This window comes from Anaerovibrio slackiae (assembly GCF_009695585.1).
GTDB lineage: Bacteria > Bacillota > Negativicutes > Selenomonadales > Selenomonadaceae > Anaerovibrio > Anaerovibrio slackiae.
This window is the reverse complement of sequence record NZ_VUNR01000007.1, coordinates 1-57,671: the sequence shown is the minus strand read 5'-3', so window position 1 is coordinate 57,671 and position 57,671 is coordinate 1. Positions and strand designations below refer to the sequence as shown.

The window sequence follows — 57,671 nt, the reverse complement described above, 5'->3', positions numbered from 1 at the left end:
TCAGCACGCAGCTCACCGCAGTGATGGGAACGCTTCAAACCTTCTAAAGTATCCATCTAAACCTTTCACCTCATAAAATCTAATTATCGTCTAATAATCGAATATTTTTTTCGCAACCATCATTATAGCAAACTCGCCAAAAACTGACAATGATTTTGCAAAATGTTACGCCTTAATTTTCCCTATTACCTCGGCAAGGGCTACCTTTTCCTGCTGGCTGTCAGACATGCTGCGGAGCATTACCACTCCCTCGACAATCTCGTCATCACCAAGGATAAGGGCATAACGTGCCCCCAGCTTGTTGGCCTGCTTCATCTGAGCCTTCATGCTGCGGCCGGCAAAATCCATCGCCGCAGACAGGCCAGCCTTGCGCAGGTTGTTCAAGAGCTTGAATCCCTCGGACTGGGCAGCCTCACCCAGTGCCACCACATAGGCATCCACGCTGCGGTTCTTCTCCGGCAGCAGGTTCTGGCTCTCCAACGCCAGAAGGAGCCGCTCCAAACCTGTGGCAAAACCCACGGCCGGGGTAGGACTGCCGCCCATTTCCTCAATCAGCCCGTCATAGCGGCCGCCACCGGCCACGGCACTCTGAGCCCCCAGCGGCGGATACTTGATTTCAAAGGCGGTCTTGGTGTAGTAGTCCAGGCCACGCACCAGCCTAGGGTCATGCTGGAAGCTGATACCGGCATTGGCAAGGTGCTCCTTGAGCTTTGCAAAATGGTCACTGCACTCATCGCAGAGGCAGTCGGTAATCTTCGGTGCATCTGCCATGTATGGTTTGTCACTGTCCTTCTTGCAGTCCAGGATGCGCAGAGGGCTTCTGTCAAAGCGGCTGCGGCAGTCCTCGCACAAATCATCCAGCTTGTCCCGGAAGAAATCCTGCAGCATGGTGCGGTATTTGCTGCGGCACTTCGGGCAGCCCACGGAATTGATGGAAAGCTCCAGGTCCTTCAGCCCCAGCCCTTCCAGCAGGCTCATGGCCAGCAGGATTACCTCTGCATCAACGGCAGGATTGGCCTCCCCCAGTGCCTCCACGCCAAACTGATGGAACTCACGCATGCGTCCTGCCTGCGGGCGGTCATAGCGGAACATGGAACCGATGTAGAACAGCTTCACCAAATTGGACTCCGCATAAAGCTTGTTCTGCAGATAGGCACGGACAGCGGAAGCCGTATTCTCAGGCCGCAGGGTAATGCTCCTGTCCCCCCGGTCGGTAAAGGTGTACATTTCCTTGTCCACCACATCTGTGCCCTCGCCGATGCCCCGCTGGAAAAGCTCCGTATGCTCAAAAATCGGGGTCCTGATTTCGCTGTAGCCAAAGCGGCGGCACAGCTCACGGATTTCCCCCTCCACATAATTCCAATCGCCTACTGAGTCAGGCAGTATATCCTTTGTTCCACGAGGTGCATTTGTCAACATTCCTCTTTATCCTCCTGTATGTCAAAATTACAATTAATCACTATATTTCTGGCTGCGGCTTGCCGTAGATTTCCTCCAGCAGTGCCCTGCGCTTTTCGATATATACGTCAATATCCCGTTCATAGGTCACCAGATCCTTGGCATTAAAGACAGATTTCAGGCGGTTCTCCCGAAAATCCACCACCTTGGTGGTGGCAGCACCGCCAATGCCAAGAATTGTCTGCTGTTCCTCCATAATCTGGATATTGTACATGCTCTCCGCCCCGTCACGGCTGCAGCCCACGTTTTCCATCTGGCCGCTCATATAGCCCTGACGGTAGAGATAGTATGGCTTCAGCCCGGACTTCGTCACATAATCCATGGCCACCGCAAACATCTCCCGGCAGGTATCGTCCTCGGGCAGCTCATAGTCAGCCAGGTTCATCTTCAGCCTGGAACCCCGCTTCAGTGCCAGGGAATGGAGGGTGATATCGTCAGGTGCCAGGGCAGTAATCTGCTCCATGGTATCCCTGACATCCTCCACCCCTTCTCCCGGCAGGCCGATAATCAAATCCATGTTGATTTCCGGAATCCCTGCCCGGCGAAGGCTGTGGAACATCTCGGACACCGACTCCACCGTGTGGTTCCTGCCGATGCGCTTCAAGGTGCGCTGCTGCATGGTCTGGGGATTGCAGCTGACACGGGTGACACCGCACTGCTGCATGGCAGCCAGCTTCACCTCTGACATACTGTCCGGCCGCCCTGCCTCCACCGTAAACTCCACCGTATGCTCACAGCAGAAGCTTTCCTTCACCAGCTGCAGCATTTCGGAGAAATAGTCATCCGGCAGGCTGGTAGGAGTACCGCCTCCCACATAGACGGACTGCACCTTGAAGCCGTAAGCCTGCACCAAATCCCTTGCTGCCAGCAAATCCTTGCGGAAGGCTGCCATAAAACGCTCTATGCCCTTCTTCCCCGGCAGGATGTGGGCAGGAAAGGAACAGTACAGGCACCTGGTCAGGCAGAAAGGGATGCCCACATAGATGCTGACAGTCTGCCTGTCCGATTTTGCCAAAAAAGGCCGCTGGCGGATGGCCATATCCGTAATGACCGTTGCCTTTTCCCAGCTTGCAGCATAGTCCGTCCTAAGCCTTTCCACCACCTCATCACGGCCCAGGCCGTCATTCAAAAGCCGGTGGACAATCTTCGTGGGCCGCACCCCGTGCAGAATGCCCCAGGGAGCCTCAGGAAAGCCAAACTCCTGCCGCAGCAGGTGATAAAGGTTCAGCTTAATCAGCCGGTGCTTCCCTGCCTCAAACCGCTCGCTGCCCCTGCCCCTATCGGTGCGCTCCATGCCATGGCTGCTGCCGTCAGCGGCAATATAATGCACCATAGTCCGTACCACAGGCAGCTCCCCCGGCCGCTCCGTCAGGGACGAGGTAGTCTCCCCCGGCACGCTCTCCGTAAAATTCTCGATTTTCAGCTCCAAAATATCATAGGCGGCATTACTAATAAGCTCCGCCTGCTTCTCAGGACTCTTTCTGTAGGGCAGCTTTTCCACTGGCACCGGCAGCTCCATTTTAAAGAGGTTCAATACCTCCCGCACCACCTTGCAGACTACCTGGTTCTGGCTGTTGAGCAAAAATTCCTTAATTCGCAATTTCGTTCCGGCACTCCTCACACAGCCCAAAGAACTTCACCTGATGGTCAGTTACCTTGAAGCCGCACTTTTTCATAATATCCGCTTCCAAATCATCCAGCATATCCTCGGAAAACTCGATTACCTTCTTGCAATTTGTGCAAATCATGTGATGATGCTGATGGGAGTTGGGCTCCGTCAGATTCAGCTCATAACGGGAACAGCCATCACCGAAATCAATCTTCTGCAGGATGCCTATCTCCTTGCTGCACAAAAGCTCCAGTGCCCTGTACACAGTAGCCAGGCCTATATCAGCAGACTTCTGCTTCAAAATATCATGCACTTCCTCGGCACTGAGATGTACGCCGGGATTGTTCACAAAAACCTCCAGCACAACCCTCCGCTGGTGGGTACACTTATATGGGCTGTTTTGCAGCTTCTGCCTCAAATCATCCAAAGAATATGTAGCTGACATGACCGCAGCCTCCTTTATCCGTAAAATTCAAATACAATATATTATATCAAAGATATGTGCAAAAAGCAAAAAAATAAACCGTGGCACCTTATATAAAAAGCCACGGCAAAAAACACATCAAACAGGCAATCAGCTCCATCGCGGAGCCGCTCATCATACCGGCGCTGCCTTTCTGACCTTTCCATGTTTCTGACACATCCATATACCTGCTTCCATTCTAAAACAAAGGGAAAATTTTCGCAACATTCAAATTTTCGTGATACTGAATTGTTACTTAAAACAAAACGAAATTAGCTTATTTCAGTTTGTACAGCGGCTGGCAGTATCAAACTTCGCCAGCCTTTCCGCCCCCTTTTTCAGGCTTGCTCGTAAAGCAGGATTAGCTGCTACAGCCCCATACTAACTGAATATCGTTGTATTATTTTGTTGTATCTGTTCAGACCAAAAGAGGGACAGGTGTGGCATGTACCCAAAGAAAACCTTGAGTGCAGCCTCGCTTCTTAGCGAGTGCGAGCGTAAGCGATGCAGGAGCTTAGAAGCGCGAGGCTGTGCTAAGAGCGAGAGCGAGTTTTCTATGGGTACTGCCGCTACCTGTCCCTTTATAATGTCTGAACAGAGTCCACTAAATCCCAAACTACTTCTTTCAGTATATGCTCGTAGTTACAAACAAGCACCACGACAAACTGAAATCCACTTATCCTTGTTGCAAATACGGATTGCAGCGGCGTTCCCTGCCCATGCGGCTGGCAGGGCCGTGCCCAGGATAAACCTTGGTTTCGTCAGCAACCTGTGCCAGAGCCACATTCACGGAATGCAGGATTTCGTGATAATCACCCCCGGGCAGGTCGGTACGCCCTACACTGCTGGCAAACAGGGTATCACCGCTAAAGAGGCAGCCTCCCCCATACAGGCAGATGCCGCCCTTGGTGTGCCCCGGCGTATGGATGACCTTCAGGCTGGATTTGCCAAAGTTAATCACATCGCCGTCCTCCAGCAAAATCTCCGCCGGTTTTTTCTTGCCCACAAACACGCTGTACACAGCCATTTCTTCCTCGCTGGCTGTCAGCATAGGCGCATCCTCCCTATGGATTGCCAGCTGAACCCCCAGGGCATCCCGCAGCACATCCACGGCACCGATATGGTCCCAATGGCCATGGGTATTCACCAGAAGCTTTATATCAATGCCGTTATCCCTGACATAAGCAAGAATTTCCTGCCCGTTGTCCCCGGCATCAATAATAATACCTTCACCAGTTTCCTCATCCTTCAGCACATAGCAGTTTTCCTCAATCGGGCCCACCACCAAAGTATCTACACTAAAGCTCATCTTGCACCTCACACACGCTATTATTATCGCTTATTGCCATTACTATTACTATAACTATAACTATAAACTATCACTGTCAACCACAACTATTGCTATTCCTATCGCTCACGCTTCTGAATCTCTCCGCTTATCTTCCATGCCTGGTGTTGCTGTTATTATCAGCTGCACTTGCCATAGCACGGCTGACGCTGAACACATCCTTCAGGCGGCGGATTTTGCCCATCACCAGGGAGACCTGGGCCGCATTGTGCACCTCAAGGCTCATGATAATCGTCGATGTCTTGTTGCCCTTGTTTGCCTTGGCATTGACAGCGGACACATTGATTTTCATCTCCGCCGGTACTGACAGCACGCTGGTCAGCACCCCTGCCGCATCGTTGCAGATAATCTCAATCTCCACCGTATAATCCTTGTCAAGGCCGATATCCCAGTTCACATCGATCACCCGGGTGGTGTCACCGTCATCCGACAGCACATTTGGGCAGTCCGCCCGGTGGACGGAAACGCCCCGCCCCTTGGTGATATAGCCCACAATAGGGTCCCCCGGTATCGGGTTGCAGCACTTGGCCAGCCGCACCAGCATCCCGGACTCGCCCTCCACCAGAATGCCGTGGCTTGCCTTATTCTTCCGGGAGTTGTTGTGCTGCTGCTTGATGGTTTCCAGCATCTCGCTGACATCCGGCGGCGTTGCCGCCTTGATGGCCTTCTTGTGATGCTCAATCAGCTTGGCAATGACGCCATTGACTGCCACGCCGCCATAGCCTACTGCCGCCAGCATGTCCTCGTCATTGTTGATGTTGAACCGCAGGCAGACAGAATTCAGCCATTCATCCCGCAGCAAATCCTTTGGCTCATAGCCAAGCCTTTTTGCCTCCTTCTCCAGAAGCTCCCTGCCCCGGATGACATTTTCCTCCCGCTTCACCTTCTTGAACCAGGAGCGGATTTTTGCCCTGGTATCCGAGGAAGCCACGATATTCAGCCAGTCGCGGCTAGGGCCGTTATTCGCCTTATTGGTAATGATGGATACCTGGTCGCCGTTTTTCAGCTTGTACTCCAATGGCACAATCTTGCCGTTGACCTTGGCACCAACGCAGTGATGCCCCACCTCCGTATGAATGCGATAGGCGAAATCTATCGGCACGGAGCCCTTCGGCAAATCAATCACATCACCATTGGGGGTAAAGACAAATACCTCATCGGAGAAAATATCCATCTTCAATGCTTCCAGATATTCTGTCGGGTCGTTCACCTCGTGCTGCAGATTCATCATCTGCCGCAGCCAGGAAATCTTTTTCTCGTAGTCATTGCCGGCACCTACGCTGCGTCCGGCTTCCTTGTACTTCCAGTGGGCTGCCACGCCGTATTCGGAAACCTTGTGCATGGCAAAGGTACGAATCTGTATTTCCAGAGGGTAGCCCCTGGTCATGACCGTGGTATGCAGGGACTGGTAGCCATTGGACTTGGGCATGGCGATATAGTCCTTGAACCGGCCCGGGATAGGCTTCCACATGGCATGGATAACCCCCAGCACCGCGTAGCAGTCCTTTACATTGTGCACCAGCACCCGGACAGCTGACAGGTCATAGATCTCGCTGATATCCTTGTTGTCCCGCTTCATCTTGCGGTAAATGCTGTAAAAATGCTTCGCCCTGCCGCTGATTTCCGCCTTGATGCTGCTCCTGATAAGCTTGGTGTGAATCTGCAGGATGGCATCCTCAATAAACCGCTGGCGCTCCTGCCGCTTCTGCTTGACCTTCTCCACCAAATCATAATAAAACTCCGGCTCCAGGTACCTGAGGCACAAGTCCTCCAGCTCCCACTTGATATTGGAAATACCCAGGCGGTTGGCAAGGGGCGCATACACCTCGATGGTTTCCTTGGCAATGCGCTTCTGCTTTTCTTCCTTGACGAATTTCAGGGTGCGCATGTTGTGCAGCCGGTCAGCCAGCTTAATCATGATTACCCTGATGTCCTTGGCCATGGCCAGAAACAGCTTGCGGTAATTCTCCGACTGCTGCTCCTCCCGGGACTGGTACTTGATTTTCCCCAGCTTGGTGACGCCATCAATCAGCATCGCCACCTCGGTGCCGAAAATATCCTCCATCTGGGCCTGAGAATAAGTCGTATCCTCCACCACATCATGGAGAAGCGCCGCCGTGATGGTGGTACTGTCAATCTGCAGCTCCGTAAGGATTTTTGCCACGCACAGGGGATGGATGATATAGTCCTCGCCGGAGGCACGCTTCTGTCCGCCATGAGCCGCATTGGCAAGCTCATATGCCTTGCGCACCAGCTCCACATCGGCATGGGGCTGATACTTCAGCACCGCATTGATAACCTCGTCGATAGTCACCTCGGCTGTTGCACTTGCCACCTCGGGAATATAAATATTGACATCATTCTGGCCCTTTTTCTCCAACATAAAAACCACCACCAACTAATTTCTATTGCTTTTAGAAAACATTATAGCACATTTTCCGAGATTTAACTTCCTATTCAGCTATTTAGCCGTCTAAAAGTAGGCGAATCATACAAATCCATTTTCTTTGCCGTACTGCTTAGCTCCAGATAGCCCTCCGGCGTCTTTTTAAGAAGCCCCAGCTCCAAGAGCACCGTCACAGCATCCGCCACGTTCTGCTCCTCCGCCCGGCAGCCCTCCAGCCTTGCCTGCATGGCCAGCCACCCAAGGTCAGCCGACAGCCTATGCCCCCCCTGCACCCTGCTGCGGAGGAAAACATAAATCTGCCGCATGAAATCCCTGTCCACAGCCACAGGCTCCTGCACCGGCACAGGCTCATCCAAAGAGCGCACCATGCACTGCAGGCTTCTCATGTCGCGCCACTCGTTGATACCGGCGGCATAAACCATGTCAAAGCCGCCCCGTGCCACCCTGGCCAGCTCCTCCGGCATGTTGAAGGCAATGGCATCCACCAGCCTGCCCCGGTCGGAGACGGTGAATTTCAGATGCCTGGCATCCGCCCCCTTCAGCTCAGGGTTGAGGCAGCTAAGCCCCCGGCAGCCAAACAGCGGCGGCTCGTTTTTCATGCCGCAGGGCTCCAAAAGGGAAAGCTCCTCCACCATCTCCATGGTCATCTCCGCCGGTGAAATCTCCATGTCAATATCGTAGCAGGGAATATACTGGGCAGCAGTCATCTGCCGCCTGGCCTCCGCCTCCAGAAGCTCCCGGAGCAGATCAATATTCTCCGCCCTCACCGTCAGCCCTGCCGCCATCTCGTGGCCGCCGAACTGCACCAGGGCAGACTGGCAGCTGGTCAGGGCCTTAAAGAGGTTGAACCCCGGAATGCTGCGGCAGGAGCCCTTGCCAATGCCATCCTTTACGCTGATGACAATGGTGGGCAGGTAGTATTTCTCCTGCAAGGAATATGCCACCAGCCCCAGGACACCATGATGCCATTCCTCTCCTGCCACCACGATTACCCGGGCGTTGCCAATATCCATGGACTTTAGCTGTTCCTCCGCCATGGCCTGGATTTCCTCCTTCAGCTCCTTGCGGGTGTTGTTCAGCTCGTTCAGCTTCCCTGCCATCTCCCGTGCCATGTCCTCGTTCTCGGACAGCAGCAGCTCCACGCTGAGACGGGCGCTTTTCAGCCTGCCGGCTACGTTGATGCGGGGAGCCAGCACAAAGCCGATGCCCATGCTGTCAATCTCCCGGTTTCCCAGCCCCGTGGCCTCAATCAGGGCGCGTATCCCCACAAAGCTGGAATCCTTCATGCGCTTCAAGCCCTCAGCCACAATCTTCCTGTTCTCATCTACCAGGGGCACCGCATCTGCCACCGTGCCCAGGGCCACAATCTCCAGTCCCGGATTTTCTGCCGGTACCTTTTTCATGGCCAGCCACAGGGCCTGGCACAGCTTGAAGGCAATGCCCACTCCGGCAAGCTCCCCGCAGGGGTACTTTGAGTCCTGCCTGTGGGCATCGATTACCGCCACCGCCGGAGGCAGCTCATCCCCCGGCAGATGGTGGTCAGTCACCACGAAGTCCATGCAGTCCTGCATCTGCCTGAGCTCCTCCACGGACTTGATGCCGCAGTCAACGGTAATCACCAGGCTGGTACCCTGACGATGCATGCGTTTCAGTGCCTCAAGATTTACGCCATAGCCCTCCGTAAAGCGGTCTGGGATATAGTAATCCGCCCAGCCCCCCAGCTGCTGCAATGTGCGCAGCAGCACCGTAGTAGCCGTGATGCCGTCAGCATCATAATCCCCGTACACCACAATCTGCTCCCTGGCCTCAATAGCTGCCCTGATGCGCTTGACAGCCTTGTCCATATCCGGCAGCAGGTATGGGTCATAATACTCCCTTTCCTCAGGGTGCAGAAACTCCCTGGCCGCAGCTGCATTATCAATGCCCCTGTTCAGCAGGATGCCTGCCAGAAGGGCGGACACTCCCAGCTCTGCCGCGAGGGCGGCTGCCTTTTCCTTATCCTTTTGTCTGATGTTCCAAATTTTTCGCATATAAATCTTCTTCCTAAAAACAACGCATCTGCCGCTCACTCCCCTAGGGCGATTTTGCAGCAGTTATTTATCTTTCTAAGAGAACATATTCGCTATATATTGCAAAAATCCTGCCTGCGGCACAAAAAAAACGCGTATTGAAGAAAAAATTTTTTCAACACGCGCTTCCTTGCAGCTATTTACTTCAAAAATCAGGCTGCCAGCCCCTTATCTGTCTTCCTCAAGACGCATCAGCATGAAGCAGAAGTCAGAAATACGGTTCAGCAGAATCCTGTCCTGGTCAGGCACAATCTCATTCTTGGCCAGATCCCACATGACACGCTCGGCACGCCTTGCTACAGTCCTTGCCAGATCCAGGCAGGCACCGCCCTTGGTCTCGCCAGGGATGAGGAAACCATGGAGAGGCTCCATCTGCTCCTCCATCTTGTCCATCATATCCTCCAGGTACACCACATGGTCATGGGTAATCAAAGGCTCATAGTCGTTCAGGCTGGCCAGGTCAGTCATCAGGAGGCCGTTCAGCTTCTGCAGGCGCAGGCACAGGTCCTTCACCTTCTCATTCTCGCAAAAAGCCCTTGCCATGCCAAGAGCAGAGCCAAATTCATCCAAAGCACCGTATGCCTTAACTCGCCAGGAGTTCTTGGCAATTCTCTGGCCGGTGCTCAGGTCGGTCATGCCGCTATCGCCTCTAGCAGTGTACAAGCTCATATAAATTCCCCCTCACAATCAATCGAACTCAATCGAAAATTTCAGAGGCATTAAAGAAAATGGAAATCTCCCTGGCAGCATTCTCAGGCGAATCGGAGGCATGCACCGCATTGCGGCTGCCGCTGGCCGCGTACAGCTTGCGGATGGTCCCCTCGGCTGCCTCTGCCGGGTTGGTCTTGCCATTGATGGCACGCACATTGGCAATGGCTCCCTCGCCCTCCAGCACCATGGCAATAATCGGGCCGGAGGTCATAAAGCCCATCAGATCATCATAATAAGGACGGCCAATATGCTCCTCATAATGCTTGGAAGCCAGCTTTTCATCCATCTGCAGCATCTTCATTGCCAAAATCTTCAAGCCCTTTTCCTCGTAGATTTTGACGATGTCACCGATGTGTTTACCCCTTACAGCGTCCGGCTTTATAAGCACCAAAGTTTTTTCCATTTTTTCAATACCTTCTCTCCTGAATACTTCTTCTGTACTAGTATAATTCTACATTGATAGCGAAAATCCTGCTTTTCAGGCAAAATTCATCTAACAAATTTTGCAAAATTTCTCTGCCTGTTTCACGGCAGGATACTTTTACTTATTGCCCATGATTTCCGCATAGACCTGCCCCAGCTTGTAGTAGTTCTCGGTAGATGCCTTCAATGCCTCCAGCTCGTCATCCCTGAGGGCACGCACCAGCTTGGCAGGATTGCCATACACCAGGGAGCCGGAGGGAATCTTCTTGTGCTGAGGGATAAAGGAATTGGCGCCGATAACGCAGTTATCCCCAATCTCCGAGTAGCCAATCAGCACGCTGCCCATGCCAATCAGGCAGTTATTGCCCACCTTGCTGCAATGCACCACCGCATTGTGGCCGATGGTTACATGGTCACCGATTTCCGTTGGCGAATCACTCATGGTATGGATAGTGGCATTATCCTGTATATTGGTGTGCTTGCCGACAACCACCTTGTTCACATCGCCGCGCACCACAGCACCAAACCATACATTGGTACCTGCCCCCAGCTTCACATCCCCTACTACGGAAGCAGTAGGCGCGACAAAAACATCATCAGCTAAATCAGGATTAATATCCTTGTACGGATAAACTGCCATAAAAATCACCTTCCTGGAATACCCGGCTGCCATAGCTGCAGCAGCCCAATTACATTTCTTTTGTATTATTATAACAGAAAATTGTCTAATTTGCTATAGATTAATTACTTTTATTTATGGCACTATGCCCTGCACTGTGCCAGCATTCTTTTGCATATCTCCAGCTGCTGCCCCTTTACCCAGTCACCGATTTTCCTGCCGGTGAGCCCCCGTGGGGCATCTGAGCCGGAAACCTCGCTCATGGCACTGATGATTTCCTCCGCATGCTCAAGATACGGCGGCAGCCCCTTGTTATCCGCCCCGATGATGATTTTGATGTCACTGATAGAGAGCTCCGCCGCCACAGCCTTCATCATCAGGAGCAGCTCACAGATTTTCGGTGGCTTTGACAGGCGTGGCGCCCGCATGTGCTGGCTGATAATGAACCTTGCCGCCTTCAGCCACGCCGACGGCAGGGTGACACGGCGATTCCAGCCAGCCAGCACCTCCAGGCCCTTTACCTCATGGCCGTAGTGATGGGGCAGCATTTCTTCCGGCGTGACTCCCTTGCCCAGGTCATGGCAGAGGGACGCAAACCTTGCCGTAATATTCTCCGTCCTGCCTGCTACCTCATCCACAATCAGCATCACATGCTCAAAGGCATCCCCCTCCGGGTGATACACCTCTGGCTGTGTCTTGCCAATAAGGGCATGGATTTCCGGGAAAATATCCTGCAGCAGCCCGGCACTATGGAGAAGACGGAAAAATTGGGAGGGCCTGTCCGCCGCCAGTGCTTTTTTCAGCTCCCCCAGAATCCTCTCCCCCGGCTCCTGACAAAGCTCACTGCGGCACTGCCCCATAGCTGCCAAAAGCTCCGGTGCCGGTGCATAGCCCAGCCGTGCCGCAAACCGTGCCGCCCGCAGGGCCCGTACCGGATCCTCCCCAAAGTGCTCCGACACAGGCCGCAGCACCCTGTCAGCTATATCTGCCTGCCCTCCATAAGGGTCCACCAGCCTGCCCTCATGCAGATCCAGCGCCATACTGTTGATGGTCAAGTCCCGGCGATACAAATCATCCTCAATAGTGATGGAGCTGTCCGCCTCTGCCACAAAGCCCCGGTAGCCGCTGCCCTCCTTCCGCTCCCGGCGTGCCATGGCCACCTCGCACTGCCTGTCCCCCCTGCCGCCATCAGCCTCGATAGGCAGCAGAAAAACAGGAAACGCCCTGCCGATGAGCTTTCCCTCCGGGAATGCCGCCTCAAAGCTGACGGCATCCATGCCTGTTACCACATAATCCTTGTCCTCCGGCTGTTCTCCCCGCAGGAAGTCCCTTACCCAGCCGCCTACCGCGAAGGCATGCCCCCCGGCAGCCTCCACCCTTGCCACAAACTCCGCTTCCAGCATAAACACATCTCCTGAAAATTATCTGCATAATGCTCCAATAATCCACAAAATAGCTTATCAGCACATAAAGTTATTCATTAGCACATAAAGTTATTTATCACCACACAAAATTATTCATCACACATAAAGCAATTTGTCAGCACATAAAAATTGGCTGACTTTATTATACAGCATACAATAAAATCAGCCAAATAATACATTTTATGTAAATAACTAAATCACAGTTGCCCCTGTGCCGTCAATATCAAAAACATGATACTGGGACTTGACGTTATTTTTCGCAAAGGCATCCCGCATTGCCATGCCTACGGCATCGGCATTTTCCACCGTAAAGGCAATCAGGCACGGACCGGCACCGCTCATGCTGGCCCCCAGGGCACCTGCCGCCCGGGCCGCCTTGAACACATCATACATGCCGGGAATCAGCTTGGCGCGATAAGGCTGGTGCAGGGCATCATCAAAGACGCTGCGCAAAAAGCTCTTGTTGCCCTTGCAGAGAGCCGCTGTCAGCATTGCCGCCCTGCCGATGTTGAACACGGCATCCTTCATAGGCACCTCAGCCGGCAGCACCGCCCTGGCCGCCTTGGTAGGCAGGAAGAAATCCGGCACCGTCACCACCAGCTTCAGGGGAAGCTTCGGCATCAGGGAGAAGCACTCCGGCTTGCCGTTCCTGACAATGCTGATGGTAAAGCCGCCAAAGATAGCCGGTGCCACATTGTCAGGGTGCCCCTCAATCTCCGTAGCCATCTGCAAAAGGTCACGATTGGTAAAGGGATTGCCCAAGCACTCATTAGCAGCCTTCAAGCCTCCTACAATAGCTGTAGCGCTGCTGCCCAATCCCCTGGACAGGGGCACGCCATTATCCATCCTGATAATAGCCCCCTTGTACTCCTGCGCCTTGCCGGCCCTTTCCAAAAGCTTCTGAATGGAACGCCACACGATGTTCCTTTCGTCCACAGGGATATTTTCAGCGCCATCGCCCGTTATCTCTATGTCCAGCCGCTCCTCCTCAAGGAGAGTCAGCTCCAATTCATTATAAATAGTACATGCCACGCCCAGGCAGTCAAAGCCCGGCCCGCAGTTGGCTGAGGTTCCCGGAACCCTGACCTTCACACTTCTTACTTCCATCGGAAAGCCTCCTAGCTCAGTTCTCCTCCACGCGGATAATGCTGCGGATGCTGTCAACAACCTTCAGCCCCTGCAGCACATCTGCCGCCTTCTGCAAATTCCTGTGCTGCACCACATGGGTAACAGCCACAATCTCAGCATGAACGCCCACCTTCCGCGTCTGGATAACGGATTTCAGGCTGACACCGCTCTCGCCGAAGGCAGTAGCAATGGAGCCCAGCACCCCCGGCTCATCATCCACATGAAGGCGCACATAGTAGGAAGACTCCGTTTCCTCAATCGGGCAGAAAGCACGGCTGTTGTAGCAGGTGCAGCCGATCACGGAATGCACATCGCTGACAATATTCCTGGCCTCGCCGATAATATCTGCCACCACCGCAGAGGCAGTAGGCAGGGAGCCTGCACCACGGCCATAGAACATGGCATCACCGATGGCATTGCCCCGGAGGAAAATCGCATTGAACACGTCCTTCACCGCAGCCAGCGGATGGCTGCTCGGCAAAAATACCGGATGCACCCTGACATTGACGCCCTTCTCGCCATAATCCTTGGCCACAGCCAAAAGCTTGATTACATAGCCCAGCTCATTAGCATAGTTGATATCCGCAGGCTCGATGTGGGTGATGCCCTCCACGGACACCTGCTCCAGGTTGATACGGGTGTTAAAGCCGATGGAAGCAAGGATTACCGCTTTGCGGGCAGCATCCCAGCCCTCCACATCAGCAGCAGGGTTTGCCTCAGCATAGCCCATGGCCTGAGCTTCCTTCAGAATGCTGGCATAGTCAGAGCCATCCTCGGTCATCTTCGTCAGCATATAGTTGGTGGTACCGTTGACAATACCCATAATCTCGCTGATGCGGTTGCCTGTCAGGCACTCCTTCAAAGGGGTGATAATCGGGATACCGCCCCCCACGCTGGCCTCAAACTTGAAGTCAACGCCCTTGGCTTCAGCCATATCAAAAAGGTCGTGACCGAACTGAGCCACCACATCCTTGTTGGCAGTAACTACATGCTTGCCATTCTCCATAGCCTTCAGCATGTACTCCCGGGCTGGATGCTGTCCCCCCAGAAGCTCCACTACAATATCAATCTCCGGGTCATTCAGGATATCATCTGCATTGTCCGTAAGCTGGATATCCTCCAGATACTCCCGCTTCTTGCTGATATCCCTTACCAGTATCTTCTTGATGGCAATCCTGCCGCCAACCTTCTTGGCAATATCATCTGCATTTTCCTTCAAAACCCTGACCACGCCGGTACCTACAGTGCCGGAACCCAAAAGGCCTATACTAATTTCCTTGGACATATAAAAAACATTTCTCCTTCTAGCAAATTGCGGAACGGCAAGTTTTTAAGCCTGTGCCTGTCCCAATACCTCCATGCGCTTCACGCCATCAACCATGCGCAGCTTGTCCAGCAAAGCTTCCAAATCCACTGACATATTGGCAGTCTCAATGGAAACAGTAGCGTTGGCAACCCCCTGCAAAGGAATGCCCTGATTGATGGTCAGCACGCTGCCGGAATCGCTGGAAATGGTATTCAGCACGCTGGACAGTACCCCCCTCTTGTGCTCTAGCAGGAATGTCAGGGTGACAATCTTGTTCTGGCTTGCCTCATAGAATGGGAATACATAATCCTTGTACTTGTAGTACGCACTGCGGCTCAGCTCCATGCGCTCCACCGCCTCATTGATGGTGCGGGCATCGCCCCTTTTCAGCATTTCCTTTACACGGATAGTCTTCTTTATGGCCTCTGGCAGAATTTCCTCACGCACAAGAAAATAGCCGTTTTTTTCACTTTTACTCATTTCTTCTTACCTCCGTACACCCTATAAAGATGTTTTTCTACATACAAGGGATATTATAGCACGATAACTGTAAACTTGACAATAGTACCAGTAGACATTTGTGGAATTTTTTTAGTATAATTAAATAATCAAGACCAAGGAGCTGATAAAATACTATGTTTACGGGAAAAACCATCAATCTGGGCGTGATAGGCAACCCTATCGGCCATTCACTTTCCCCGGCAATGCAGAACGCGGGCATCCAGGCAGCAGGGCTGGACTATGCCTATATCGCCATGCCGGTACGGAACGAAAATCTGAAGGAAGCTGTGGCCGGACTGAAGGCGCTGGGCTTCCGTGGCTTCAATGTCACCATCCCCCACAAGCAGGCGATTATGGAGTACCTGGATGAGATACACGAAGATGCCAAAATCATCGGTGCCGTCAACGCAGTCAAAAACGAGGACGGCCATCTCACCGGCTACAACACCGATGTAACCGGCTTCATCGACGGCATGAAGCAGCAGGGCTTTTCCCCGGCCGGCAAAAATGCCATCCTGCTGGGGGCAGGCGGTGCCGCCCGGGCCATCATCTGGGGGCTCATCAAGGAAAAGGTCAAAAGCCTCACCATCGGTGTCAGGAACGTTGCCAAGGTGCAGCCTGTGGCCGATTATTTCAGCCATTACCTGCCCATAGAAGTGCTGGACTGGCACAGCCCTGAGTTTGCCGCAAAGCTTTCAGGGGCACAGCTTCTCATCAACTCCACACCTCTTGGCATGGCACCAAAGACAGACGCCATGCCGCCTGTGGACTGGAGCAAGGTTCAGCCTGATACCTTCGTCTACGACATCATCTACACCCCTGCCGAAACCCTTTTCCTCAGGACGGCACGGGAGCATGGCTGCCGGACGCTGAACGGGGAAGCCATGCTGGTGGGCCAGGGTGCCGAGGCCTTCCGTCTCTGGACAGGCCAGGTGCTCCCCCAGGAGCCAATGGCTGCCGCCCTGCGCTCTGCCCTGGAGGACTGACGGCTCAGGCGCAATGGCTTAATTTCATCAGGATAGAAAATGACCGGTAACGTATACCTCTGTACGCACCGGTCATTTCTTTGCACTTATATTTCCTATCGCATTGAGATTTTCCGCACTCTGTTATATCTTATTGCCAGTTATCAGCTGTAGCCGATATTCTGCCTGACATTTATTTTAGATTCTTTATCTTCGACTCTGCCTGTTCAGGCTTCCCGACCATGCATCACCATTGCAGGTATGCTCTGCCTGAAATAAATTAAGCTGATTTTATACCCCCAGTGCCTTAGGCAACTTAGTTGCCCTAGGTGCCTTAGCAGCCCGGGTTTTCTTAGCTGCCTTAGGTGCCTTAGTTGCCCCGGTTGACTCAGTTGCCTTAGCTTCCTGCGCCTCCCGAGCCTGCTCAGCCACCACTTCAGGGATATTCTCCATGATATCACCAAGTATTTCTCTCAAGGAGTCCATCTCCGCTACGCTCAGGGAAATCCCCTTCCCCATACGGCTGTGGTCAGGTGACCATGAGCGCAGCTCATACCTGGGCTCCCCATCATTCCATGCCACCAGATTCATTTCCTTCGTCCAGCCATTTCGCGATTTTGATATCACCCCCAATCTTTTCTTGATATCATAAATAGGACCACCTTCCGCAACAAAGCTAACGTATGCCATTTCATGCCCCCCTCTATGCATTGCCTGACTTCATTTAAACTTATATACTTGTATTTAAGCCCATATCTGATTTGTAATTTCCGTGCACTTCATTACAAATCAAATATAGCATTGTTGCAAAGGCTTGTAAATACCGCAGCAGCTCACAAATACTGTTTTTATTAAAAATATATCGAATCTTTTTAAGCAAAAACTCACATTGTCCCCTGCCAACGGGCAAATAAGTTGTTTTTTACACCCAGATTATCGCAGATTTTTCCCACCAGCATGTTAACCAAATCCATAATCGTATCAGGGCGATGATAAAAGCCCGGGCTGGCCGGAATAATCACGGCTCCCATGCGGCACAGCTTCAGGAGATTTTCCAGATGCCCTGCATGCATAGGCGTCTCCCGGGGCACCACAATCAGCTTGCGCCCCTCTTTAAGCATTACATCAGCTGCCCTGGTCAGGAGATTATCCGTTATGCCGTTGGCCAGGCAGCCGCAGGTGTTCATGGAACAGGGTGCTATCACCATGGCATCCGCCTGAAAGGAACCGCTGGCAATGGCCGCCCCCACGTTATGCACGTTGTAAATCTTGTCTGCCACCACAGCAATATCCTCAAGGGTAGTATCGCACTCGTACTGAATGACTCCCAGGCCGCTGTCCGAAATCACCACATGCACCTGATGGCCTGCATTTTTCAGCACCTCAATCAGCTTCAGCCCGTAGATACTGCCACTGGCACCTGTAATACCCACTATAATCTTCATTCTTCCATACATCCTCTCTTTATACCTCAAACGCATTCCTGATGTGATTTACGCTCATCTGACCGGCAGGTGTGCGCAAGATTTCCAGCACATCAAAACGGAAGCGGTTATTCTCCAGCCCCTTGCTGCGAATATACCACTTCGCGCTCCTGATAATCTTCTGCTGCTTGAAATAATCTACCGCTCCCCCCGGCCTGCCAAACCTGCCTGACCGCCGTGTCTTGACCTCGGCAAAAATCACCATGTCATCACGCCTGGCCACAATATCCAGTTCGCCGAACCGGCAGCGGTAATTCATCTCCAATACACTGTAGCCGTGGGAAGACAGATAGCCTGCTGCCAGCCTTTCGCCACACCTGCCCAGTTCCTTGCTGTCCACGAATCTTACAGCTCCTTTGCCAGCGGCGTCTCCATCAGCTTTTCCTTGCGCCGCTTGTCTATCCTGTACACATAGGCAAGTATCTCCGCCACGGTGGTGTACAGCTCCGTCGGGATTTCCTTGTCCAGCTCCAAGGCCATCAGCATGTTGACCAGGGACTTGTTCTGATAGACCGGCACCTGTCCTTTCTTTGCCGCCTCCAGAATATTTTCCGCCACATGCCCCTTGCCCTTGGCAACCAGCTTCGGTGCCCTGTTTTTCTCCATGTCATACTTGAGGGCAACGGCCTTCTTTTCCGCCTGGGGGTCCAGCTCCGGCTCCTCCTTGGGCCTCATCCTGTCCTTTAGCAATTAATTCACCGTCCCTACCTTCAAGTCGTTCAAATGAACTGATGTATCATACAATGCCTTGCGGATATCCGGCAGGTACTCGCTGAATGCCTGCACCGCCTCCTGGTCTGAAAACCTGACACGCAGATTGAGGTTGTTACCCTCGTAAAGCTGGCAAACAATATCCACTGCCCCGATATTCTCCGTCAGGACACAAACCCTGAACCAGGTGTCCTTGCGCAGCCTGCCCCGCTCATCCTCATGGGGCGGCTCATGATACAGGTTGACATAGGCCGGATAGCTCTGCTCATTCTCGCCTATGTACAGAGGCATCACAAAGCTGATGGACTTCTGCCCGTCTGCCTTGTAGCTGCCCTCGCTGCTCACTGCCCCCTTCATGGAGGAAAGCATGGTCTTGATTTCCTTGCTGGCATTCTTCAAATCCCTTGCCTTGATATTTTTCAATGTCCCCAGCTCTGCCAGCTGCAAAAATGCCCACAGCTTCGGCAGGCCTTCCATGCCCTGCTGCTGCCCTGCCTGCTGGATGGCGGCAGGAATGTTGCCCTGCACCATCCTGAGAAGCAGGTTCAGCTGCTTGGCATCCTGCTGGCTCAACGCCTCCTGGCTGCCATTGACAAAATCCTGCAAAAGCTGTGCATCCTTCACCGTCAGGCTGCTGTCCTTCAGCAACAGCTGTGCCATGTCCTTGAAGGCTGCCACCGTCTGCTGGTTGTTGGCAAGCTGGGGCTGGGACTGCTGTGCCTGCTGGACAGGATTTTTCACCACACCTGTCTCCTGAGTATAGCCGTACCTGCTGAAAATTTGCCGAAAAAGGGGATTGTTTTCCAGCTCCGCTGCCCTGCTGTGGGCGCCGGCAAAACTCTGCCCGTTGCCATTCCTGGCAATCTGCTGTGAGCCTTGAGAATTATCTGCCTTGTCAGCGGCCTGTCCAGCCCGGCCGGCTGCATTTTGCTGCATTTCAGAAGCATTATTCCCGGCCGTCTGACCCGTAGCTGCATTGGCAACCGGCTGCCCCTGGGCTGCATTTGCTGCTGCCTGCCCCCCCGGGCTGGCAGGATTCTGCTGTGCCAACTGAGCGTTATTCCCAGCCGTCTGCGCCTGCCCCTGGGCTGTATTTGCCGCTAACGTGCCCTGACCTCCGAAGGCTGCACTATTTTGCGACACACCTGGGGCGGTATTAGCCCCCTGGCCATTTTGCTGCAACGGCTGATTTTCTCCGGCAACCTGGCCGGAAGCTCCACCAGCAGCACCGGCATTGCCACTGCCAGCCATAACGCTGCCGCCTGCGGCATTTCCCTGTGGAACGTTGCTACCAGCCATACTGCCTGCCGATGCACCGCCTGGTGCCGTATTCCCTGCTGCCGGACCGCCTGGTGCCGTATTCCCTGCTACCGGACCGCCTGCTGCCGTATCTGCTGCATTGCCGGACAGAGGCTTGGGGAACAGCACATCAATCAGCTGCTTCATTATGCCCGTGTCCCCATTCCCCTGTCCGGAGGCTGCACCAGCCTGCCCGAAAGATGCCAGCTGCCCGGACAGCTGCTGCAAAAGGCGTGCCAAATCCTCAGGCAGGCCCTCGGCATTGCCGCTGTTCAAAAGCTGAAAGGCCAGCTTGTTCAGCTGTACCAGCTCCAAATCGCCTGTATTGCCTGACAGGGCACTCTCCCCGATAATATTTTTTATATTTGCCATCATCAGCTGCAGCACATCCGTCAGCTCACCTGCCATTACACTGCCGCCAGCCTGGCCGCCGGTCAGCTGGCTGGCAGAAACAGCATTAGCCTCCGCCATATTGCCCAGCTGCTGGAAAATCCGCCCCAGGATAGTCAGCTGCTCCGCAGAATACCGCTCGCTTGCCATGGCACTGCCCAGCCCTTCGCCCAGTGAGTTTTCCAGAGAAAAGGCGTTGCGCACCACATTGTTTATCATCTCCTGCAGCTGCTTGGGCAGGACAGCCTCCGTCCCCAGACGGCTGTTGGCAATCTTATCCAGCACGGCAGACATATTGTCCACGGAAGTGGTAAACTTGACATCCGTCTGCTTGGCAAATGCCGAGCTGGAACTACCATCCTTGTTTATGGCTATGCGGTCGGTTTTGGTTTCCGCAGTCCTGCCTGCGGGCTGTATAGAAGGACCTACCGCTGAATTTACATTTGTGGGCATAATGTACCTCCCTGAAAACACTCACATTACTTTCCTGCTGCTATGGAGCGGACAGGCTCAAAGGTCAGGCGATGAATCGGGCAGGGGCCGTATTTCCTGATAGCAGCCACATGCTCTGCCGTGCCATATCCCTTGTGACTGGCGAAGCCGTACTGAGGATACTGCTTGTCATATTCATCCATCAGGCGGTCACGGGCAACCTTGGCAATAATAGATGCCGCCGCTATGGAGGCAGACCTGGCATCGCCCTTAATCAAGGACAGCTGCGGAATATTCAGCTCCTTCAGATGCACCGCATCTATCAGCACCAGCTGCGGCTCACAGGGCAGGGCAAAAATAGCATCGTACATGCCCTGCATGGTTGCCTGCAGGATATTTAACCTGTCAATAACCTCAGGCTCCACAAATACCTGACGGACGGCCACTGCCTTGGCCATTATGTCCTCGTAAAGCTCATCCCTTACCTTGGGGCTCAGCTTCTTGGAATCATTCAAATGAGGCAGCAAAAGCTGGGGCGGCAGAATGACGGCAGCCACCGACACCGGCCCTGCCAAAGGCCCCCTGCCTGCCTCATCCACACCGGCAATCACCTCAAATCCCTTCTGCCTGCCTTCCTCCTCGAACTGATACATGGCCAGCAGACGCTTTTTTTCCTCTGCCAATTTCGCCTGCTGCCGTTCATATTTCTGCACCAGCTTTTGGGCAGCAATGCGGCTATCATTGCGGCATGCCGCCAGCAGCTCATCCGTTATCTGATTTTCCTGTTCCTGCTTAAAAAGCCTCTCCAATTCTTTTATCGTCAAATTGCTTATATCCATACACAATCACCACAAATAAAGTGCCAAGATTTATCGCCACTTTATCACACGCACCGGCATATATCACTGCTCATCCTCTGCCATGCCATCATCCTGTGGCGGCATATCAAGGCTGACTGTGCCCAGCTTGCCGCTCCTGAAGTCCGTCAGCACAATGCGCTGTGCCTTCTCCGTATCTACGATGCCCCCCTTCACCAGGCAGCCCCGCTTCCTGCCAATCAGCTCCAGCAGCTCATGGGGCTCCGATGGCAAATCCCCTGCCAGCTTGTAGCGTTCCCTCAGCCTGTCAGGGTACATCTCCGCCATGGTCTGCAAAAATACGCCGGTGATGAGCTCCCTGTCAATGGCCTCGTCATTAATCGCCCCGGTAAACGCCAGCTTCAGCCCGGCAGTCATATCCTCGAACTTCGGCCACAGAATCCCCGGCGTATCAAGAAGCTCCAGATTGCCCCCCAGGCGTATCCACTGCTTGGCACGGGTAACGCCCGGCTTGTCTGCCGTCTTTGCCTTGTTGGAGCCTGCCAGCCTGTTTATCAGGGAAGACTTTCCCACGTTGGGAATGCCCAGAATCATCACCCTGGCAGCCCGCGGCTTTGCCCCCTTGCTGACCAGCTTGTCGGTCATAGGCTTTGCCAGGGCTTCCGTCATAGACACCAGCTGCTTGATGCCGCGCCCCTGGGGTGCATCCACCGCCACCGCCGGAATCCCCTGCTGACGGAAATACGCCACCCATTCCTTTGTAACCTTCGTATCAGCCAAATCCGACTTATTCAATGCCACCAGCCGCGGCTTGCCTGCAATAATCTCCTGCAGCATGGGATTGGCACTGCTATAAGGAATCCGCGCATCCAAAAGCTCTATGACCACATCCACCAGCTTCAGATTATTCACAATAATATCCTTGGCTTTCTTCATGTGGCCCGGATACCAGGAGAAGGGTTTTATTTGTGTTTTTTCCGTATTTTCCATTCAATATAATCCTCTCTAATCTTTTATTGTATTCCCATGAAACCGCGTGTTTATTGGTGATATGGTTAAATATCTGAATATAGTTTCCGTTTTTATCCTGCATTGTCAAAAATCGTATTTTTCCGTATTTTGGTAGACAAAAATCACGACGATAGACAAGGATAAGAAAACAAGTTCTGTAAAAAATTATACCACACTGCACACTTTACATCAAGCAAAATAATGAAAATTTCAGTTTGTCGTAGTGCTTGATCGTTACTTCGGCGAGATATGTAAGGTGTATTGATTAGTGCAGGGGAGCTGTCTGAAAAATATCAGCATATATCCCAATGGGCGGTCATTTTTTACATTGTTGTGTATAAACCTACTTACGGTCAGACCTTTTTATAGAGCCTCAAGGCAGTACCATCGCAGGCACGCTCGCGCTACTATCCACGCCTAGCGGATGCTAAGCTCTCGCTTCGCCTTACGGCTCGCGAATTGCTAAGCACCGAGGCGCGTCTCAGTGCCATGCGAATGGTACATGCCCTGATACTCTTTAAGAGGTCTGACACAAAATTTTCACAACTCTGCTTATAAAGTCAACCGCCCATCGCATTATCTGCCAACAGTTACAAGCCTGCGACAGCTCCCCACTCACTTCTCAGCAAGCCTTTATATTTTGCCGTAGCAGCATGATGATGCATTACGAACAAGCCTGAAAAAGGGAGGTCGGGGCACTATATGTTATACGGCGGTTGGCAATAGCATGTTTCGTCAGCCTCCCAGCTCCCCCCCTTTCAGGCTTGCTCGTAAAGTAGGATTAGTTACTAAAGCTTCATACTAATTTGTGGAAGTTGTATTATTCTGTTGTATCTGTTCAGACACAAAGAGGGACAGGTGCGGCATGTACCCAAAGAAAACCTTGAGTGCAGCCTCGCTTCTTAGCGAGTGCGAGCGTAAGCGACGCAGGAGCTTAGAAGCGCGAGGCTGTGCTAAGAGCGAGAGCGAGTTTTCTATGGGTACTGCCGCTACCTGTCCCTTTCCAATGTCTGAACAGAGTCCACGAAGTATCAAATTACATCAGTCAGTATATGCACGAAGTAACGATCCAGCACTACGACAAACTGAAACTTCTCATTACATATTTGGCAATAACAGCCTGGCTGAACGCCAGCGCTCCCAGCAGCCCAAAGGACACATACAGATTTGTACTATCAGCCACAAACCCGATGAGGGCAGGCCCCATGAGAATCCCCAGATACCCCATAGTGCTGGCGGCAGACACTGCCTGATTAAGCGGCATGACCTTCTGCCTGCCCATCAGCGAATAAAACACCGGCACTATATTGGCACTGCCGATACCGATAATAAAGAACCCGGCATACAAAAGCCAGGCAGCAGGCGCCCAAATCAGCAGCACGAACCCTGCACAAGCCAAAAGCCCGCCGCCGATAGTCACCACCGGCGCCCCCAGCCTGTTGACGGTCCAGTCCCCTGCCAGCCGCATAATCAGCATAGCCGCCGAAAAGACCGTAAAGCCCACACCTGCCATGCTCATATCAAACTGCTTCACACTGGTCAGGAACACGCCGCTCCAATCCATGACGGCTCCCTCCACCAGGAAGGACACAAATGCCACCATGCCGATGAATACCACAATTCCCCTAGGCACTGCCAGCAGGGAGCCTTCCCGCTTTTCGCCGCCCTCAGACATCAGATGTGGCCTGAATACAGCCAGCAGCACCAGGATAATCCCCCAGGCAATCACAGCCGCCTGAAAATAATTGAGCCCTGCATTCAGCCAGACACTGAAAATACCTGCCCCTGCAAAGCCCCCTATGCTCCAAAAAGCATGCATGCCGGACATAAGCCGCACGCCGGACTTCTTCTCCACCATTACGGCAAGCACATTAACCACCACATCAATGGAGCCCATCAGGGCACCCAGCAGCAAAATCAGCGGTACCAGCATGTATAAGGACTGCACCATGCTGAGCAGCACCAGCACCATGCCATAAAAGACACCTGCCGTCACCAGAACCTTGCGGCAGCCCCATTTCCCGGCAGCTCCGCCGGAGAAGGGCATCGTCATCAAGGAGCCAATGCCCACGCACAAAAGCAGCATGCCCAGTACATCCTCCGTCAGTGCCAGCCGTTCCTTCAGCATAGGCACCATGGGAGCCCAGCTGGCACAGCCAAAGCCCCCCACGAAGAACAATGCCTTGGCAGCCCACTGCTGCCATCTCAGCTCCTTCTCCCTATCCTCAGTCTTTTTCTTCACCATCATTATCCTGCTTCTTATCCTCCACTGTACAAATAATCTTGTCTATCCGATAGCGGTCCAGCCGGGCAATCTCAAACACAAAATTCTCCCAGCGCACCGACTCTCCTTTTTTCGGAATATAGCCAAACAACGCCGTTACAAAACCGCCCATGGTCTGATAGTGGTCCTGGTCCTCGTCCGGCAGCTCGTCAATATCAAACTTTTCCTTGAAATCATCAATAGAGCAAAGCCCTTCAATATTCCAGCTGTTATCATCCCGTGCCGTAATCTGCACCGGCTCCGGCTCGTTGATATTATTGGTATCACCAATCAGCTCCAGCAGAATATCCTGCAGGGTAATGAAGCCGATGACACCGCCGTACTCGTCCAGCACCGCCGCCTCGTGGATGCCGGTCTCCTGAAACTGCTCCAGCACCCGGAAGCTCTCCATGGAACGGGGAATAAACATAGGCTTCCTGATGAACTGGCTTAAATCCAGGGGCTTGTTGTCAAGTGCCGCATTAAAAATATCCTTGATATAGATAACGCCGCAGAAATCATCCAGGCTTTCCTTGCCCACCGGGATAATCGCCTCCGATGTGGCGCGGATAATGGCCAGGTTCTGCTCCAGTGTATCCTCCAAATCAATCCACATCATCTGGGTGCGGGGCGTCATCAGTGAGTAAGCCGTCTGGTCGCTCATGTGGAACACCCTGTCCACCAGGCTCTGCTCCTTCTTTTCAAAGGTGCCGTCCTCGGTAGCCTGCTCAATTAAATCCTTTACCTCATCCTCAGTGACTGTATCGTCAATCTTCAGATTCAGCCCCAGCATGGCCAGCAGCAGGCGCACGGAATTAGCCAGCAGGGAAACCACCGGCTTCGTCACGAAAATCAGCTTGCTCAGTGTCTTTTCACAGTGAATCAGTGTTTCCTCCGGCTTCTGCATAGCAATCCGCGTCGGCAGGAATTCGCTGAGCATCAACGTCAGATAAGTCACAATCAGAATGCTCAGCCCCAGTGACAGCTCATCGGCATAAGGTACCAGATAAATATATGGCTTCACCATGGGCGCCAGAATCACGCTGGTGCTGACACCGATCAGGATACTTACGAAGGTAATCCCCAGCTGGATGACAGCATTGGCACGCTCCGGGTGCTCCAAAAGCTTCAATGCCTTGGCAGCATCCTCATTGCCATCGTCCAGCAGCCTTTCCAGCCTGCTCTTGTGGCTCTCATTCAAGGAGGTCTCTGCCAGAGCAAAAAACACATTAATAAAAATCAGCAAAAAAATCACGCACAGCCAAATAGACGGATAAGGGGTATCCAAAAAATCCACATCCTTTTCATCAAAAAGCAAAATCACTTAATGCTCTAATTATAGCCGTTTCCGCTATTTAATGCAAATTTATGGAACATTACCCCAAAAATAAAACCGCCATCCCCTCAGGGACAGCGGTCTCACTCTGATATTTATAAAAATGTCTATCCGTATTGCAACGCTGCTGTGCAGGCTTCTTAGCAAACGCCCTGAGCCAGCATAGCATCAGCAACCTTCAGGAAGCCTGCGATGTTGCAGCCTACCAAAAGGTCACCCTCATGGCCGTACTCCTTGGCGCAACGCTTGGAGTTCTCATAGATGTCAGCCATGATGTTCTTCAGCTTGTTGTCAACTTCCTCGAAGGTCCAGCTGTAGCGCATGGAGTTCTGAGCCATCTCCAAAGCGGAAACAGCTACGCCGCCAGCGTTGGCAGCCTTGGCAGGAGCGAACAGAACATTGTTGTTCTGCAGATACTCAATAGCATCCAGGGTAGAAGGCATGTTGGCACCCTCGCCTACAGCCTTGACACCGTTAGCAACCAGAGCCTTGGCGGACTCCAGATCCAGCTCCTGCTGGGTAGCGCATGGCAGGGCAATATCGCATGGAATAGTCCAGATGCCCTTGCAGCCCTCATGGTACTCAGCGGATGGCTTCGCATCAACATACTCCTTGATGCGGCCGCGGCGAACTTCCTTGATCTCCTTTACGAGAGCCAGGTCAATGCCGTCCTTGTCATATACATAGCCGTTGGAATCGGAGCATGCCACAACCTTGGCACCGAATTCCTGAGCCTTTTCAATAGCATAAGTAGCAACGTTGCCAGAGCCGGAGATAACAACAGTCTTATCCTTGTAGTCAAGACCTGCATCAGCCAGCATCAGCTTGGTGAAATACAGGAGGCCATAGCCGGTAGCCTCGGTACGGGCCAGGCTGCCGCCGTAGTTCAGGCCCTTGCCGGTCAGCACGCCTGCATCATAAGCGTTGCGGATGCGCTTGTACTGGCCATAGAGATAGCCAATCTCACGGCCGCCTACGCCGATATCACCGGCAGGAACATCAGTGTTCAGGCCGATGTGACGGCACAGCTCGGTCATGAAGCTCTGGCAGAAACGCATGATTTCTGCATCAGACTTGCCCTTCGGGTCAAAATTGGAACCGCCCTTGCCGCCGCCGATTGGCAGGGTAGTCAGGGAATTCTTGAACACCTGCTCAAAGCCCAGGAACTTGATGATGCTCAGATTTACGGATGGATGGAGGCGCAAGCCGCCCTTGTATGGTCCAATGGCACTATTGAACTGTACGCGATAGCCCTTGTTGACATGCACCTTGCCTGCATCATCAGTCCAAGGAACGCGGAACATTACAACACGCTCAGGCTCTACGATACGCTCAAGAATAGCTGCCTGCTGATACTTAGGATTCTTCTCCAACACAGGAGCAATAGAAGTCAAAACCTCTTTTACAGTATTGTGGAATTCGGTCTCGCCTGGATTTTCAGCCTGAACCTTTGCGATGATTTCTTCAACATAACTTGCCAAGATAATATACCTCCAATGAATAACAAATGAAATAACATTTTTTCATGTATACAAAAAACATTCTATATCATTTCTGTATACAACACACAGCAAAATTATTATACTACAAATTTAATGTTTTTCAATAGTAAATGAAATGTATACATTATTCAATTAGCCATATATTTTATTTATGGAACAATAAAAGGACGCAGCACCTGCCCCGCCCGGACAGATGCCACGCCCCATACCTTCGGCATCGCAATACAAAACAAAAAACTAAAGCACTCAGCCCCGCAAATCGTGCAAAAGGGACATTTTCATCTCATAATAATCAGGGCTCATGTCCAGATAATGCTTATGAGGGTTCTCAAACCGCTGCTCCTCCTGCCAGATTTCCTTGTCCAGCTGCTGCTTCACATAGGCACGGATTTCCTCCAGGTCGCGCTTCGGCTGCACCCTCTTGCCGTCCTTCACCACCAGCTGCTGCAGCTCCTTTACCGTGCAGTTCTCAAAGAAGCGGTTCTTCCAAGGCTTCTCCGGGTCCACATAGCGGTATGGCTTGGACATATCGACTACTTCATCAAAACCGGCAATCAGGTCGGCTACGGCATAGCCCTCCTCCCCGTAGATGCGGTATACCCGCTTGAAACCCGGGTTGGTAATCTTCTCCACCGCCTCGGAAACCTTGATGCGGGGCACATACCTGCCCTCATACTCCACCGCGGCAATCTTGTACACCGCCCCGAAGACAGGGTCGCTCTTGGCAGTAATCAGCCGCTCGCCTACGCCAAAGGCATCAATCTGTCCCCCCTGCCTGAGAATAGAGGTAATGGTATACTCATCCAGGCTGTTGGAAACCACGATTTTGCAATCCTCCAGCCCTGCCTCATCCAGCATTTTCCGCACCTTCTTGGAAAGATATGCCAGGTCGCCGGAATCAATGCGGATGCCCTTCAGCCGCTTGCCCATAGGCTCCAGCACTTCCTTTGCCACCCTGATGGCAGCCGGAATGCCGGAATGAATCACATCATAGGTGTCTACCAGCAAAACAGTAGCATCAGGATAAACCTCCGCATACTTTTTAAAAGCAGTATACTCATCCTGATAGAACATCACCCAGCTGTGTGCCATGGTACCGCTGACAGGGATGTTGAACTTCTGTCCCGCCAGCACCGTTGCCGTGCCTACAGCCCCTGCAATATACGCCGCCCGGGCACCGTATACGGCAGCATCCATGTTGTGTGCCCTGCGGGCGCCAAAATCCGACACGGCTCTGCCATCTGCCGCCCGGACGATACGGCTGGTCTTGGTAGCAATCAAGGACTGGTGGTTGACCAGCGCCAAGAGGGCAGTCTCCACCAGCTGGGCATCAATCAGGGGCGCCACCACCGTCACGCAAGGCTCGTTCGGATACATGACAGTCCCCTCCGGGAAGGCATAAATATCCCCGGAAAAATGAAAATCCTTCAGATAAGCCAAAAACTCCCCGGAAAACAGATTCAATGACTCAAAGTAAGCAATATCCTCCTCCGTAAAATGCATATTCTCCACGTACTCAATCATCTGCTCCAGGCCGGCAAAAATTGCAAAGCCGCCCTCATCAGGGTTCTTGCGGTAAAAAATGTCGAAAATAACCCTGGGCTGAGTTTCATGATGGGCAAAATAGCCGTTAGCCATGGTCATTTCATACAAATCCATCATCATGCTGATATTGCGGGTGGAAAACTGTGTCATATCGCTTCGCCTCTTATCTCGTACTCATTCCGTACTAATATCGTACCAACATCTTGCTTATTGCGTACTCACATCATGCCTGTATCATGCCGTCCTCACACTCACAGCTGCCTCGAATTGCCGCTCCGTATCACTGCACTGCATTTCCACAGGCTATATTATTTCTACTATACACTTTTTGCGAAATTTATGCAACAAATTCGCTTTACACATAAAAAATACAAATTTTACTTGCAATTTTTCCCAAGTAAGCGTATAATACTTTCTTGTCGGGATGTAGCACAGTTTGGTAGCGCGCATCGTTCGGGACGATGAGGTCGCAGGTTCGAATCCTGTCATCCCGACCAGAATTGCATAGTAAAAGGCATTGCCGTGAGGCAATGCCTTTTTTGCGTGCCTTAATAACTATGTCCTCCCTGCAGCATAAAACATAAATCAACCCAAAAACACCGTTATCATTAAGCCATACAAAACTTTAATGATAACGGTGTTTTTTACCACTATTTTACCAGATATTGCTACACATTCAGTCAAATATCAACGAGCAGTCATAAAATCTGGACAGAAGCTTTACAGCATGCTTAAATGCATTTATGAAAAGAGATAGAAAGCATACAGTATAGCAAAATAACAATATTATGATATTATGCAGGTACTAAGATTTTGCTAAAACTGACTTGAACCAGCTTTACGCCTGCCAGCTTATAAATCTTTTCAGCCTGTCAGCAGCTACGTTCAAAATCAATTCCTCTGGAAAATCCTGCTCCTGCAAAAATTTCCTTGCCTCATCAAAGCCACCAACAGCACTAGGGTCATGAGCATCAGAATTCACGATAATCGGGGCGTGATGCTGCTTGCACAGTGCCAGCATCCTGCGATAGTTCTCACGATAATTCAGCCGGAACCCCTCACGCTTCAAAAAAGAGCTGTTATTTACCTCAAGAGCCACGCCATTTTCCTTGGCAGCCGGAACCAGACGCTCATAATCCAGCGGTGTATGGTCATCATCAGGATGTGAAACAAACTTGATTTTCGGATGGCGCATGCAGGCGATGAGATTATCGGTATTGGCTTCCCTGCCAGCATCCTCATAGCAGGTAGCATGAATCCCGGCAATGGCATAATCCAGCTTGTCCAGCCATTCATCGTCCAGGGACAGATGCCCACCTGCCAGCACATTCACCTCGCTGCCAAAAAGCACTTCCACCCCATAGAGGCTGCGAGGAACCACCGATAAGTTACAGTAATAAAACGGGTCCACAGTGCCGGGAATGCCTGGTGCATGCTCGCTGATGCCCAGCAGCTCCAAGCCCTTTTCCGCAGCTGCCTGCGCCATCTCCCTGATGGTGCCGTAGGCATGGCCGCTTGCCAGTGTATGCGTGTGCATATCCAGGATAAATTTGTTGTACATTCTATCTGCCTCCCCATATATTTTCTAACGCAATTATATAGCAGTTTCCTAAAAACTTCCACTGCAGTTCCTGGGTAGTGTCAATTTTTACGCAAAATTCAGTTTATACAACGGTTGGCAGTAACAGGCTTCGTCAGTTCCCAGCTCCCCCTTTTCAGCTTTTTCGTAAAGTCAGATTAGTTGCTACAGTTACATACTAATTGAATGCAGTTGGATTATTATGTGCATATCTGTTCAGACAAAAAGAAGGACAGGTGCGGCATGTACCCAAAGAAAACCTTGAGTGCAGCCTCGCTTCTTAGCAAGTGCGAGCGTAAGCGATGCAGGAGCTTAGAAGCGCGAGGCTGTGCTAAGAGCGAGAGCGAGTTTTCTATGGGTACTGCCGCTACCTGTCCCTTTATAATGCCTGAACAGAATCCACGAAATATCAAACTACGTCATCAGTATATGCACGAAGTAACGATCAAGCACTACGACAAACTGAAATTTAAAAATTCATAGCCCCTGTGCCATAAAAATGCCCAGCATCAACGGCACCGCCGCCCTTGGCCTCCTCACCCTCCTGCGGCGTAGCAATGGTCAACCCTGCCCCCACCTGGGAGATAGTATTCAAAAGCTTCGGGCTGTCCTCCTGCCGCACGGCATGAGTCTTGGTCTGTGACACTATTTTGTCCTCCCGCATGACAGTAATCAGCGTAGAACCATCAGACAAAATTCTCGTCACCGTCACGGTCTTCTCCGGGTCTCCCCCGTCATCAGAATTCAGGCTGGGACTCTGCCCCTTTTTCATCTTGTCCAAAAGCACAGAAAAATTGGAACAGGTCTCCTCATGCTCCGTATTCCGCGCCTTTGCGCCTGTCCAGATGCCTATGCCAAGACCGGCTCCATTAACCTTGCTAGTCATAAAAAAGCTCCTTTCAACTTGCTTCCTTCAATCCATTGAAAACTTTTCGAGCTTATTAGCCAGCACCATTGAACCAACTAAAATCCTTGCTACGTTAATAATATCGTAGCAAAGGAAAAATATCTTTACCTTCTTGTGAGAATAGTGGACAGATAATTCAGCTTCCTGCCCTTCTCCCCGGAAATATCCCGGATAATCACCTCATCGTCAAGGCCGCAGCGGCTTGCCAGCACTGCCTGCTTTGCCAACCCTTCCTCCGCGAGCATATCAATCACGGCATCGGAGTTCTTGTACACCTTCATCAGCACGGCATTATCGCAGGTCTTCAAGGCAGACCGCACCCTGTCTTCCGGCATGTTGGCAGGAATAATGCTCAGAATGCTGTCTCCCTCCACAATCGGGGTGTTGGTAGCACTGCCGATGGCACAAAAAGCCGGAATCCCCGGAATCGTCTCTATCTCCACAGCCTCATGCTGCAAAAGCCGGAACACATAAATGTAGGTACTATAAAACATGGGATCTCCCAATGTCAGGAAGCCCACATTTTTCCCAGCCTGCAACAGCTCCAGGATTTCCTGCTTGTTGCTCTGCCAGGCGGTATCATCCTCCGCAAAGCCTACCGTCATAGGAAAAACCTGATATACGATTTCCGTTTCCGGCTTGATATACTGGCTGGCAATGTTCAGCGCCACACTGCCATCCTTTTTCTCTGTCTTAGGTGCAATAATCACATCCAGCTGCTTGATTGCATTGATGGCCTTTACTGTCAAAAGCTCCGGGTCACCAGGCCCCACACCAATACCAAATAACTTCCCTGCCATAAAAACCTTCATTCCTTTCCATGCAATGTACAAACGACCAAAAACAAGCACTGCAAAGATTATTGCTCATACATTTCTTTCATTCTAGTTAGTTATTTATTCATTCATTTCATCATTTATTCGCACCTCTAAGCGGATGCGGTATCAATATTTTATACCAACAGAAAAAGCCTGTCAAAGTTTTCATATATTTTTTCTAGGATTCCAAATCCTTCAGGTAACGCTTCAAGGCATCCTGCCACTCAGGCAGCGGCTGAAAGCCATTTGCCGTCAGCTTACCGGTAGCCAGCCTGCTATTAAATGGCCGGGCAGCCTTGCTGACGCCATATTCCTCAGTGGTAACAGGAATTACCTTTGTATCATAACCGGCCTGACGGAAAATCTCACAGGCAAAATCATACCAGCTGATATAATCCCCCTCATTGGTGGCATTGTAGAAGCCATATTTTTCCGTCTCTATCATATCTGTCAGCAGCCGCGCCAAATCCAGCGTATAGGTAGGCCTGCCAATCTGGTCATTAACCACCCTAAGCTCAGGATATTTTTTGCCCACATTCAGCATGGTCTTGATAAAATTGTTGCCGTTTCTGCCAAATACCCAGGAAATGCGCACCACGAAGAACTTCTCCAGGCACTCCTTCACCACCAGCTCCCCCATCAGCTTGCCAAAGCCGTAAACATTCAATGGGTCATACTCATGGCAATCCGCATCCCATGGCTCGGTTCCCTGCCCGGCAAAGACATAATCCGTGGATATATACATCATCTTGCAGTGAATATAATTGCAGGCATCCACAATATTGCTGGTGCCGTTGCCGTTTACATCCAATACCTTTTCCTTGTTTTCCGGCTCCTCAGCCGCATCCACATTGGTCCAGGCCGCACAGTGAATCACCGCATCAGGCTGCAAATCGAAGATAGCCTCCCTCACACCTGTCCTGTCCAGAATATTCAGCTGACAATAAGGCGCACTGCATACGGCACTGCCGTCCTGTATGCCGCTGTAGGCCTCAGATAAATCAGAGCCTATGGCCTCATGGCCTCTCGCTGCCAGCTCATTCATTACATCATGCCCCAGCTGGCCATTGACTCCCGTAACAAAAACTTTCATTATGCTTTGCTCCTGTCAATCAAACTTAAAGGTATCCTTCAGTCCCAGCCACTTCTTGTCCTTATCTGACAAATTCAGTGGCACGCCATCCACCGTGTATCCGGCAGAATCAGCACTGCCCTGATACTCGCCTTTCAGCTTCGGCCACTCTATGCCGATTTCCGGGTCGTTCCAAGCCAGGCCGCCTTCATCCCCGGGCTGATAGAAGTCCGTCACCTTGTAGCAGAACTCCGCCTCATCGCTCAACACCAGGAAGCCGTGGGCAAACCCCTCGGAAATATAAAACTGCTTCTTGTTTTCCGCACTCAGGGTAACGCCATACCACTGGCCATAGGTGGCAGAGCCCTGGCGCAAATCCACAGCCACATCAAACACCTCGCCACGGATTGCCCTGACCAGCTTGCCCTGGGGATGCTTCTTCTGGAAATGCAGCCCCCGCAGCACCCCCTTGGTGCTCATGCTCTGATTGTCCTGCACAAAAACCATATCCAGGCCTGCCTCATGCATATCCTGCTGATTATAGGTCTCCACGAAATAGCCACGATTGTCACCGAACACTGTCGGCTCTATTACATAAAGCCCCTCAATGGGAGCCTTGGTAACTTTTATCTTGCCCACTGCCATATCTCCATTTCACATCTATGCTTAACGATTGCCATACATCTTGTCGTAATACTGCTGGTATTCGCCGTTTACAATATCCTGCCACCATTTTTTGTTGTCCAGGTACCAACGGATGGTCTTCTTGATGCCATCCTCAAATTTGGTTTCCGGCAACCAGCCCAGCTCATTGTGGATTTTAGTGGGGTCAATGGCATAGCGCATATCATGCCCCTTGCGGTCTCCCACATGGGTAATCAGGGACTCCGGCTTGCCCAGTTCCCGGCAGATGATTTTGACAATCTCAATGTTCTGCTTCTCATTGTGGCCGCCTACATTGTAGACTTCGCCAACCCTGCCCTTGTGGATAATCAAGTCAATGGCCTTGCAATGGTCCTCCACATAGAGCCAGTCACGGACGTTCAGCCCCTCGCCATATACCGGCAAAGGCTTGTCTGCCAGGGCATTGGCTATCATCAGGGGAATTAGCTTCTCCGGGAAGTGATAAGGGCCATAGTTGTTGCTGCAGCGGCTTATAGTCACCGGCAAGCCGTAGGTACGATGATAGGCCATTACCAAAAGATCAGCCCCTGCCTTGGAAGAAGAATACGGGCTGCTGGTATGCAGCGGTGTTTCCTCCGTAAAGAACAAATCCGGCCTGTCCAAGGGCAAATCACCATATACCTCATCAGTAGAAACCTGATGATAACGCTGAATGCCGTACTTGCGGCAGGCATCCATCAGCACTGCCGTCCCCATGATATTGGTTTCCAGGAAAATCCCCGGATTTTCAATGGACCTGTCCACATGGGACTCAGCCGCAAAGTTTACCACCATATCAGGCTTTTCTTCCTCAAAAAGCTTCTCCACAGCCTCCCTGTCACAGATATCAGCCCTGACAAAGCGGAATTTATCCTGCTCCAGCACCGGCTCCAGGGTGGACAAATTGCCTGCATAGGTCAGCTTGTCCAGGCAGATAATCCTATACTCCGGGTGTGCCTTCAGCATGTGAAACACAAAATTGCTGCCGATAAAACCGGCACCGCCGGTTACAATGATAGTCATTATTTCATAGCTCCTCTAACTTATTTCTTAGCTCAACGCAGTATATATCTCAATGCAGCACATCAATGAATTTGCCGTCAATGACATCCTTCAGATACTGGCCATACTGGTTTTTCTTCAGCACCTCGTAGGTGGCAAGCACATCATCCTTGCTAATCCAGCCGTTGAGATAAGCAATCTCCTCCAGGCAGGCAATCTTGCGGTGCTGGTGGGTTTCCACCGTCTTGACAAAGTTGGTTGCCTCCACCAGGCTCTCATGGGTTCCCGTATCCAGCCAGGTATACCCCTGCCCCAGAAGCTCCACATTCAGGCGGCCTGCTTCCAGATACAGCCTGTTCAAGTCAGTAATCTCCAATTCACCGCGGGCAGAAGGCGTAAGCGTCCTTGCCAGCTCCACCACCTGATTGTCGTAGAAATAAAGCCCTGTCACGCAGTAATTGCTCTTTGGCTTTTCCGGCTTTTCCTCAATGCTGACAGCCCTGCCATGCTTGTCAAACTCCACAATACCGAAACGCTCCGGGTCATCCACATAGTAGCCGAAGACCGTGGCGCCATCACCATTTGCGGCACGATCGACAGCATTTTTCAATCTGCCATTGATGCCATGGCCGGCAAAAATATTGTCCCCCAGCACCATGGCCACCGTATCATTGCCTATAAAATCCGCGCCGATAATAAATGCCTGCGCCAGTCCGTCAGGAGAAGGCTGCACCGCATAGCTGAGATGCAGCCCGAACTGGCTGCCATCCTTCAAAAGCGCCTCAAAACGCGGCGTATCCGCCGGTGTGGAAATAATCAGGATATCCCGGATACCTGCATTCATCAATACTGACAGCGGATAATAAATCATCGGCTTGTCATACACAGGCAAAAGCTGCTTGGACGTCACGGTAGTAAGCGGATAAAGGCGTGTCCCCGAACCGCCTGCCAATACAATACCTTTCATCTGTATCCCTCCCATTGCAGTCATACACAACAATTATACCACACCGCTATTTTTCACACAAGAAAAGACCGCCTGCAGGCAATAAATGCACACAGGCGGTCAAAAATTTTAAATCATTTTTCAGATCCTATCAAGCATTCTCAGACTCGGCAAAAGCATCAAGGATATTATCCTCATCTGCTTCCTCCTCGCCCTTGTAAACAACCTTGATGTTCCTGTAGCGGCTCATGCCGGTACCTGCCGGAATGAGCTTACCGATAATAACATTCTCCTTCAGGCCAATCAGCGGATCAACCTTGCCCTTGATAGCAGCATCAGTCAGGACACGGGTAGTCTCCTGGAAGGATGCAGCAGACAGGAAGGAGTCAGTTGCCAGGGATGCCTTGGTAATACCAAGGAGCACAGGCTTCGCCACTGCCGGCTCCAAGCCTGCCTCGATAGCCTTGGTGTTGGCTGCCTCAAAGAGGTTGATGTCAATCTGGTCACCAGGCAGGAACTCGGTGCCGCCGGCTTCCTCAATCTTCACCTTGTGCAGCATCTGGCGAACCATTACCTCGATATGCTTATCGTTGATGCCTACACCCTGGGACTGGTATACCTTCTGAACCTCATATACGATGTAGCTCTGGGTAGCCTTCATGCCGCAGATATGGAGAATATCGTGCGGATTGATGGAACCCTCGGTAATCTTGCCACCAGTCTGGATATGCTGCCCATCCTTGACTGCCAGATGGGAGTCGAACGGCAGGATGTATTCCCTTGCCTCCCCGGACTCAGGCATAACATATACGGTGTACAGGTTGCCATTCTCCTTGACGGTAACAGTACCCTCCACCTCGGAAATAATAGCATTGTGCTTCGGCTTTCTGGCCTCGAACAATTCCTCGACACGCGGCAGACCCTGGGTAATATCATCGCCGCCTGCGATACCGCCGGAATGGAAGGTACGCATGGTCAGCTGGGTACCAGGCTCACCGATGGACTGAGCAGCGATAATGCCGACAGCCTCGCCCACGTTGACCTCGGTGTTGTTGGCCAGGTCACGGCCATAGCACTTGATGCAGACGCCGTACTGGGACTTGCAGGTCAGTACGCTGCGGATGGATACGCTCTTTCTAACCTTGCAGATAGCCTCAGCCAGCTCCTTGTCAACGGTATCATTGATAGAAGCAATCTTCTCGCCGGTCTCAGGGTCAACAATATCCTCAGCCAGCACACGGCCGATAATACGGTCCTGCAGCGGCTCAATAACACGGTTGCCGTCCACAATCTCCTCAACGGAAATACCGCGGACATTGTTGTTGCGAACCCGTACCTCCTTGGCATCGCTTTCCAGCACAGCCTCGATATACTCCTCAGTGAGCTTGACACCGGCAGGAATAACCTCCCTGCCATGGCTGTCAACAACGGCGGCAGTAACCTCCTTGCCCAGCATCTGGTTCATCATAGCCTCACGGATAGAAGCACGGACATTTTCCTCAGGCGCACCCAGCTGTACAGTCTCTGTTACAGAGGAGCTGCCCACAACAGTATCGTTGTTGTCGGACTGGCCACGGAGAACCAGCTCAGATACACCAGCCTCGCCAATCACCTGCAAATCCTCGGCAGTCAGCTCTGCGCCAACCTCCAAAAGAACCTCGCCAGTCTCAGGGCTGATGACATCCTGAGCAATCAGGCGGCCAGCCAGGGAATCCTGCAATACCTGCACAGCAGCAGCAGCGCTGTCAGCCAGCTTGGCACGCTCTCTTACAAGGTTGATGCCCACAACATCGCAGTCATCCTCACGGACAATTACATCCTGTGCCACATCTACCAGACGGCGGGTCAGGTAACCGGAGTCGGCGGTACGCAGGGCGGTATCTGCCAGACCCTTTCTAGCACCATGGGAAGAAATAAAGTAATCGGATACGGACAAGCCTTCACGGAAGTTTGCCGTAATAGGAATTTCGATGGTCTTACCGGATGGATCCGCCATCAGGCCGCGCATGCCTGCCAGCTGGCGCATCTGGGACTTGTTACCGCGGGCACCGGAGTCAGCCATCATGTAGATAGGATTGAACGGGTCATTGATCTCGTAGTTGTCATACATCTCGTCAGCAACATCCTCAGTGGCCTTATTCCAGACGCTGCAGACCTTCTTGTAACGCTCGTCATCAGTAATCAGACCACGGGAGAACTGCCGCTCAGTCTTGGTAACCTGAGCCTGTGCCGCCTCAAGAATATCCTTCTTCTTAGGCGGAACGGTAATATCCGAAATAGCAACGGTCATACCTGCAATACATGCATAATGGTAGCCAAGATTCTTTACGCCATCGATAACCTCGGCAGTACGGCTGGCACCCAGCACCTCAAAGCAGCGCGCTACCAGCTTGCCCAGCTGCTTCTTCTTCATAAGCTCGCCCAGGGACCACTTGCCGGTTTCCTTATCCTGGAAATAGGAGCGTACCTGCGGTGGCAGGATCTCGTTGAAAATCATGCGGCCCAGGGAAGTGGTAACAAGACCATAATCCTTGGTAGTGCCGTCTTCCTGCTTTTCAACGATACGCACCTCAACCTGAGCCTGAATATCCAGCTCCTGATGCTGATAAGCCAGCAGTGCCTCGTTGATGCCGGTAAATACCTTGCCCTCGCCCAAAGCACCTGCCCGGATCTTAGTCAGATAATAAGCACCCAGAATCATATCCTGGGAAGGAACGATAATCGGGCTGCCATCCTTCGGGGCCAGGATGTGGTTGGCTGCCAGCATCAGTACGCGGGCCTCCGCCTGGGCCTCGGCAGACAGCGGCAGATGGATAGCCATCTGGTCACCATCAAAGTCAGCATTGTAGGCAGAGCAGGCCAGTGGATGCAGCTTCAGGGCACGGCCCTCGGTGAGAACCGGCTCAAATGCCTGAATACCCAGGCGATGCAGCGTCGGGGCACGGTTCAGAAGTACCGGATGCTCCTTGATAACATCCTCCAATACATCCCATACTTCCTCCTCCGCACGCTCAACCTTGCGCTTGGCGGACTTGATATTGTGGGCAATGCCCTCGCTGACCAGCTTCTTCATAACGAAAGGCTTAAAGAGCTCCAGCGCCATCTCCTTTGGCAGGCCGCACTGATGCAGCTTCAGCTCAGGGCCAACTACGATAACAGAACGGCCGGAGTAGTCAACACGCTTGCCCAAAAGGTTCTGACGGAAACGTCCCTGCTTGCCCTTGAGCATGTCGGACAAGGACTTCAGCGGACGGTTGCCAGGGCCGGTAACAGGACGGCCACGGCGGCCGTTGTCAATCAGGGCATCCACAGCCTCCTGCAGCATGCGCTTCTCGTTGCGGACGATGATATCCGGGGCACGGAGCTCCAAAAGACGCTTCAAGCGGTTATTTCTATTGATAACGCGGCGATACAGGTCATTCAAATCAGAAGTAGCGAAGCGGCCACCATCCAGCTGCACCATCGGGCGAAGCTCAGGCGGAATGACAGGCACTACATCCAGAATCATCCAGGACGGCTTGTTGCCGGAACGCCTGAATGCCTCCACCACCTCAAGGCGGCGGATAGCGCGGATGCGGCGCTGCTGGCTTGCCACGTGCTTCAGCTCGTCAGTCAGCTCCCTGTGCAGCACATCCAGGCCATTCTTCATATCCTCAGTCTGCTGCTCCTCAGGCAGGTCAGCCTCCAGCTCCACCAGAAGCTCCTTGATTGCCTCGGCACCCATGCCTACTACGAACTCACGGCCATAATCCTCACGGGCCTTGCGGTACTCCAGCTCAGTCAAAAGCTGCTTCTTGGAGAGAGGTGTATCCTTCGGGTCCAGTACAATGTAGGAAGCAAAGTACAGCACCTTCTCCATGGCGCGAGGCGGAATATCCAGAATAAGGCCCATGCGGCTAGGAATGCCCTTGAAGTACCAGATATGGGACACAGGAGCCGCCAGCTCAATATGTCCCATACGCTCACGGCGTACCTTGGAACGGGTGACCTCAACGCCACAGCGGTCGCAGACAGTACCCTTATGGCGGATACGCTTGTACTTGCCGCAATGACATTCCCAATCACGAGTTGGTCCAAAAATTTTCTCGCAGAAAAGACCATCCTTCTCCGGCTTCAGAGTACGATAGTTAATAGTCTCCGGCTTCAGTACCTCGCCGTGGGACCACTCACGAATCTTGTCTGGAGAGGCCAGGCCTATGCGCATTGAATCAAAGTTATTTACATCCAACAAGGAGGAGTCACTTCCCTTCCATTATTCTTCAGTATAATCATCATCGGACAGGAACCTATCCATGTCGTCATCGTCATCAGCAATGACAGCATCCTCGTCAAAATCATCGCCGCCAATATCGGCAATAATATCACCATCGAAGCTGTCATCATCATCGTCAGGCTGGGCATCCTCGTCATAATCACTGGCGTAGTCATCACGCTCGCCGGCCCTGCCGCTGTCATCAACATCATTCATATCCGCATCACGGACAACATCCTTGATATTGATGTCCTCGTCATCATCATCCTGAACCATGATTTCGTTGGCATTCTCATCCTGTACCTTGATATCCAGGCCGATAGACTGCAGCTCCTTGATGAGTACCTTGAAGGACTCAGGAACACCAGGCTCAGGGATATTCTCACCCTTGACGATGGACTCATAGGTCTTGACACGGCCCACCACGTCATCGGACTTGACGGTCAGGATTTCCTGCAGGGTGTAAGCGGCACCGTATGCCTCCAGTGCCCATACCTCCATCTCACCAAAACGCTGGCCGCCGAACTGGGCTTTACCACCCAGCGGCTGCTGGGTTACCAGGGAGTAAGGACCTACGGAACGGGCATGAATCTTATCATCAACCAGATGATGCAGCTTCAGCATGTATACGCAGCCTACAGTTACCTTATTCTTGAACGGCTCACCGGTACGGCCATCATACAGCACAGTCTTGGCTGTCGGGTCCATGCCGGAAGCACGGATAGTATCAAACACGTCATTCTCGCGGGCACCGTCAAATACCGGGGTAGCAATGTGAATACCTGCCACATCCGGCTTTGGCATGCCATACTTGTCAAAGTCATAGCCAATAGCACGGAGACGCGCCTCAACAGTAGGGTCTCCCTGCTTGATCTGGGTACCCAGGTTGCGGATAGCCATGCCCAGGTGAGTCTCCAGAATCTGGCCGATGTTCATACGGGAAGGCACGCCCAACGGATTCAGCACAATGTCCACAGGAGTGCCATCCGGCAGGAACGGCATATCCTCCTCCCGCATGATACGGGAAACGACACCCTTGTTACCATGACGGCCGGACATCTTATCGCCTACGGAAATCTTACGCTTCTGGGCGATATAGACGCGAATCATCTGGTTTACGCCAGGGTTCAGCTCGTCATTGTTCTCGCGGCTGTAAATCTTTACATCCACGATGCGGCCAGCCTCGCCATGTGGCACACGGAGAGATGTATCACGCACCTCACGGGCCTTCTCGCCGAAGATGGCACGCAGGAGGCGCTCCTCGGCAGACAGCTCGGTCTCACCCTTCGGGGTAACCTTGCCCACCAGGATATCACCGGTACGCACCTCGGCACCCTTGCGGATAATACCCATCTCATCCAGATCCTTCAGGCTGTCATCAGACACGTTCGGAATGTCACGGGTAATCTCCTCAGGCCCCAGCTTGGTATCACGGGCCTCGCAGTCATACTCCTCAATATGGATAGAGGTATAAATATCCCGCTTGATCAGGTTCTCGCTCAGCAGGATAGCATCCTCGTAGTTGTAGCCTTCCCAAGGCATGTAGGCTACGATGATGTTGTAGCCCAAAGCCAGCTCGCCGTGGTCGGTAGAAGGGCCGTCAGCAATCGGCTGCATTGCCTCAACCTCGTCCCCCTTGAATACAATAGGAAGCTGGTTGATGCAGGTTCCCTGGTTGGAGCGCAGGAACTTCTGCAGCTTGTACTCGTCACGCTTGCCATCAGCAGTGCGGACAACGATGTTGTCAGCGGTAACAGTCTCTACCACGCCAGGACGCTTGGCCAGAATCATAACGCCGGAGTCACAGGCAGCCTTGTACTCCATGCCGGTACCTACCAGAGGTGCCTGAGTACGCAGCAGCGGCACAGCCTGACGCTGCATGTTGGCACCCATCAGGGCACGGTTGGCGTCATCGTTTTCCAAGAATGGAATCATGGCTGTTGCAATGGATACCACCTGCTTTGGTGATACGTCCATGTAGTCTACCTTTTCACGGCGAACCTCAGTGGTTTCCTCGTGAATACGGGCAACTACGCGCTCATTTACAAACCAGTCATTATCATCAAGAGGCTCATTGGCCTGGGCAATAATCAGGCTGTCCTCCTCGTCAGCAGTAATATACTTTACCTCGTCAGTAACACGCATGTTGGTCTTGTCCACGCGGCGATACGGAGTTTCCATAAAGCCGAAGCGGTTAATCCGGGCATAGTTGGACAGGGAACCAATCAAACCGATGTTAGGACCTTCCGGGGTCTCAATCGGGCACATGCGGCCGTAATGGGAGTTATGTACGTCACGCACCTCGAAGCCTGCACGCTCACGGGAGAGACCGCCAGGACCCAGGGCAGACAGACGGCGCTTGTGGGTCAGCTCTGCCAGAGGGTTATGCTGGTCCATGAACTGGGACAGCTGGGATGAACCAAAGAACTCCTTGATAGCTGCCACAACAGGACGGATATTAATCAGGTTGGATGGATTGCTCACATCCTCCTGCATGGACATGCGCTCCTTCACCACGCGCTCCATACGGGAAAGACCGATACGGAACTGGTTCTGCAGCAGCTCGCCCACGGAACGCACGCGGCGGTTGCCCAGGTGGTCAATATCATCCTTGCGGCCAATGCCATGCATCATGTTCAGCATATAGCTGATAGAAGCCAGAATATCATTGATAGAAATAGTACGCTGACGATACTCCAAGGTAGGAGAGCAGATCATCTGCAGGGTTTCGCCCTCATCGTTGCGCTTTACATTAATGACGATGGCATTTCCCTCGCCAAAAATAGCCTGTTCCTGCTCAACAGTGATGTTCTCCAGCATATCAGCATCCAGCAGTACATCAGCCGGCACAATGATCTCACCGGTTTCCTTGTCAGTCAGCGGCTCTGCCAGAATCTGCCCCTGAATGCGGCGCTTCCAGCCCAGCTTCTTGGTGAGCTTGTAGCGGCCTACCGTTGCCAAATCATAACGCTTGGCATCAAAGAACAGGCTGCGGAGCATCTGATGGGCATTATCCACGTTAAACGGCTCACCCGGACGGATACGGCGATAAATCTCCTCCAATGCCTCTGCACCAGTGGTCGTATTGTCACGCTCCAGGGTAGCACGGATGGCATCATCGTTGTCAAACAGCGCCATGATCTCCTCGCTGCTGCCAAAGACCAGATTGGTCAGGCCTACGCGGAGATGGTCATCATTGCGCCCCTGCATGGTGGATACACCGTCAGTAGCCAGCTCTGCCTGACGCAGCTTCTCCTGCTCATTGATGTAGTTCAGGGCACGAAGGAACACAGTTACAGGCAGCTTTCTGGTACGGTCGATACGGACAGAAATAACATCGTTGGCATCAGTTTCCAGCTCAATCCAGGCACCACGGTTCGGGATAACAGTGGAGTTGAACAGGTGCTTACCTGACTGGTCACGGGTAACACCATAATATGCACCAGGAGAACGCACCAGCTGGCTGACGATAACACGCTCTGCACCATTGATAATAAAGGTGCCGGAGGCAGTCATCAGAGGGAAATCACCCATGAATACCTCGGAATCCTGGAAAATACCGGTAGTCCTGTCCAGGAGACGAACCTTTACCCGCAGCGGTGCTGCATAAGTAGCATCCCGCTCCTTGCTCTCATCCAGGCTGTATTTCGGCTCACCCAGCTCATAATCCAGCAGGGACAGGCTCACCTTGCCCTGAAAATCTGAGATTGGCGAAATATCCTGGAAAATCTCCATCAGGCCCTCGCCCTTGGTGTTATTTTCCCAGTCACCGATAAACCACTCGTAGGACTTTCTCTGAATATCCAGCAAGTGTGGCATTTCCATGACTTCTTTAATCTTTGCATAGCTATACCTGGTTCTTTTGCCCACGGGCACAGGATGAAACATTAAGTTCTTCACTCCTTAGCAAAAAATACTGAAAACAACTGCAACAACTAAAACAACTGAAAAATAGCAAAAATCCGCACATTAAAACAGAACGGAATCACAACACCCCTTCATGGGCTAAAACCACACGGCGCACTGCCAGAAGATTAAGGACCCGCCTTTCCTTCTGATGACTCCATTTGACGATGCACGAATTATTTTATCTTTAGTAGCTATTTATTTTATCATTTAATATCTAAACTTGTCAATAATTTTTTATGCAAAATAAAAGACCACCCCAACAAGGAGTGGTCTCAAAATTTCCTCAGGAAATATCAGGCTTGAAGCAAAAATTACTTCAGCTCTACAGTTGCGCCAGCAGCCTCCAGCTTGCCCTTCAGGTCCTCAGCCTCAGCCTTAGCAACGCCTTCCTTTACAGCAGCAGGAGCGCCATCAACCAGAGCCTTAGCCTCCTTCAGGCCGAGACCGGTAGCCTCGCGAACAGCCTTGATTACGTTGATCTTGCTTGCGCCAGCATCCTTCAGGATTACATCAAACTCGGACTTCTCAGCAGCAGCAGCGCCCTCAGCAGGTGCAGCAGCAGCTACAGCTACAGGAGCAGCAGCGGATACGCCGAACTTCTCCTCAGCAGCCTTTACGAGCTCGGACAGCTCCAGTACAGTCAAATTGCCAATTGCCTCTAAGATCTCTTCGTTAGTCATTTTAAATTCCTCCGTATAATCAAAATCTAATCTTCAAAAATATTTTAAGCAGCTAAGGGCTTAGGCAGATGCCTGCTCCTCCTTCTGCTTGCGAATAGCATCAAGCACAGTAACGATGCTGCGAACCATAGAGCCCATAACGCCAACGGTGTTGGACAATGGAGCCTGAATGCTGCCCAGCAGCTTGCCAATAAGAACCTCGCGGGATGGCAGGGAAGCAATAGCCTTTACCTCGTCGGCACCTACGACCTTGCCCTCTACGATACCAGCCTTGACAGTCAGGATACCCTGCTCAGCCAGGTTGTTCTTCTTGATGAACTCGCTGATAACCTTTGCAGGAGCTACAGCATCCTCAGCGGATACAGCCAGAGCAGTGGTACCCTCCAAATGAGCAACCAGCTCCTCCATGCCAGCCTCAGTAGCAGCAATGCGAGTCATTGTATTCTTAACTACATGGTAGTTTACACCAGCCTTGCGGAGCTCCACACGCAGCTCAGTGTCCTGAGCAACGGTCAGTCCCTTGTAGGAAACCAATACAGCGCCCTTGCAGCCAGTGAGTTTGTCCTTCAATTCAGCGACAATCGCCTTTTTCTTTTCAGTAACAGCCATGAAATTACACCTCCTCTCGAAATTATACGAGCAAAAACGGCCTCCGGCTGATTTACCGGAGGCCGCAGTATTTCATGCTTGAACCATCCGGCCTCGGCAGGCGTTTCCATTAACGGTGCTGCAAAGCACATGCCTTGCGCCCCTACCTGCTGTCTACAGCCATAGACTATTTTATTATACAGCCCGCAAAATGTCAAATAATATCACACAGAAAACGCACAATTAATTATGCATGTGCTACCGGAACGCCAGGGCCCATAGTTGCGCTGACAGTTACGGAGCGGATATACTGACCTTTTGCAGCAGCCGGTTTTACTCGAATTAAAGTATCCATCAGTGCGTTAAAGTTAGCAACCAGCTTCTCGTTGTCGAAGGAAGCCTTGCCGATAGGGCAATGGATGTTACCAGCCTTATCAGTACGGTACTCAACCTTACCAGCCTTAATCTCACTGATAGCCTTTGCCAGGTCCATAGTAACAGTACCCAGCTTAGGGTTTGGCATCAAGCCACGAGGACCGAGGATCTTACCAATACGACCTACGGTACCCATCATATCAGGGGTAGCAACAGCTACATCAAAATCGGTCCAGCCGCCCTGAATCTTTGCTACGATTTCATCGGAGCCAACGAAGTCTGCACCAGCAGCCTCTGCCTCCTCTACCTTTGCGCCCTTGGCGAATACCAATACGCGCTTGGACTTACCAGTACCATGCGGCAGCACCATCGCACCGCGAACCTGCTGGTCAGCATACTTAGGATCAACGCCCAGACGTACATGCAGCTCAATAGTCTCATCGAACTTTGCAGTTGCAGTCTTCTTTACCAGATCCACAGCCTCCTCAGCAGTATAAACCTTGCCAGTCTCAATCAGCTTTACAGCGTCCTGATACTTCTTGCCTGCTTTTGCCATGAAAAATTTCTCCCTTCGTGGTAATAACGGAATTTCCTCCCACGGGTTATGCGCAAATCAAACTGAAAACTAAAAATTAGTCAGTGATTACGATACCCATGCTGCGAGCAGTACCCTCAATCATGCGGGTAGCAGCCTCAACACTTGCAGCATTCAAATCCTGCATCTTGCTCTCTGCAATCTCCTGTGCCTTGGCACGTGGCAGCTTAGCAACCTTGTTCTTGTTAGGCTCACCGGAAGCCTTCTCAATGCCTGCAGCCTTCTTCAGAAGTACAGCAGCTGGAGGAGTCTTGGTGATAAAGGTAAAGGACCTATCCTCAAATACAGTGATTTCTACTGGAATAATCAGGCCAACCTGCTTAGCAGTCCTCTCATTGAACTCCTTAACAAATGCCATGATGTTTACACCAGCCTGACCAAGTGCAGGACCTACTGGAGGAGCTGGAGTAGCTTTGCCAGCCTGAACCTGTAATTTTACCATCTTAGCGACTTTCTTTGCCATCTTAAATCCACCTCCTTAAATGGGATTAATCTTTTTCAACTTGATCGAAGTCAAGTTCAACATTAGTCTCCCTACCAAACATATCCACAAGAGCCTTGATTTTGCCCTTCTCCTCGTTGATAGAGATAACTTTTGCTGCGAAATTTTCAAATGGGCCGGAGCAGATTTTCACTGTCTCGCCAACCTCAACATCAATGTCAAGCTTAACCTTGGCTTTCTCAATGCCCATTTCCTTCAGAATGTTGTCTACCTCATCTTCAGTCAGAGGAATTGGCTTGGTCCCTGAGCCAACGAAGCCGGTCACGCCGTCAGTATTGCGAACATCGTACCAGGTCTTTTCATTGACAATCATATTCACCAGAACATAGCCTGGGAAAATCTTCCTCTGGGTTACTTTCTCAACGCCATCTTTTTTCTCAATCTCATCCTTTACAGGGATAATGACCTCGAAAATCTCATTTTCCAGTCCCATGGACTGTACCTTTTGCTCAAGATTGGCTTTTACCTTGTTTTCGTAACCGGAATAGGTATGAACCACATACCAATGTCTAGCTGATTCGTTTTCTGACATCCCAGACGCACCCTCCAGTCCTTACCTTACAATGAGATTAAACAATCTTGTGAAGAAGCCGTCACAAATCCAGATCAGGGCACAGACAATCACAACCGTAATGCTGACCACTACCGTGTACTTTGCCAGCTCCTGCCTGGTGGACCAGGACACCTTCTTCATCTCAGCAGAGACTTCACGCAAAAACTGCACAGGGTTAAAGCCTGAAGACTTCGGCTGAGCTCCTGACGTTTTTGTTTCCGCCATTGCTTCACATCCTGTCTTATACTGCAAACCCGCCACAAACTACGAAACTAATTACTTAGTCTCCTTATGCAGAGTGTGCTTCTTGCAGAACTTGCAATACTTGTTGAATTCGATTCTATCAGGATCGTTCTTCTTGTTCTTGTTGGTCTGATAGTTGCGACTCTTGCACTCGGTGCAGGCCAACGTAACTGCATTGCGCATTTTATGCACTCCTTACTGATTAGATATTTGGACATCACAAAATGTCACTGATATAATTTATCACAAATAAATAAACATGTCAATAATTCAGTGTGTAAATAATTACCAAATAACTAATTTCCTAAATTACTAGATAATTACATAACTACAATCCTGATTTTTATTTATCGACATAATAAAACCCCTCATAATCAAGGGGTTAAATTACAAAGATGGTGGCTGCGAAGAGACTTGAACTCCTGACACTCCGGGTATGAACCGAATGCTCTAGCCAGCTGAGCTACGCAGCCATATAATGGAGCTGATAACCAGAGTTGAACTGGTGACCTCATCCTTACCAAGGATGCGCTCTACCTACTGAGCTATATCAGCACTTGAAGCAAATTGGTTGCGGGAAGAGGACTCGAACCTCTGACCTTCGGGTTATGAGCCCGACGAGCTACCTACTGCTCCATCCCGCGATATTAAATGGTGGGCAGGGATGGATTCGAACCATCGTAGCCTACGGCGACGGATTTACAGTCCGTTCCCTTTAACCACTCGGGCACCTACCCACATCATCTGCCAGCCCTGCTACACTTCCGTGCAACCCGCTGACAGGTATATACTTTATCAGATTTGCAGACACAAGTCAAGCACTTTTTGAAAAAATTTTTAAATCCAGCCTTCATCTGACATAATTCAGCAACGCAGCAACCGTGCTGCTTAGAAATTTTACATTATCCTGCACCCAGTACACAAGAAATCTCATAAGAATTGTCACACCTACGGATATCGTTATCCCCTTGCTGAGACCTAGGCAGAACTCCGCCAGGAGCAGCCAGCGCAGTCTCTGCACCAGCAGCAGATGCTCCCCCAGGATATTGTTCAGCCAGCCGGTATTCAGCTTCAGCCTGTCCATCTCTCCCACAGTGATACCAGCCATGTTGGGTATGAGCATTTCCGTGGCAGGTCCAGTGCTTTTCATGTTTTGTTTTAGAATCTTACTGGACATTGTGACGATTCTCCTCTACCATCAGCATGAATTTTGCCAGCCATTCACTGATGAAAGGCAAATTCAAATCCACCACCTGCACAGCAACATTGATGATGATACCGAAAACAATGGTAGCTCCAATAGCCATGCCCAGCCCCCGCACCATGCCTACCAGCAGGTTCAGGAAAAACAGTCTTTTAGTATTTTTGAGCAGGCCCAGATATTCCCCCATGACCTCATGGAGTCCCTCCACATCACAGTGAATCTGCCTGGCAGATGCCACCGTACTTTCCAGCTCACTTAACCCGTCCTTGGCATTTTTTTCTGCAAAATTATCCAAATATTCTTCCTCCCCGACACTTCACTACAAGCAGTTGTCTGCAACACTTTCCCTAAAGGTTATATTCTATACGGAAGCAAAAAATCCTGCCAAGCCTAAAGTTTCCCTGCGATTTTTCTCTTTCTGCCGTTTTCACTCTCCGCTTCCAAGCATCCCATTGCGGAAAAGCCCCACCAGCTTGTATTCACACAAAGACTGATAGGGCTTCATCATCTTCTGCACAACTAAAACTTGCACGAAAACTTGCCGCAGGATGCCCAGGACAGCTGATCCAAGCCTGTCAGCATGCATTTATTTCTTGCGTTGTGGTTATACTCAAAAAAGCCAGCCTGAGGAGCCTTAGGCACTATGGCGGCATTTGCCGGGTCATACCAGTTCCTGCAAAATGCGCATATTCTCGTGGACTTGATGTTAGCAATTTTCATATTGGCCATGGTACATACATCCTCCACCTTCTTATTTGCATCAACATTAATATTAACATCAGCATTAGCATTGACATTATCATGCCACAGTTCCAGAATTTTTCTTGCCGCACTTCGGGCAAGTATATGATATATTCCTTGGCGGTACAATCTCAGCCGTAGAAGATTCCTTCCAGCCGCAATCACACCTGCGCTTATAACGAATCATACCATTAGCTTTCCTCTCTGTAATCTCAAATGCCATATTAACCAGCCTCCTAATCAATTACAACTGCAAATTATGAGCTAGAAACTCCCTTATAACATTTTGCTATAATATATATTTCTACATCCATTGGCAAAATCCTGCTACACGCAGAAGAATTCCTCAACTTAAAGATTATCATAGCTGCCATCACTTGAGCTTCTCATGAAACATGATACCAAAGCACACCCCCATTATATGTCCTTCTGTATATTTTCCATCCCTGCATAGCCGATATTTTCAAGACATTATCTACAGATAATGATATAATACACTTATACTAAAATGTCAGGTGGGAAGTTTTATGCTACAAAAAAATATGGATATTCACCAGACCGGTGATGTTTTCCAGCCCAATACAGTACCGAATCATACATATATAGACCGCACCATTGATGAGTACGGTGATACCTATACAGAACAACTGCAAAAAGCATTAATGACTCCTGGCACACTGATTGCAATCACAGGAGCTTCCAAATCCGGCAAAACAGTTCTCTGCCATAAATCCATTACTAATAAAATCATAGACTTGAGCGGTTCGCAGCTCCAATCAAAAGAGGACTTTTGGCAGCAGATAGGAGAGCAGCTTGAAATTCCCGAAGAAGTACAAATCAAAACATCACATACGGAAAATGCTATCGAAAAAACAGGCATAGCAGGCGAATTAAAAATACCATTTGCCAAATTCAACATTAGCACTGGCAACGACAGCAGCAATGCAGAAGGAAATGAAATATCCCAAAAGGTATTGCGCAGCCAGGATTCTATGATAAAACATATTATCGCCCATGACATGGTATTGGTTATAGATGATTTTCATTATGCGCCGGAAGAAACTCAGCTGTATATTGCAAGAACCATCAAGACATATCTCATTAGCGGACTTAAAGTAATAATATTGTCGCTTCCTCATCGGGCAGATGATGCCATACGCCTTAACCCCGACCTGATAGGACGCACCAGCTTTATCGAAATTACCTCCTGGAGCATTGATGAACTAAAGGAAATAGGGCATAAAGGTTTCCCGTTGCTTGGCATAGATGTAACCGATGATATTCTCACCCGCATCGCCACCGAAAGTATCTGTTCCCCTCAATTAATGCAGGATATTTGTTTTAACCTGGCGTATCGCATGCAAAAAACTAATTGTACCACTGTTACTGATGAGGATGTAAATATTGCCCTTAAGCAAACAGTAGCAAAGCATAAGCAGGTGTACAGCCATGTACTGAAAGCTTCCCTTGAAGGCCCGGCCCAAGGCAAAAATAAGCGTACACACTACTTGCTAAAAGACGGAAGCTTAATGGATATTTATATGCTGCTGCTGGTCAGCATAAGCACAAATCCACCTGAACTGTCATTGCCTGTGCAGGAAATCCAGGAAAGATTTACTGACCTTCTGGCCGATGATAATCCAAAAAAGCCCAGACCAATAGATATCAGCAATACAGTGAAAAATATCAAAAATATCATGAAGGAACGGGCTAAAAATCTTGATACCATCGACTGGAAAGCCAAGACTTTGTATATTCTGGATTCTTTCCTGTTATTTTACCTGCGCTGCTCCGACGATTGGAAAAAATAATATAAGCTTATATAAACCTAAAACAGCTGTTGTGCAAGCTCCACAACAGCTGTTTTAGGTTTATATCATCAACTATTTAATGAATCACAAATCAACCTTTATTCTTGGCTTCACACCCCACAAGCCATTCCCGCAAAAACTGCATCTGCTCCTCGGTGTGAAACCAGTGCTCACCATGCTCCATAACAGTCAGTCCTGCACCACAGCCAGCAGTGAACGCCTTCACCGTATCCATGGACTGCAAATTATCCTCCGAACCATACAAAATCTCCGTAGGAATATGCCAGCTGACAGGATGACTGCGCACCCATGTCAGATATTCCCAGGACAAATCTTCGCCAAAATCCGTAGCAATGACGCCCTTTTCCTTAATCTCATCTTCCGTAACGCCAGCCCACTGCATCATATCCAAAATCAGCTTTTCCATATTCGCTATTGGTGAAATAAAATACGCCTTTTCTATAGGCATATCTGCCAGGGACAGCAGGGAGAAATACGCCCCTATGCTGTTTGCCACTAAGATAACGCTATCGTACTCAGATAGCAGTCTTTTAGCCTCCGCCTGAAATTCCCCAATACTTTCCCAAGGCGTTTCCGCTTTGTAATCAAAGCCCATAACATCGCACTCAGGAAATATTGCCTCATAAAATGCCGCTTCTGCAGCATTGCCGCCCTTGCCATGCACATACAATACTGCTTTATTATTCTTCATCTATCGTTACCTCTCTCAATCATCAAAAACCTTTCTGTCCAAAGGAATATCGCAGCCCCATTTTTTTGCAACACATTGGAATTTCTTCTTTAGATATGTTTTAAACATCAGATTCACCATAAACCGCACCGGCAAAGGCAGCTGCTCCGCCCCGAATCAGGGTACCTCCATAGCTTACCCCGAGGCATCCTACCAATTTCTGCAAAAAAGCCTCGCCGCAGCGCAGCTGATGTGCCTCGGTAAAGTCGCACTACAAGATAAAAGAAACCTTAGTATTTTTATCCTTCGCCGGCAGCTGCTCCAAAAATTCCAGAAATAAGCTGGGAACACACTCCACATACAACGGAACAGCAAAAATAATATTTGTGCTGTCCATGTATGCCTGCCGGATTTCTTCCCAGGCATCGCGGTTGGAAATCGCATACTTGGTAAAGCTGCAGCCCCCTTGCAAAAGCCCCTGCCCGAATGCCTCAATAATCTTGTTCGTATTGCTGTTTTTCTCAATCCTGGGACTGGCATTAATCATAACAATCTTCTTGTTCATAAATCAGCTTCCTCCACATGCAAAATATCATATACCCCCAATGACTTAACCCCCAGGTTGCTCGTAAAGCGGCTGCACCAGTCAGACATAAGTACTTTATCCCCATCGCCTATGTACAGGACACCCCAGTCAGGATTATGCCGATACCTTGTCACATGGCGCATATAAGGCCCGCTGCATGTAAGATAAATAGTGAGAAGCGGCATTATCCTATCAACAATTTTCTTTGCCTGGAAGGATATAAAGCCAAATCTCGTTTCTGAAATCAACCATATTTTCTCCGCCGAATGAATTTTTTCCAGCAGTTGCTTGTAATCATCATCAAACACACAAATCCCCGGCGTTTTCAGCCAGCAGAAATTGCACCCCACGCAATGAGCTATATTCATATCTGCCGTAGCAATATATTCACACTTTTCACCAGAATTTTTGCGGCTAGCCCGTTCCGCTATAGGCTTCCCCTGCTGATTAGCCGACGTATCAATAATTGAATTACTCCCTCCTAACGCCTAGGCGTTTGAGGAGGGAGATTCCCACTTCTACGAGAACAGCCTTCTGCCTTGGCAAAAGGACTTACACACTCTCCGTGGGCGTTAATTTCCGTAGTTCCTACGGTATTTTTATGCTTTGAAGCTTATGCAGCTATTATTTCTTTTGCTTTAGCCAGAATATTCCGGGCTGCATTCACATCTCTATCGTGGTGGTGCCCGCATACCGGACAATCCCATGCACGAATAGCAAGATTTTTTGTATCCTTATTCTGATAGCCGCATTTACAGCATTTTTGAGAACTTGGGTAGAATCTAGGAACCCTTACCACTCGGCAGCCATACGGCACTGCCTTGTATTCAAGCATCCTGAAAAACTCAGACCATGATACATCAGAAATGGCTTGTGCCAGTTGATGGTTTTTCAGCATATTCCTGACCTGCAAGTCCTCTATACCGATCAGTTGGTTTTCCTTGACCAGTTTAGTGGAAACCTTGTTCAGATAGTCCTTTCGGATATTTGCTATCTTTTCGTGTACCCTGGCAACGATGATTCTCTGCTTATTGCGATTATTACTGCCTTTTGCTTTACGTGAAAGCTTCCGCTGCTCCCTTGCCAGTTTTTTGCTGTATTTCTTCAATGTTTTCGGATTAGCAGCAACATCACCATTAGAATCGGAGTAGAAATCCTTAATTCCCACATCTATGCCTATTTCTCCGCCATTATTAGGAAAAATTTCTACTTCTTCCTCAACACACAGGGAAACAAAATACTTGCCTGTGGCCTTGCGTGACACAGTGACATTCAAAATTCTGCCTGTGAAATTCCTGGAAAGTTTTATTTTTACTAAGCCAATTTTGGGAAGCTTCAGCTTGCCATTCTTGATTGCAATATTGTTATTAACACACTGGGAACGATAGCTGAGGCAATGATTGTGCTTTGATTTATATCTCGGATAGCCTGCTTTTTTGGCAAAAAAGTTTTTGAAGCCTTTGTCCAAATCTTTTAATGCCTGCTGCAGCGAGGTACTATCTACTGCTTTCAGCCATACATAGTCCGGCTCACATTTTAACTCGGTCAGCATTTTGCTGGTCTGCTTGTAAGTCACGCTTGTTTTTGAATTTGTCCATGCTTCTTTACGGATATTCAAAAACCTGTTATACACAAACCTGGCGCATCCCAGTGTCTGATTGATTAGCTGTTGCTGTTGTTTAGTGGGATATATTCTATACTGATAGCCTTTTTGCTGTAACATATCGTTCACCTCCTGTCACTTACTATTATATCACCACTATGTTCTATTGTCCACCTCAATTACTTGCGTAAATTCGGTGGACGTGGCAGAAGACTCCCGCCTATAGAGGCAGGGAGTCTTCTGCCACATTAAGATAAAACCATACTTCTCCCCCAATCACTCAATACTCCCCTCTTCCTGCACACATCGTTTTCCACAACAAATGCTATGCAAATCTTTAAACAACGTCATATCATTCTACACCTCCCCACTGATATTATGCAACAAAAAGCCCCGTCAGCCTTATTAATAAAAACTGACAGGGCCCATTACTAATCCCACAAATATTAACCTAATTTCGATATATCTCATCAGCATGTATATCACATCAGCAAATTAAACAAATATCCGATAAGTATAATCCCTGCTGCAACAATGCCAATGAAGGTAAAAAGCAGCCTTCTTTCCAGCACCTTGCTGAGCATAATCAGTGATGGCAACGATAAAGTAGTAATCGCCATCATCAGTGCCAATATAGACCCTGCCGGTACAGATGCCAGATACAATGCCTCAGCTATCGGTATAGCCCCGAAAATATCCGCATAAATAGGTATGCCAATCAAAGTTGCCAGAGGCACGCTGAAAATATTCCCCTTCCCCAGCACAGCCAATATCCATTCCTGTGGCACCCAGTTATGCAAAAACGCACCGATAGCCACACCTGCCAGCACATAAGGAAAAACATTTTTCACAATAATCCGCGTGTCGTTGCAGGCATAGCCCATGCGCTGCCGCTGATTAAAATATTCGGACTCACTGTAAAAATCCCGAACAGGATTATCATAACGCCTGATATGACGTTCCATCCCCATGACATTCAGCAGCAGGCCGCCGCCAATCGCCAGCAGCAAGCCTACCACCACATATATTACCGCAAATCCACTGCCAAAAAACGACATCAGCATCAGCATGGAAGCTATATCCACCATAGGCGAAGAAATCAAAAAAGCAAATGTCATCCCCAGGGGCAGCCCCGCCCGGGTAAAGCCGATAAAAATCGGAATACTGGAGCAGGAGCAGAAAGGCGTTACCGTTCCCAGAAGCGCGGCAATCACCTCCCCCTTCACTCCCGTAAAGCCTGTCAGGATGCGCTTTGTCCTCTCCGGCGGAAAATAAGACTGTATATAGGAGATGAAAAAAATCAGCGATACCAGCAGGATAGATATTTTGATGGTGTCATAAATAAAAAAATGTATACTGCCCCACACAGGCGAAGCCTGGCTTGCCCCCAGCCTCCCCAGCAGCAGCCATACCAATTCACTCAGCCAGTGCATGCCAAGAATTTCCTGCATAATAAAATCAAACATACCTGGACGCTCCTTTATTTATAAATTTAAATCTATCGATGTATTGTAGCAAAAAAACACCTGCTTTGCCGCCAATTTTCCATCACGGACATGCCATATAGGCTTCAATAATCCCGGATAGTTCTTCCTTGGCACCACGGCGCAGGGAATAATACATCCATTTCCCTTCCCTCCTGCACTCCACCAGCCGTGCATCAACCAAGACGCGCATGTGATGGGATAATGTCGGCTGGGAAATAGCCAGCTTTTCCAAAAGCACACAGGCACACTTTTCCTCAGCATTAAGCTGAGCTAAAATCTGCAGCCTGTTCTCATCAGATAAGGCTTTAAACAGCTTCGCATCATTCCTGTAATCCACAAATCTCATCCCCTTCCGGCATTATCCAACATTGTACAGAACTATCCAGCATCAACTGGTATTGTCCACATCTTCCATTGGCCTAAGCCATTCTCTGCCAGCTTGCTCTATTGCCAAAGCTGTTGCAAATATTGCCAAAGCGGCTGGCAAAAGTGCCAGCCGCCATCTTGCAATTATTATTATATATTACATATTGATATATGTCAATATATTAGGTAAGCCTCAAATCCCCGGACTCTAAATCCATGCATAGTGTATATCCATACTATTTCCACCACCTATTCATGTACAAAAATACACATCTTCAGATAAATTCTACCTACGGCAAGAATATCGTCTGTCCATAGCCTCCGTAGCTGACATCATATCTCCATACCTGCCCATCTTCTCACACTGCATACCAGTCAGCCTCCAATTCTTCACTGCCTTATTGCTTCGCCACAGGATTTCTTCACTACCTGAACAAATCCTGCTATAATGGAACCATATTGCCACAGCACAACATTGGCAAGTACGCAGTTTATTTAAACCAGGTATCAAAAAAGATACCGATGCTGGATACTGGATGCCGGACACAATACTTCATATGAGATATTAACATGAATTTAGCTAAAAAGGATTTGATACAATGTTTCCCTATAAAACTCCCGCAGAATTTTCTCATGCCCTAAAAAGCAATTCCCCGCGGCCTTCCTGCCCCGTTGCCACTGCTATCAATCTCCTCAGCGGTAAATGGGAGCTAAATATCATCTACCAGCTTTTTGTACATGATACCTTGCGCTTTGGACAGCTAAGAAAGCTGCTTCCCGGCATTACCAATACCATGCTGACCAAGGTTTTGCAAAAATTCATTAGTGCAGGCATAGTCAGCAGAATGCAATACAACGAAATTCCGCCTCATGTGGAATACTCACTGACAGAAAAGGGAAGACAGCTGAATATTGCCTTCTTTGAACTGGCAAAATGGGCAGAACCCTTGTCCACTGGCACGATCCCCCCTTCCTTTACCATCCGCAAAATCACAGAAAATAAAAAACAGTATCTTTCCCTGCTGCTCCTTGCCGATGAGCAGGAAAGCATGATTGACCGCTACCTGGACAAAGGCACTATGTATGTACTTGATGATGACGGCATCAAGGCGGAATGCGTGGTTACGGACGAAGGCAACGGCATCCTGGAATTGAATTACTCCCTCCTAACGCCTAGGCGTTTGAGGAGGGAGATTCCCACTTCTACGAGAACAGCCTTCTGCCTTGGCAAAAGGACTTACACACTCTCCGTGGGCGTTAATTTCCGTAATTCCTA

General features: G+C 50.5%; 54 protein-coding genes, 5 tRNA genes and 1 other annotated feature (1 of these 60 running past the window's edge). Of the genes, 4 read left to right on the top strand and 55 right to left on the bottom strand.

Features of this window, described 5'->3' with window-relative positions; genetic code table 11:
* The 14 genes from aspS to FYJ84_RS05245 form a co-directional block, all read right to left on the bottom strand.
* Positions 1-56: the 5' end (the start) of an aspartate--tRNA ligase gene (aspS, locus tag FYJ84_RS05310; RefSeq protein WP_154406556.1), read on the bottom strand. The gene continues 1,750 nt to the left of window position 1, outside the view; only the first 56 of its 1,806 coding nucleotides appear in the window; its start codon is at positions 54-56; its stop codon lies beyond the left edge, outside the window.
* A gap of 109 nt (positions 57-165) precedes the next feature.
* The gene (gene hisS, locus FYJ84_RS05305) at positions 166-1,419 is read right to left on the bottom strand and encodes a histidine--tRNA ligase (protein WP_154406555.1); all 1,254 of its coding nucleotides are present in this window, start codon (positions 1,417-1,419) and stop codon (positions 166-168) included.
* Between the two features lie 40 nt (positions 1,420-1,459).
* On the bottom strand, positions 1,460-3,058 hold the full coding sequence (hemZ, locus tag FYJ84_RS05300; protein WP_235901360.1) for a coproporphyrinogen dehydrogenase HemZ: 1,599 nt from the start codon (positions 3,056-3,058) through the stop codon (positions 1,460-1,462).
* Positions 3,048-3,512, bottom strand: a complete 465-nt coding sequence (locus FYJ84_RS05295; protein ID WP_154406554.1) for a Fur family transcriptional regulator — start codon at positions 3,510-3,512, stop codon at positions 3,048-3,050. The genes hemZ and FYJ84_RS05295 overlap by 11 nt, the downstream gene beginning before the upstream one ends.
* Positions 3,513-4,206: 694 nt before the next feature.
* Positions 4,207-4,839 (bottom strand): MBL fold metallo-hydrolase, encoded by a 633-nt coding sequence (locus FYJ84_RS05290; protein WP_154406553.1) that lies wholly within the window; start codon positions 4,837-4,839, stop codon positions 4,207-4,209.
* Positions 4,840-4,966: 127 nt separating this feature from the next.
* Positions 4,967-7,261, bottom strand: a complete 2,295-nt coding sequence (locus FYJ84_RS05285) for a RelA/SpoT family protein (RefSeq protein WP_154406552.1) — start codon at positions 7,259-7,261, stop codon at positions 4,967-4,969.
* A gap of 74 nt (positions 7,262-7,335) precedes the next feature.
* Positions 7,336-9,315 (bottom strand): single-stranded-DNA-specific exonuclease RecJ, encoded by a 1,980-nt coding sequence (gene recJ / locus FYJ84_RS05280; protein ID WP_154406551.1) that lies wholly within the window; start codon positions 9,313-9,315, stop codon positions 7,336-7,338.
* Between the two features lie 207 nt (positions 9,316-9,522).
* Positions 9,523-10,023, bottom strand: coding sequence for a cob(I)yrinic acid a,c-diamide adenosyltransferase (locus tag FYJ84_RS05275; protein WP_154406550.1), 501 nt, complete (start codon positions 10,021-10,023; stop codon positions 9,523-9,525).
* Positions 10,024-10,051: 28 nt separating this feature from the next.
* Complete coding sequence (gene ndk, locus FYJ84_RS05270) at positions 10,052-10,468, bottom strand: nucleoside-diphosphate kinase (protein WP_154406549.1); 417 nt, start codon at positions 10,466-10,468, stop codon at positions 10,052-10,054.
* Positions 10,469-10,606: 138 nt separating this feature from the next.
* Positions 10,607-11,128: a gamma carbonic anhydrase family protein gene (locus FYJ84_RS05265; RefSeq protein ID WP_154406548.1), complete on the bottom strand. Its 522-nt coding sequence runs from the start codon at positions 11,126-11,128 to the stop codon at positions 10,607-10,609.
* Between the two features lie 122 nt (positions 11,129-11,250).
* Positions 11,251-12,510, bottom strand: coding sequence for an HD domain-containing protein (locus FYJ84_RS05260; RefSeq protein WP_154406547.1), 1,260 nt, complete (start codon positions 12,508-12,510; stop codon positions 11,251-11,253).
* A gap of 213 nt (positions 12,511-12,723) precedes the next feature.
* Positions 12,724-13,638, bottom strand: a complete 915-nt coding sequence (thrB, locus tag FYJ84_RS05255; RefSeq protein ID WP_154406546.1) for a homoserine kinase — start codon at positions 13,636-13,638, stop codon at positions 12,724-12,726.
* Between the two features lie 16 nt (positions 13,639-13,654).
* Positions 13,655-14,944, bottom strand: coding sequence for a homoserine dehydrogenase (locus FYJ84_RS05250; protein ID WP_154406545.1), 1,290 nt, complete (start codon positions 14,942-14,944; stop codon positions 13,655-13,657).
* A 45-nt stretch (positions 14,945-14,989) separates the two neighbouring features.
* Positions 14,990-15,445, bottom strand: a complete 456-nt coding sequence (locus FYJ84_RS05245) for an ACT domain-containing protein (RefSeq protein ID WP_154406544.1) — start codon at positions 15,443-15,445, stop codon at positions 14,990-14,992.
* Positions 15,446-15,600: 155 nt separating this feature from the next.
* On the opposite strand from FYJ84_RS05245, the gene FYJ84_RS05240 reads away from it, so the two are divergent.
* Positions 15,601-16,452, top strand: a complete 852-nt coding sequence (locus FYJ84_RS05240) for a shikimate dehydrogenase (RefSeq protein ID WP_154406543.1) — start codon at positions 15,601-15,603, stop codon at positions 16,450-16,452.
* Between the two features lie 270 nt (positions 16,453-16,722).
* Here FYJ84_RS05240 and FYJ84_RS05235 read toward each other — a convergent pair whose 3' ends face one another.
* The 11 genes from FYJ84_RS05235 to FYJ84_RS05185 all read right to left on the bottom strand — a co-directional run bounded on the left by FYJ84_RS05235 (position 16,723) and on the right by FYJ84_RS05185 (position 29,372).
* Positions 16,723-17,121, bottom strand: coding sequence for a YdbC family protein (locus FYJ84_RS05235; RefSeq protein WP_154406542.1), 399 nt, complete (start codon positions 17,119-17,121; stop codon positions 16,723-16,725).
* 194 nt (positions 17,122-17,315) lie between these two features.
* Positions 17,316-17,876 carry a UbiX family flavin prenyltransferase gene (locus FYJ84_RS05230; RefSeq protein ID WP_154406541.1) on the bottom strand — a complete coding sequence of 187 codons (561 nt, stop codon included), beginning with the start codon at positions 17,874-17,876 and terminating at the stop codon, positions 17,316-17,318.
* 19 nt (positions 17,877-17,895) lie between these two features.
* Positions 17,896-18,255, bottom strand: coding sequence for a YraN family protein (locus tag FYJ84_RS05225; protein WP_277006844.1), 360 nt, complete (start codon positions 18,253-18,255; stop codon positions 17,896-17,898).
* A 5-nt stretch (positions 18,256-18,260) separates the two neighbouring features.
* Positions 18,261-18,590, bottom strand: coding sequence for an EscU/YscU/HrcU family type III secretion system export apparatus switch protein (locus tag FYJ84_RS05220; RefSeq protein WP_154406596.1), 330 nt, complete (start codon positions 18,588-18,590; stop codon positions 18,261-18,263).
* Positions 18,591-18,605: 15 nt separating this feature from the next.
* Entirely contained in the window at positions 18,606-20,768 is a 2,163-nt protein-coding gene (locus tag FYJ84_RS05215; RefSeq protein ID WP_154406540.1) for a hypothetical protein, read from the bottom strand.
* Positions 20,769-20,794: 26 nt separating this feature from the next.
* Positions 20,795-21,586: a ribonuclease HII gene (locus FYJ84_RS05210; RefSeq protein WP_154406539.1), complete on the bottom strand. Its 792-nt coding sequence runs from the start codon at positions 21,584-21,586 to the stop codon at positions 20,795-20,797.
* A gap of 63 nt (positions 21,587-21,649) precedes the next feature.
* Positions 21,650-22,555 carry a ribosome biogenesis GTPase YlqF gene (gene ylqF, locus FYJ84_RS05205; RefSeq protein WP_154406538.1) on the bottom strand — a complete coding sequence of 302 codons (906 nt, stop codon included), beginning with the start codon at positions 22,553-22,555 and terminating at the stop codon, positions 21,650-21,652.
* Between the two features lie 1,096 nt (positions 22,556-23,651).
* The gene (locus FYJ84_RS05200) at positions 23,652-24,824 is read right to left on the bottom strand and encodes an MFS transporter (RefSeq protein ID WP_407060739.1); all 1,173 of its coding nucleotides are present in this window, start codon (positions 24,822-24,824) and stop codon (positions 23,652-23,654) included.
* Entirely contained in the window at positions 24,802-26,163 is a 1,362-nt protein-coding gene (locus tag FYJ84_RS05195) for a hemolysin family protein (protein WP_328596338.1), read from the bottom strand. Before FYJ84_RS05195 ends, FYJ84_RS05200 begins: the two co-directional genes overlap by 23 nt.
* A 152-nt stretch (positions 26,164-26,315) precedes the next feature.
* Positions 26,316-27,656 (bottom strand): NADP-specific glutamate dehydrogenase, encoded by a 1,341-nt coding sequence (gdhA, locus tag FYJ84_RS05190; protein ID WP_154406537.1) that lies wholly within the window; start codon positions 27,654-27,656, stop codon positions 26,316-26,318.
* A gap of 267 nt (positions 27,657-27,923) precedes the next feature.
* Positions 27,924-29,372: a nicotinate phosphoribosyltransferase gene (locus tag FYJ84_RS05185; RefSeq protein ID WP_154406536.1), complete on the bottom strand. Its 1,449-nt coding sequence runs from the start codon at positions 29,370-29,372 to the stop codon at positions 27,924-27,926.
* 270 nt (positions 29,373-29,642) lie between these two features.
* Here FYJ84_RS05185 and FYJ84_RS05180 point away from each other — a divergent pair.
* Positions 29,643-29,719, top strand: a tRNA-Pro gene (locus FYJ84_RS05180).
* 341 nt (positions 29,720-30,060) lie between these two features.
* Here FYJ84_RS05180 and FYJ84_RS05175 read toward each other — a convergent pair.
* The 24 genes from FYJ84_RS05175 to FYJ84_RS05060 form a co-directional block, all read right to left on the bottom strand.
* The gene (locus tag FYJ84_RS05175) at positions 30,061-30,783 is read right to left on the bottom strand and encodes a phosphatase (protein ID WP_154406535.1); all 723 of its coding nucleotides are present in this window, start codon (positions 30,781-30,783) and stop codon (positions 30,061-30,063) included.
* 487 nt (positions 30,784-31,270) lie between these two features.
* Complete coding sequence (locus tag FYJ84_RS05170; protein WP_154406534.1) at positions 31,271-31,687, bottom strand: hypothetical protein; 417 nt, start codon at positions 31,685-31,687, stop codon at positions 31,271-31,273.
* A 125-nt stretch (positions 31,688-31,812) separates the two neighbouring features.
* Positions 31,813-32,508, bottom strand: coding sequence for a precorrin-2 C(20)-methyltransferase (gene cobI, locus FYJ84_RS05165; RefSeq protein ID WP_154406533.1), 696 nt, complete (start codon positions 32,506-32,508; stop codon positions 31,813-31,815).
* 196 nt (positions 32,509-32,704) lie between these two features.
* The gene (gene rfbD, locus FYJ84_RS05160; protein WP_154406532.1) at positions 32,705-33,619 is read right to left on the bottom strand and encodes a dTDP-4-dehydrorhamnose reductase; all 915 of its coding nucleotides are present in this window, start codon (positions 33,617-33,619) and stop codon (positions 32,705-32,707) included.
* A 15-nt stretch (positions 33,620-33,634) separates the two neighbouring features.
* Positions 33,635-34,237: a dTDP-4-dehydrorhamnose 3,5-epimerase gene (gene rfbC / locus FYJ84_RS05155; protein ID WP_328596337.1), complete on the bottom strand. Its 603-nt coding sequence runs from the start codon at positions 34,235-34,237 to the stop codon at positions 33,635-33,637.
* Positions 34,238-34,264: 27 nt separating this feature from the next.
* Complete coding sequence (gene rfbB, locus FYJ84_RS05150; RefSeq protein WP_154406530.1) at positions 34,265-35,284, bottom strand: dTDP-glucose 4,6-dehydratase; 1,020 nt, start codon at positions 35,282-35,284, stop codon at positions 34,265-34,267.
* A 49-nt stretch (positions 35,285-35,333) separates the two neighbouring features.
* Positions 35,334-36,230, bottom strand: a complete 897-nt coding sequence (rfbA, locus tag FYJ84_RS05145) for a glucose-1-phosphate thymidylyltransferase RfbA (protein ID WP_154406529.1) — start codon at positions 36,228-36,230, stop codon at positions 35,334-35,336.
* 130 nt (positions 36,231-36,360) lie between these two features.
* Positions 36,361-40,440: a DNA-directed RNA polymerase subunit beta' gene (rpoC, locus tag FYJ84_RS05140; protein ID WP_154406528.1), complete on the bottom strand. Its 4,080-nt coding sequence runs from the start codon at positions 40,438-40,440 to the stop codon at positions 36,361-36,363.
* Positions 40,441-40,461: 21 nt separating this feature from the next.
* On the bottom strand, positions 40,462-44,349 hold the full coding sequence (gene rpoB / locus FYJ84_RS05135; RefSeq protein WP_154406527.1) for a DNA-directed RNA polymerase subunit beta: 3,888 nt from the start codon (positions 44,347-44,349) through the stop codon (positions 40,462-40,464).
* 332 nt (positions 44,350-44,681) lie between these two features.
* Positions 44,682-45,050, bottom strand: coding sequence for a 50S ribosomal protein L7/L12 (gene rplL, locus FYJ84_RS05130; RefSeq protein WP_154406526.1), 369 nt, complete (start codon positions 45,048-45,050; stop codon positions 44,682-44,684).
* Positions 45,051-45,110: 60 nt separating this feature from the next.
* Positions 45,111-45,659: a 50S ribosomal protein L10 gene (gene rplJ, locus FYJ84_RS05125; RefSeq protein ID WP_154406525.1), complete on the bottom strand. Its 549-nt coding sequence runs from the start codon at positions 45,657-45,659 to the stop codon at positions 45,111-45,113.
* Between the two features lie 22 nt (positions 45,660-45,681).
* Positions 45,682-45,836 (bottom strand) — a sequence feature (ribosomal protein L10 leader region).
* Positions 45,837-45,885: 49 nt separating this feature from the next.
* On the bottom strand, positions 45,886-46,569 hold the full coding sequence (rplA, locus tag FYJ84_RS05120) for a 50S ribosomal protein L1 (protein WP_154406524.1): 684 nt from the start codon (positions 46,567-46,569) through the stop codon (positions 45,886-45,888).
* Between the two features lie 76 nt (positions 46,570-46,645).
* On the bottom strand, positions 46,646-47,071 hold the full coding sequence (gene rplK, locus FYJ84_RS05115) for a 50S ribosomal protein L11 (protein WP_154406523.1): 426 nt from the start codon (positions 47,069-47,071) through the stop codon (positions 46,646-46,648).
* A 25-nt stretch (positions 47,072-47,096) separates the two neighbouring features.
* Positions 47,097-47,642, bottom strand: a complete 546-nt coding sequence (nusG, locus tag FYJ84_RS05110; RefSeq protein ID WP_154406522.1) for a transcription termination/antitermination protein NusG — start codon at positions 47,640-47,642, stop codon at positions 47,097-47,099.
* Positions 47,643-47,663: 21 nt separating this feature from the next.
* Entirely contained in the window at positions 47,664-47,888 is a 225-nt protein-coding gene (gene secE, locus FYJ84_RS05105; RefSeq protein ID WP_154406521.1) for a preprotein translocase subunit SecE, read from the bottom strand.
* A 51-nt stretch (positions 47,889-47,939) separates the two neighbouring features.
* Complete coding sequence (rpmG, locus tag FYJ84_RS05100; RefSeq protein WP_027398039.1) at positions 47,940-48,089, bottom strand: 50S ribosomal protein L33; 150 nt, start codon at positions 48,087-48,089, stop codon at positions 47,940-47,942.
* Between the two features lie 213 nt (positions 48,090-48,302).
* Positions 48,303-48,379, bottom strand: a tRNA-Met gene (locus FYJ84_RS05095).
* Positions 48,380-48,385: 6 nt separating this feature from the next.
* Positions 48,386-48,461, bottom strand: a tRNA-Thr gene (locus FYJ84_RS05090).
* A 13-nt stretch (positions 48,462-48,474) separates the two neighbouring features.
* Positions 48,475-48,550: transfer RNA gene (locus tag FYJ84_RS05085), tRNA-Met, on the bottom strand.
* Positions 48,551-48,558: 8 nt separating this feature from the next.
* Positions 48,559-48,643: transfer RNA gene (locus FYJ84_RS05080), tRNA-Tyr, on the bottom strand.
* 113 nt (positions 48,644-48,756) lie between these two features.
* The gene (locus FYJ84_RS05075; protein ID WP_154406520.1) at positions 48,757-49,083 is read right to left on the bottom strand and encodes a hypothetical protein; all 327 of its coding nucleotides are present in this window, start codon (positions 49,081-49,083) and stop codon (positions 48,757-48,759) included.
* The gene (locus FYJ84_RS05070; protein ID WP_154406519.1) at positions 49,073-49,405 is read right to left on the bottom strand and encodes a DUF5665 domain-containing protein; all 333 of its coding nucleotides are present in this window, start codon (positions 49,403-49,405) and stop codon (positions 49,073-49,075) included. Before FYJ84_RS05070 ends, FYJ84_RS05075 begins: the two co-directional genes overlap by 11 nt.
* Positions 49,406-49,629: 224 nt before the next feature.
* A complete protein-coding gene (locus FYJ84_RS05065; protein ID WP_154406518.1) occupies positions 49,630-49,839 on the bottom strand; it encodes a hypothetical protein in 210 nt (69 codons plus the stop codon).
* 70 nt (positions 49,840-49,909) lie between these two features.
* The gene (locus FYJ84_RS05060) at positions 49,910-50,074 is read right to left on the bottom strand and encodes a hypothetical protein (RefSeq protein ID WP_154406517.1); all 165 of its coding nucleotides are present in this window, start codon (positions 50,072-50,074) and stop codon (positions 49,910-49,912) included.
* 304 nt (positions 50,075-50,378) lie between these two features.
* Here FYJ84_RS05060 and FYJ84_RS05055 point away from each other — a divergent pair, with 304 nt between their 5' ends.
* A complete protein-coding gene (locus tag FYJ84_RS05055) occupies positions 50,379-51,662 on the top strand; it encodes a hypothetical protein (protein ID WP_154406516.1) in 1,284 nt (427 codons plus the stop codon).
* 91 nt (positions 51,663-51,753) lie between these two features.
* Here FYJ84_RS05055 and FYJ84_RS05050 read toward each other — a convergent pair whose 3' ends face one another.
* The 6 genes from FYJ84_RS05050 to FYJ84_RS05025 form a co-directional block, all read right to left on the bottom strand.
* On the bottom strand, positions 51,754-52,374 hold the full coding sequence (locus tag FYJ84_RS05050) for an alpha/beta hydrolase (protein WP_154406515.1): 621 nt from the start codon (positions 52,372-52,374) through the stop codon (positions 51,754-51,756).
* A 250-nt stretch (positions 52,375-52,624) separates the two neighbouring features.
* Positions 52,625-52,918 carry a hypothetical protein gene (locus tag FYJ84_RS05045; protein WP_154406514.1) on the bottom strand — a complete coding sequence of 98 codons (294 nt, stop codon included), beginning with the start codon at positions 52,916-52,918 and terminating at the stop codon, positions 52,625-52,627.
* Positions 52,915-53,307 (bottom strand): flavodoxin family protein, encoded by a 393-nt coding sequence (locus FYJ84_RS05040; protein ID WP_154406513.1) that lies wholly within the window; start codon positions 53,305-53,307, stop codon positions 52,915-52,917. The genes FYJ84_RS05045 and FYJ84_RS05040 overlap by 4 nt, the downstream gene beginning before the upstream one ends.
* A gap of 245 nt (positions 53,308-53,552) precedes the next feature.
* On the bottom strand, positions 53,553-54,662 hold the full coding sequence (tnpB, locus tag FYJ84_RS05035) for an IS200/IS605 family element RNA-guided endonuclease TnpB (protein ID WP_154406512.1): 1,110 nt from the start codon (positions 54,660-54,662) through the stop codon (positions 53,553-53,555).
* A gap of 362 nt (positions 54,663-55,024) precedes the next feature.
* Positions 55,025-56,008 (bottom strand): permease, encoded by a 984-nt coding sequence (locus tag FYJ84_RS05030; protein ID WP_154406511.1) that lies wholly within the window; start codon positions 56,006-56,008, stop codon positions 55,025-55,027.
* A gap of 82 nt (positions 56,009-56,090) precedes the next feature.
* Positions 56,091-56,366, bottom strand: coding sequence for an ArsR/SmtB family transcription factor (locus FYJ84_RS05025; RefSeq protein WP_328596336.1), 276 nt, complete (start codon positions 56,364-56,366; stop codon positions 56,091-56,093).
* 628 nt (positions 56,367-56,994) lie between these two features.
* On the opposite strand from FYJ84_RS05025, the gene FYJ84_RS15110 reads away from it, so the two are divergent.
* Positions 56,995-57,671, top strand: a 677-nt coding sequence (locus tag FYJ84_RS15110) for a winged helix-turn-helix transcriptional regulator (protein ID WP_235901359.1), incomplete at its 3' end; no start/stop codon positions are given.

Bases quoted from the DNA above. Each gene is read 5' to 3' on its own strand.
- hisS (WP_154406555.1), bottom strand. From the start codon at position 1,419: ATGTTGACAAATGCACCTCGTGGAACAAAGGATATACTGCCTGACTCA.
- FYJ84_RS05295 (WP_154406554.1), bottom strand. From the start codon at position 3,512: ATGTCAGCTACATATTCTTTGGATGATTTGAGGCAGAAGCTGCAAAAC.
- FYJ84_RS05290 (WP_154406553.1), bottom strand. From the start codon at position 4,839: ATGAGCTTTAGTGTAGATACTTTGGTGGTGGGCCCGATTGAGGAAAAC.
- FYJ84_RS05285 (WP_154406552.1), bottom strand. From the start codon at position 7,261: ATGTTGGAGAAAAAGGGCCAGAATGATGTCAATATTTATATTCCCGAG.
- recJ (WP_154406551.1), bottom strand. From the start codon at position 9,315: ATGCGAAAAATTTGGAACATCAGACAAAAGGATAAGGAAAAGGCAGCC.
- FYJ84_RS05275 (WP_154406550.1), bottom strand. From the start codon at position 10,023: ATGAGCTTGTACACTGCTAGAGGCGATAGCGGCATGACCGACCTGAGC.
- ndk (WP_154406549.1), bottom strand. From the start codon at position 10,468: ATGGAAAAAACTTTGGTGCTTATAAAGCCGGACGCTGTAAGGGGTAAA.
- FYJ84_RS05265 (WP_154406548.1), bottom strand. From the start codon at position 11,128: ATGGCAGTTTATCCGTACAAGGATATTAATCCTGATTTAGCTGATGAT.
- FYJ84_RS05260 (WP_154406547.1), bottom strand. From the start codon at position 12,510: ATGCTGGAAGCGGAGTTTGTGGCAAGGGTGGAGGCTGCCGGGGGGCAT.
- thrB (WP_154406546.1), bottom strand. From the start codon at position 13,638: ATGGAAGTAAGAAGTGTGAAGGTCAGGGTTCCGGGAACCTCAGCCAAC.
- FYJ84_RS05250 (WP_154406545.1), bottom strand. From the start codon at position 14,944: ATGTCCAAGGAAATTAGTATAGGCCTTTTGGGTTCCGGCACTGTAGGT.
- FYJ84_RS05245 (WP_154406544.1), bottom strand. From the start codon at position 15,445: ATGAGTAAAAGTGAAAAAAACGGCTATTTTCTTGTGCGTGAGGAAATT.
- FYJ84_RS05240 (WP_154406543.1), top strand. From the start codon at position 15,601: ATGTTTACGGGAAAAACCATCAATCTGGGCGTGATAGGCAACCCTATC.
- FYJ84_RS05235 (WP_154406542.1), bottom strand. From the start codon at position 17,121: ATGGCATACGTTAGCTTTGTTGCGGAAGGTGGTCCTATTTATGATATC.
- FYJ84_RS05230 (WP_154406541.1), bottom strand. From the start codon at position 17,876: ATGAAGATTATAGTGGGTATTACAGGTGCCAGTGGCAGTATCTACGGG.
- FYJ84_RS05220 (WP_154406596.1), bottom strand. From the start codon at position 18,590: ATGAGGCCCAAGGAGGAGCCGGAGCTGGACCCCCAGGCGGAAAAGAAG.
- FYJ84_RS05215 (WP_154406540.1), bottom strand. From the start codon at position 20,768: ATGCCCACAAATGTAAATTCAGCGGTAGGTCCTTCTATACAGCCCGCA.
- FYJ84_RS05210 (WP_154406539.1), bottom strand. From the start codon at position 21,586: ATGGATATAAGCAATTTGACGATAAAAGAATTGGAGAGGCTTTTTAAG.
- ylqF (WP_154406538.1), bottom strand. From the start codon at position 22,555: ATGGAAAATACGGAAAAAACACAAATAAAACCCTTCTCCTGGTATCCG.
- FYJ84_RS05200 (WP_407060739.1), bottom strand. From the start codon at position 24,824: ATGATGGTGAAGAAAAAGACTGAGGATAGGGAGAAGGAGCTGAGATGG.
- FYJ84_RS05185 (WP_154406536.1), bottom strand. From the start codon at position 29,372: ATGACACAGTTTTCCACCCGCAATATCAGCATGATGATGGATTTGTAT.
- FYJ84_RS05175 (WP_154406535.1), bottom strand. From the start codon at position 30,783: ATGTACAACAAATTTATCCTGGATATGCACACGCATACACTGGCAAGC.
- FYJ84_RS05170 (WP_154406534.1), bottom strand. From the start codon at position 31,687: ATGACTAGCAAGGTTAATGGAGCCGGTCTTGGCATAGGCATCTGGACA.
- cobI (WP_154406533.1), bottom strand. From the start codon at position 32,508: ATGGCAGGGAAGTTATTTGGTATTGGTGTGGGGCCTGGTGACCCGGAG.
- rfbD (WP_154406532.1), bottom strand. From the start codon at position 33,619: ATGAAAGTTTTTGTTACGGGAGTCAATGGCCAGCTGGGGCATGATGTA.
- rfbB (WP_154406530.1), bottom strand. From the start codon at position 35,284: ATGACTATCATTGTAACCGGCGGTGCCGGTTTTATCGGCAGCAATTTT.
- rfbA (WP_154406529.1), bottom strand. From the start codon at position 36,230: ATGAAAGGTATTGTATTGGCAGGCGGTTCGGGGACACGCCTTTATCCG.
- rpoB (WP_154406527.1), bottom strand. From the start codon at position 44,349: ATGTTTCATCCTGTGCCCGTGGGCAAAAGAACCAGGTATAGCTATGCA.
- rplL (WP_154406526.1), bottom strand. From the start codon at position 45,050: ATGACTAACGAAGAGATCTTAGAGGCAATTGGCAATTTGACTGTACTG.
- rplJ (WP_154406525.1), bottom strand. From the start codon at position 45,659: ATGGCTGTTACTGAAAAGAAAAAGGCGATTGTCGCTGAATTGAAGGAC.
- rplA (WP_154406524.1), bottom strand. From the start codon at position 46,569: ATGGCAAAAGCAGGCAAGAAGTATCAGGACGCTGTAAAGCTGATTGAG.
- rplK (WP_154406523.1), bottom strand. From the start codon at position 47,071: ATGGCAAAGAAAGTCGCTAAGATGGTAAAATTACAGGTTCAGGCTGGC.
- nusG (WP_154406522.1), bottom strand. From the start codon at position 47,642: ATGTCAGAAAACGAATCAGCTAGACATTGGTATGTGGTTCATACCTAT.
- secE (WP_154406521.1), bottom strand. From the start codon at position 47,888: ATGGCGGAAACAAAAACGTCAGGAGCTCAGCCGAAGTCTTCAGGCTTT.
- rpmG (WP_027398039.1), bottom strand. From the start codon at position 48,089: ATGCGCAATGCAGTTACGTTGGCCTGCACCGAGTGCAAGAGTCGCAAC.
- FYJ84_RS05075 (WP_154406520.1), bottom strand. From the start codon at position 49,083: ATGTCCAGTAAGATTCTAAAACAAAACATGAAAAGCACTGGACCTGCC.
- FYJ84_RS05065 (WP_154406518.1), bottom strand. From the start codon at position 49,839: ATGGCCAATATGAAAATTGCTAACATCAAGTCCACGAGAATATGCGCA.
- FYJ84_RS05060 (WP_154406517.1), bottom strand. From the start codon at position 50,074: ATGGCATTTGAGATTACAGAGAGGAAAGCTAATGGTATGATTCGTTAT.
- FYJ84_RS05055 (WP_154406516.1), top strand. From the start codon at position 50,379: ATGCTACAAAAAAATATGGATATTCACCAGACCGGTGATGTTTTCCAG.
- FYJ84_RS05050 (WP_154406515.1), bottom strand. From the start codon at position 52,374: ATGAAGAATAATAAAGCAGTATTGTATGTGCATGGCAAGGGCGGCAAT.
- FYJ84_RS05045 (WP_154406514.1), bottom strand. From the start codon at position 52,918: ATGAACAAGAAGATTGTTATGATTAATGCCAGTCCCAGGATTGAGAAA.
- FYJ84_RS05040 (WP_154406513.1), bottom strand. From the start codon at position 53,307: ATGAATATAGCTCATTGCGTGGGGTGCAATTTCTGCTGGCTGAAAACG.
- tnpB (WP_154406512.1), bottom strand. From the start codon at position 54,662: ATGTTACAGCAAAAAGGCTATCAGTATAGAATATATCCCACTAAACAA.
- FYJ84_RS05030 (WP_154406511.1), bottom strand. From the start codon at position 56,008: ATGTTTGATTTTATTATGCAGGAAATTCTTGGCATGCACTGGCTGAGT.